This window comes from Kitasatospora sp. NPDC057223, from assembly GCF_042669755.1.
Taxonomy (GTDB): domain Bacteria; phylum Actinomycetota; class Actinomycetes; order Streptomycetales; family Streptomycetaceae; genus Kitasatospora.
In genome coordinates this window covers 1-55,388 of record NZ_JBHUWW010000032.1, presented here as the reverse complement: position 1 = coordinate 55,388, position 55,388 = coordinate 1, and the positions used below count along the sequence as shown (strand labels likewise).

The following is a 55,388-nucleotide window of genomic DNA, read 5'->3' as shown; positions in this document are numbered from 1 at the left end:
CTGGCCCCGTACACCTGCGCCGCAGCCGCTCCGCCGGCCGCCTCGAACGGCGGAACGGCTGGGCATCACTCTGCGGACCGGGCATACTGGGAGCCGTTGTATGTGGGCCAGGCGACGCAACTGCCAAGAAGAGACGCCCGGCTGTGATGGGTGGCCCCGGACCGAAACGTTCGGGGTCATTCTTCATAATACGGTCCGTCAGGCATGGCAATAATATTCCGACAATCAGTCAATTCCCTTGCCATTGACGATTGTTCGGCATTCCCGCCCTACAGAGGGTCGCCGGGAATGGCCATGTACCGACCGTGCAGCAGGTCGATCACCGGGTGACTTCCGGGCAGTTCCACGCCGTCGACGCCGGACACCGCCCGCACGCCGAACGCGACATTGGTGGCGAACGCCGCGTCGAAGCCCGCCACCTCCGCCAGTGCCACCGGCACCGTGCTGCACGCGTGCACCTGCTTCACCAGCTCCATGGTGGTCCCCACCAGGCAGTCCGCCTCCGGCCAGACCACCTCGCCGCCCCGGACGAAGCCGATGTTCCAGGTGCCGCCCTCCGACACCCGCCCTTCGGCGTCCACGAACAGCGCGTCGTCGAACCCGGCCTGCTGCGCCGCCCGGCGCTGCCGCAGTGAGCCGAACAGCCCGACGCTCTTGATCTCCGGTGCGTCGCGTACGTACTCCACCGACCGCGCGCGCAGCGGCCCCATCGGCAGGCCGCCCGCCGGACGCACCGTCACCAGCACCCGGGGTTCGGCGGTGGCGCCGATGTGCACCACGTCCAGGGCGGGGTCGAACACCGTCACCCGGACGACGGCCACCCCGGCGTCCGGCGCGCCCCGCCGGGCCAACTCCCTTACCCGGTCGGTGTCCAGCTCCGTGCCGAAGACCGCCCGGCAGTCCCGGGCGAGCCGCGCCAGGTGGAGGGCCAGGCCACGGACCCGGCCGTCCTCCACCCGCATCGAGGTGAAGTGCCCGTAGTTGGTCAGCGCCAGGGCCTGGAGCTGGTCCGGCCCGACCGGAACGCCGTTGAGTTCAGCCATCCGGCCAGCATGCCGGACCGGTCGCGCCGTCGCGCCGTCGGGCCGTCGCGCCGTCAGGAGGTCAGGCGGTGCCGCCGAGCCGGTCGCGCTGGATCTGCTGGGCGAGGGTGCGGCGCACGGAGGCCGACCCGCTGCCGACCGTCTTCGCGGGGGAGTCGAGCCCGCGGCTGATCTCGTCGTACGCGGCCCGGTAGCCGGCGGGCAGCTCTGCCCGGTGCAGCCTCAGGTCCGCCTCGACGAGGCGCCGCAGCTCGTCCACGCTCCGGGGCGTGAAGCGCTTCCTGCCCCGGGCGACGGCGTTGACGTGGCGGGCGCAGCGGGCCGGGTCGAGGGTCTCGGCGATCTCCTCGGCGAGGCCCCACAGGCGGCCTTCGAGCCACGGTGTGTCGGGCTGGTCGAGCGAGAGGTCCATCGGGGGCGCCGGGTCGGCGGACCGGTACTTCGCCACCTGCTTGGACACGGCGGGCTGGCTCACCTCGGTGAGCCGGGCGATCCGGTCCTGGGTCCAGCCGAAGCCGGCGAACAGCGTGATCATCTCGGCGCGGAGCCTGCGCATCTCCTCGCCCGCGCGGATGACCTCGTTCATGCCGGCGAGCATCCGCTCGGCCTGTTCCTCGGTGAGCGCCTCGGGGGCCCGGTGCCTGTTCTGGTCGCCTGTCACCACCCGGTTATACACCCCGGGCACCCCTCGTCATAACCAGGTTGTACAACCCGGTTATGGCTGGCAGGATCCCCGTCATGCCCACCTTCTCCGCACCGGACGGAACCCGGCTCGCCTACCGCGTCCACGGAGCCGGCGACCCGCTGCTCTGCATCCCGGGAGGCCCCGCCGACCCGGCCTACCTCGGCGACCTCGGCGGTCTGCCGGCCCACCGCCGGCTGATCGTCCCGGACCTCCGCGGCACCGGCCGCTCCGCGATCCCCGAGGACGTCTCCAGCTACCGCTGCGACCGCCAGGTCGACGACATCGAGGCACTGCGCCGACACCTCGGCCTGCCCCGGACGGACCTGCTCGCCCACTGCGCCGGAGCCGGCATCGCGACCCAGTACGCGGCCCGCTTCCCGGAGCACGTCGGCAGGCTCGCCCTGATCACCCCCAGCACCCGGGCCGTCGGCATCGAGATCACCGCGGAGACCAGACGCGAACTCGCCCGGCTGCGCTCGGCCGAACCGTGGTTCCCGGAGGCGTTCGCCGCACTGGAGGCGATCGCCGGGGGCACCGGCAGCGACTGGGCGGCCGTCCGGCCCTTCCTCTGCGGCCGGTGGGACGCGGCGGCCCGGCGGCACCTCGCCGCCGCCGAGCCCACCAACAGGGACGCCGTCGCCCACTTCGCGGCCGACGGCGCCTTCGACCCCGGGGCCACCCGCGCCGCGCTCGCCGCCCACCGCGGTCCCGTCCTGCTGCTCGCCGGGCAGTTCGACCTGAACAGCCCTCCTCGCTCGGTGGCCGGGTTCGCCGCCCTCGTCCCCGCCGCCACCCTCGTCGTCCAGCCGGGAGCGGGCCACTACCCGTGGGTCGACGACCCCGCCCGGTTCCTGGCGGCCACGGCCGCGTTCCTGGCGTAGCGGCGCCCGGCCGGTCAGGGCGCCGTGTAGTCCGGGACCAGCTTCGCGGACTCGGCCGCGGCGTTGGCGAGGCCGGTACGGGTGTCCTCCTGGCCGGCGAGGATCTTGGCGAGTTCGGTGCCGAAGGGCTCGTACAGGAGGGTGTACTCGGCCAGGGCGGGGCGGGCCCGGCCCGTCGGCAGCAGCGCCCGGAAACCGGCCAGGCCGGGGACGGTGGTGACCTCGGCGGTGTAGGCGTCGTCCCGGGTCGGCATGGTCGCGTTCCTGGCCGCGGCGAAGGCCTGCGAGCCCGCCGAGGTCATGAAGGCGACGAACTTCTGCGCGGCGGCGCGGTGCGCGGCGTCGGAAGTGGCGTTGACGACGAGGTTGTGACCGCCGAGCGGCGATCCGGGCCGGCCCGCGCCGCCGGCCGGGACGGCCGCGATGCCGAGGTTGGCACCGTCGGGGAAGGCGGGGCTCCCGAGGAGGGCGGCGGTCTCCCAGGGGCCCTGGAGGACGGCGGCGGCCTTGCCGTTGCTGAAGGCGTCCATCACGGTGGCGTAGGCGTTCTCGGTGGTGTCCAGCCCGGCGACGCCGGGGGCGGCCAGCAGGCCCCGGAGGGTGTCGATGCCGGCGACGGCGGCCGGCGAGCCGACCGTGATCCGCTTGCCCGCGACGTCGACCAGGTCGGCGCCCTCCCCGTACAGGAACGGCATCGCGTAGTAGTCCTGGGGGTTGAAGGCGAACCCGTCGACGCCCGTCCTCTCCTTCACCAGGCCGGCGTCCGCCCGCAGTTCGTCCCAGGTGGCGGGGGCGGCGGCGATGCCGGCCTTGGCGAAGAGGTCCTTGTTGTACATCAGCGCCAGCGTGTCGGTGACCTGCGGAATGCCGTAGAGCTTCCCGCCGTAGGTGGCCTGCTCGATCAGCGCCGGCTGGAACTTCGCGCTGTCGGCCGCGGCGACCGTGCCGTCCAGTGATGCGAGGTCGCCGGACTTGGCGAGGTCCGCCGTCCAGCCGACGTACGCCCGCAGGACGTCCGGGGCGTCCGAGGTGCCCGCGGCGGCCTTGAACTCCTCCCGGGCCCCGTCGAAGGGCACGTTGGTGTAGGCGACCCTGATGCCCGGGTTCGCCTTCTCGAAGTCCGCGACCAGGGAGCGGTAGGCCGGCGCCTCCTTCTCCGCGTCCGAGGTGTCCCACCAGGTGATGGTGACGGGGCCGGGGCCGGTGGGGGCGGCCGGGCCGGCGGCGCCGGAGCTGCACGCGCTCAGCACGGCGGCGGCCGCCGCGGTCAGGGCGAGGGCCGTGAGGGCACGACGCATGGGATGGGGGTCCTTGCTCGGGTGGGGGAGGTCGCCGGGCGCGGCGCGGCCGTTCAGTGGTGCAGCACGGCGGAGGCCCGGAGCGGGTCGATGCGGGCTCCGCGGCGGTGCAGGAGGGCGTGGTCGGTGCCGGAGCAGGCGACGGCGGCGATGATCGCGTCCTGGAGGATGCGGGCCCGTACGGCGAAGCTCTGGGTGCCGGCCCGGCCGTCGCGGAGGGTGGTCGGCATGGTGACCACCCACAGTGGGGGCGCGACGGCCGGGCTGCTCCACGGTGCGGCGGTGGCGGTGCGGGCGGAGTGCTGCTGCTGGGCGGGGAGGCCGCCGGTTGCGGGGGCGGCTGCGACTGCGGGGGCGTGGCCGAGGGCCATGGCGACTCCTGGACGGGGCGGTCGGTGGTGCGGAGGGCCCCGGTGGGCGGGTCGGGCGCTCGGCGGCCGGGTGGTGCCTGCCTGAGTGCACGCGGATGCGGGGGAAGCGGGGAGGCCGCCCGATGCGGGTGGTCGGCGGCTCCGGCCAGGGGCTCGTAGGTAGACCCTCGCTCGCGGGCCCGGGGGCGTCAAGGCTTCTTGCAGATTTGCAGAAAGTTTCTGCAAGGTAATCCGGGGGTGTCCGACCGCGGGCCCTGCCCGGTGCGGTCGGCCCCGGCGCGTGCTATTTTTTGTGAGCGATCGTTCAACTATGGAGGTTCCGGTGGGACGCAGACAGCTCTGGGACCGTACCGAGGTCCTGGCCTCCGCCATGCGGCTGTTCCGCCACCGCGGCTACCAGGGTGCCTCGCTGCGGGACATCGAGGAGGCGACCGGCCTGCACCCGGGCAGCCTGTACCGGAGCTTCCGGAGCAAGGACGGCCTGTTCCACGCCGCCCTGGACGCCTACAACGAGCAGGTGGTGCAGGGGCGGGTCCGGACCCACCTCCTGGAGCCGGCCGACCCGCTGGCCGGCATCCGGTCGTTCTTCACCACCGCGTTCGAGACCGGCGTCGATCCCGACCCGGGCTGCCTGCTCACCAACACGGCCGTGGAGTGCTTCACCGTCCCGCAGGCCGCCGAAGGCGTCCGGCGCGGCCTGGAGACCATCGAGTCCGGCTTCGCGGACGCCCTGACCCGGGCCCGCGCACTCGGCCGGCTGCCGGCCGGATCGGACATCGGGACGACTGCCGCCCACCTGCTGGCGCTCTATCAGGGCCTGTTGGTACTGGTCCGGGCAGGCACCCCCCACACCAAGCTGCACACCGTCACCGATGGCGCGATGGCGTCCATCGGCCCCGAGCAGAACGAGGAACAGCGATGACCGACTCACAGCAGCTCTGGAACGACTACGCCGCCTGCTGGTCCGCCGGCCCCGGCGAGCGGATCGCCGCGCTCGGCGCGGTCGCCGTCGACGAGGTCGCCTACCGCGACCCGGGAACGGAGGTCAGCGGCCTGCCCGGGCTCGCCGCCTACATGGCCGGATTCGCCGAGGCCTTCCCCGGCCACCGGTTCCGCATCGACGAGGTGCTCGACCACCACGACCGGTCGCTCGCCCGCTGGACCCAGGTCGGCGAGCAGGGCGAGACCGCCATGGCGGGCGTGAGCACCGCACTCCACCGCGACGGCCGGCTCGCCGACATCACCGGGTTCTTCCTCCCCGCGTGAGCGGACCTGTGTGAGCGGAGCGGCATGGGCCGGCCCGGCCGGGCGGAGTGGTCAGGCCCCGGCCTGCTTGCCGCCGCCCGGCTGGGTGGTCGGGATCCGCCGGGTGAAGAACAGGGCGAGGACGGCGCTGAGGGCGAGGACGGCGAGTGCGGCGCGCAGGCCGTCGATCCTCGCCGCGGCGTTCGCGTCCAGGGCGGCATCGGCCACGGCCGTGCTGACGCCCGCCTGGTCGAGGGCGCTGGTGAGCTGGCTGTCCGACAGGAAGGGCGCGCCGCCGGCGAGCTGGACGGCCGCCTGGCTCGTGACCTCGTCCGGGATCGCCGGGTTCTGCTCGACACTCGTCAGGAACGAGGTCGTCAGCGTGGCGATCATGATCGACCCGGCGAGCGCCGTGCCGATCGAGGCACCGAGGTTGGTGACGGCGTTCTGGATGCCGCCGACCTCCGCGCTCTGCTCGTCGGGCACGGCGGACACGGTGACCGCTCCTAGCTGGGACGCCAGCGCACCCATGCCCAGCCCGATCAGCAGCAACGGGACGGTGACGACCTCCGCCCCCGCGTCCGCGTCGAGCGCGGCCAGCAGCACGACGGCGCCCGCGAGCAGCGCGAGGATCCCGAGCCGCACCACCCGCCGTGGCGAGACGTCCGGCAGCAGCCGGGGGATCAGGATCGCGGCGGCGAGCAGGGTCAGCGAGAGCGGCAGGATCCGGGCGCCGGTCGCGAGCGCGGACAGGCCGAGGGCGACCGACAGGTAGAGCGGTACGACGAAGAAGACGCCCATCTGCACGAGGTACTGGAAGAAGAACATCGTCAGGCCGCCGGTGAGCTGCCGGTTGCGCAGCAGCGCCGGGTCCACCAGCGGCTCCCGGTGCTGCTCCACCAGGCGGGCCTCCCAGCGGAGGAAGAGCCGGACCAGCAGCAGCCCCGCCAGCATCAGCCAGGTGGCCAGCGAGAGCCCGAGCCAGGCCGGTGCGCCGGGCTTCGGCAGGAACCAGCCCCATTCGCTGGAGCGCAGGACCCCGTAGACGAAGACCCCGAGCCCGAGGGCGGAGAGCACGGCGCCGACGAGGTCGACCCGGGGGCGCCGGTCGGCCGGCGCGTCGGCGATGCGACGGGTCAGCACCAGGATGCCGAGCACGATCACGACCTCGCCGGCGAAGACCCAGCGCCAGGAGAAGTACGTCGTCGCCACGCCGCCGATGAGCGGCCCGACCGCGATCGCCGCGGCGCCCGCGGCGGCCACCAGCCCGTAGGCGGCGGGGCGGCGCTCCGGGGCGAAGTTCCCGGCGACCAGCGCCACGATCGCGGGCAGGATGAGCGCCGCCCCGATCCCTTCCAGGAACGACCAGCCGAACAGCAGCACCGGCAGGTTCGGGGCGACCGCCGTCGTCAGGGAGCCGCAGCCGTAGACGACGCAGCCGATCATGAACGCGCGCCTGCGGCCGATGAGGGCGCCGACCTTGCCGCCGGGGATCATGAACATCGCCATCACGAGCGTGTAGGCCGTGATCGCCCCCTGGATCCCGGTCACGGTCGTGCCCACGTCGTCGGCCACCGTGGCGATCGAGACGTTCATGACCGAGCTGTCGAGCGCCATCAGGAACTGCCCGGCCGCGAGCGCCAGCAGCACGATCCCCGCCGGCGTCGAACCCTCCGATGTGCGTGATCCGGGTGCCATGGACGCATCGTCCCAGCAGTTCCGGCGGCCCGCCCCCCGGCCGTTTCCCTGTTGCCGCACGAGGTGTCGGGGCCGACCCTGAATCGGGGGTTCGGAATCCCGCGCGCAAGGAATGCGCACGGCAGGACACCAGGGAGCGACCATGCCTCTCGTCCGCAGGAACCAGGCCATGCTGAGCCGCAAGGAGAAGGAGCAGTACGTCCAGACGGTTTTGAAACTCAAGGAAAGGGGCGTGTACGACAACTACATCACCGAACACGCCGAGATCGCCTACTACGGCCACGGCGGCCCGAGCTTCCTCCCCTGGCACCGGGAGTTCCTGCGGCGGTTCGAACTGGACCTGCAGAGCGTCAACCCGGCCATCACCCTGCCGTACTGGGACTGGACGGTCGACAACAGCCCGAATTCGTCCATCTGGGGCGACGACTTCATGGGCGGGAACGGGCGGCCGGGCGACAACGTGGTGACGACGGGGGAGTTCGCCGGGGCGAAGGACCACTGGAAGTGCCTCCGGCTCGGCATCGAGGCCGATGAACTCACCCGGCAGTTCGGTGTCCACATCGACAGCCTGCCGAGCGCGCAGGACGTCTCCGACTGCCTCGGGGTGACCCCCTACGACTCACCGCCGTGGGACGGGTCGAGCGATCCGAGCTTCCGCAACTACCTCGAAGGCGGGATCGGGCCGAACATCCACAACCGGGTGCACCAGTGGGTCGGCGGGCACATGCTCCCGCTGAGCTCGCCCAACGACCCGGTGTTCTTCCTGCACCACGCCAACACCGACCGCCTGTGGGCCGAGTGGCAGTACAACCAGGATCTGCCCTACGAGCCGCAGGGAAACGGGCCGGAAGGGCAGAACCCGGACGACTCCATGATCCCCTGGGGCGGCGCGACCACCGTCGGCAGCGTCCTCGACCATCGCGGCCTGGACTACCTGTACGACACGGAGGGGCCGGTCGCCGAGGGCGACCGGATGCTCCCGGGCGACGTCCTCAACCCCGGTGACTCCCTGGAGTACCGGGACGGCAAGCTCCTCCTGTACACCTTCGGCTACACGCTGCAGGGCGCCCTGGTGCTGGCCGACGTCCGCAACCGGCGGCTGCTGTGGAGCAGCGGCCCGCTGCCCGGAGCCCCCGGCCGGCTGATCATGCAGCCGGACGGCGACCTCGTCGTGTACGACGACGAGGGCAACCGGAGGTGGAGCTCGCAGACCGCGGGCAACCCCGGCAGCCGCTGCTACGTCACCTTCCACGGCAAGGCGGTCATCTACTCCGCGGGCATCCCCGAGCGGGACATCTGGGAGGAGCCCAAGGGCTGACCGGACCGGCGGGCGGCGGGGCCGGGCACCTCGGAGCGCGGCCCCGCCGCCCCCGCCCGCCCAGGAGCGGTTGACGGATCCTCAGGAGCGGGTGGGGCGTCGGCTCAGGGCCACACCAGGCAGTACAGCTGGTGGCCCGCGTCGTGCAGGCGGTTCGCGAAGTCCTGCCACTCGTGGAGCATGCTGTAGATCACGAAGGCGTCCCGCGGGCCCCGGCGGTCGGGGACGGTGGACCAGATGAAGGCGGCGGCGCCGAGTTCGGTCTCGTCCGCCTTGCGGAGGGGCTCGACGACGATGTGCGGGAGCTGGACGACGGCGTAGTCGGGGTGCAGGACGACCAGCTCCAGCGGCGGGACCTGGTGGAGCGGGACGCCCTGGATGCCGGTGAGGACCATGGCGCTCATGGTCTCCGGCTTGATCTTGGTGGAGAGGTGGCCGTTGGGGGAGCCGCTGGTCTCCATCAGGTCGCCGAGGCGGCCGAGCGCGCCGAGCTCGCCCGCGTCGAGGCCGAGGCCGCCGGGGCCGAGCGCGGTGGGGACTCTGGCGGCGGTGGCGCGATCGGGTGCGCCGAAGTACTTGTAGGTCACCCCCACGCGTCCCTCACCCCGTCTTCCACTGCCACCTGCACCCGTACCAGCTCCCGTCCCCCCGCGCGCAGCCCTGGCGGACCGGCGGGAGCCACGCGCGATCTCGTCGTGGCCGTCCTGCGCCTCGGACACTCGGACCATCCTCACCGGAATTCGCCGGAATCGACAGACCCCCACACGTCCGGCGTCCCTCCCGGACGTGCCCCTTACCCCTCAATGCGCTGCGTACCCGTACACGGCCGCCGCTCAACCCGTTCCGACTGCTCGATAAAAACTGCTGCCCGCAGCCGCGGGCGCGCAGTCCCTGTGCACAGCATGTGCGCACAGTCTGACCTCTCCGGTCAAGGCAGCACTCAGCGCCCCTGCTGTACGGACAACCGTACAGACAACGGCACACGGATCATCGTTCCAGATGATCGGGTCCGACATGCAGAGGTGAAGGACACGATTTGAGACCATGTCCGGGTGAGCTACCCCTACGAAGCACCTCAGTCCCAGTCGTTGTTCGACCGCGCCTCGGTCGTCACCCCCGGCGGTGTCAACTCTCCGGTCCGCGCCTTCCGCGCCGTCGGCGGCACGCCGCGGTTCATGGTGTCCGGGAGCGGGCCCTATCTCACCGACGCGGACGGCCGTGAGTACGTCGACCTGGTGTGCTCGTGGGGGCCGATGATCCTGGGCCACGCCCACCCGGCCGTGATCGACGCCGTCCGGGCGGCGGTGTCGCACGGCACGTCCTTCGGCACGCCCGGGCAGGGCGAGGTCGAGCTGGCGGAGGAGATCGTCGCGCGGATCGCGCCGGTCGAGCAGGTCCGGCTGGTGTCCTCCGGCACCGAGGCGACGATGTCGGCGATCCGCCTCGCCCGCGGCTTCACCGGCCGCGCCAAGGTGGTGAAGTTCGCCGGCTGCTACCACGGCCACGTGGACGCGCTGCTCGCGGCGGCCGGCTCCGGCGTCGCCACGTTCGGCCTGCCGGACAGCCCCGGGGTCACCGGCGCGCAGGCGGGCGACACGATCGTGCTGCCGTACAACGACCTGGCCGCGGTCGAGGCCGCGTTCAAGGCGCACCCGGGCGAGATCGCCTGTGTGATCACCGAGGCCTCGCCGGGCAACATGGGCGTCGTCCCGCCGCTGCCGGGCTTCAACGGCGGTCTGGCGCGGCTCTGCCGGGAGAACGGCGCCCTGTTCGTCTCCGACGAGGTGATGACGGGCTTCCGCGTCTCCAGGGCGGGCTGGTACGGCCTGGAGGCCGCGCACGAGGGCTGGGCGCCGGACCTCCTCACCTTCGGCAAGGTCATGGGCGGCGGGTTCCCGGCGGCGGCCTTCGGCGGCCGCGCGGACGTGATGGGCCACCTGGCCCCGGCCGGCCCGGTCTACCAGGCGGGCACGCTGTCGGGGAACCCGGTCGCGACCGCCGCCGGCCTGGCGCAGCTGCGCGGCTGCACCGACGAGGTGTACGCGACCGTGGACCGGGTCGCCGAGGAGGTGTCCGGCCTGGTGTCGCAGGCGCTGGCCAAGGAGGGCGTCGCCCACCGGCTGCAGAAGGCCGGGAACATGTTCTCGGTGTTCTTCACCGAGGAGCAGGTGACCAACTACGACGAGGCGCGGACGCAGCAGGCGTACCGTTTCACCGGCTTCTTCCACTCGATGCTGGCCCAGGGCGTCTACCTGCCGCCGTCCGCCTTCGAGTCCTGGTTCGTCTCGGCGGCCCACGACGAGCGGGCCGTCGAGCGGATCGCCGCCGCCCTGCCGGCCGCCGCCCGTGCGGCCGCCGAGGCCCGGCCGGCCGCGTAGCCGAGTGCCCGGCCCCACCGATTCCCAGCCCGTCCAGCCCACCCAGCCCGTTCCAGCAGCCTGCCAGGAGAACTTGAAGTGAGCGCCCAAGAGATCACCGTCGTGCACCTCATGCGGCACGGCGAGGTGCACAACCCGGAGGGCGTCCTGTACGGGCGCCTGCCGGACTACCACCTGTCCGAGCTCGGCCGGCAGATGGCCGACCGGGTCGCCGAGGACCTCGCCGGGCGTGACATCACCCACGTGGTGGCGTCCCCGCTGGAGCGGGCCCAGGAGACGGCCCAGCCGATCGGCAAGGTGCACGGCCTGGAGATCGCGGTCGACGACCGGCTGATCGAGGCGGACAACATCTTCCAGGGCAAGACCTTCGGGGTGGGCGACGGTTCGCTGCGCAACCCGGGGTACTGGAGGTACCTGACCAACCCGCTCAAGCCGTCCTGGGGCGAGCCGTACATCGAGCAGGCGGTGCGGATGTCGGCGGCGCTGGCCGCCGCCCGGGACGCGGCGCGCGGGCACGAGGCGGTCTGCGTCAGCCACCAGCTGCCGATCTGGACGGTCCGCTCGTTCGTGGAGAAGCGCCGGCTGTGGCACGACCCGCGCAAGCGGCAGTGCTCGCTGGCCTCGCTGACCAGTTTCACCTACGAGGGCGACCGGATCGTCTCGGTCGGCTATCGCGAGCCGGCCCGCGACCTGCTGCCCGCGCACCTCATCGGCAAGGGCGGCAAGGACAAGCCGGTCGGTAAGAGCTTCGGGGCCTGACCGTCCAGGTGGGGCACGGCTCGGGTGCAGGTCAGAGGGGGTCCGACACGCAAGGTCGGACCCCCCGAAACCTGTCCGGGGAGTCATGCGAAACTTTTCACATGTCTGGCACGACGCGCCCCCGCCTCCGTCTCGCCGCAGCCGTCACCGCCGCTGCCGCGCTCGTCCTCACCGGTTGCTCGTCGTCCGGATCATCAGGCAGCACGGACGCGCAGACCGGCTTCATCATCGGCAAGGGCGGCGCGCCGGACGTCGCCGCGGCCGGCCACCGCCAGGACGCGCCGGACATCTCCGGCACCACCCTGGAGGGCGCCAAGGTCTCGCTCTCGGACTACCGGGGCAAGGTCGTGGTGCTCAACGTGTGGGGCTCCTGGTGCAACCCGTGCCGGGCCGAGGCCCCCGAGCTGCAGCAGATCTGGGACAGGTACAAGGACCAGGGCGTCCAGTTCCTCGGCATCAACACCCGGGACATCGACCCCAAGAACGCGATCCGGTTCGAGCAGGAGAAGGGTGTCACCTTCCCCAGCCTGTACGACCCGGACGGCACCCAGATCCTCAAGTTCCCCAAGGGCAGCCTCAACCCGAAGTCGATCCCGACCACCATCGTGATCGACCGTGAGGGGAAGCTCGCGGCCCGGTCGATGAAGGCGCTGGAGAGCGACAAGCTCGAAGCGATGCTCGCGCCGGTCATGGCGGAGCAGCCGAAGTGAGTGCCCTGATCGCCCTGGGCGACCCGACGACGACGGTGGAGAGCGGCGCGATCCTGCTGGCCATGCCGGTGGCACTGGCGGCCGGCCTGCTCTCCTTCTTCTCGCCCTGCGTGCTCCCGCTGGTGCCGGGCTACCTGTCGTACGTCACCGGGTTCTCGGCCGCCGACCTCGCCGACGCCCGGGGCGGCAAGCGGGGCCGGATGCTGCTCGGCGCCGTGCTGTTCATGCTCGGGTTCACCGCCGTGTTCGTCTCCACCGGTGCGCTCTTCGGCTACTTCGGCGACACGATCCAGGCGCACAAGCGCCCGCTCGACATCGTGCTCGGCGCGGCCACCGTCGTCCTCGGCCTGGCCTTCATGGGCCTGGTGCCGGGTCTGAGCATGCGGGAGGTGCGCACCCACCGCCGGCCGGCGATCGGCCTGGCCGGGGCGCCGCTGCTCGGCATCGTCTTCGGGGTCGGCTGGACCCCGTGCATGGGGCCCACCCTGGGCACCATCCTGACGCTCTCCGCCGACCAGGCCGGTGCGGGCCGCGGCGCGCTGCTCGTGACGGTCTACTGCCTCGGCCTCGGCGTACCGTTCATCGTGGCCGCGCTGGCCTTCCGCCGGGCACTCGGTGCGTTCGGCTGGGTCAAGCGGCACTACCCGCTGGTGATGCGGATCGGCGGCGGCATGCTCGTCGCCGTGGGCCTGCTGCTGGTGACCGGCGCCTGGGACTCGATGGTGCAGCAGATGCAGTCCTGGACCGCCGACTTCTCGATCGGAATCTGACCGTGAGCAACACCGAGACCCGCCCCCCCGAGCCGGACGAGACCACCGCCGAGCGCCTCAGCAGCGCCCCGGTCGAGTCGGACGGCCCGACCGGCATAGGCATCCTCGGCTGGTTCCGCTGGATGTGGCGCCAACTGACCTCGATGCGGGTCGCGCTGATCCTGCTGTTCCTGCTCTCGCTGGCGGCCGTCCCCGGCTCGCTGATCCCGCAGAACGGCCAGAACGCCTTCAAGGTCCAGGCCTGGAAGGCCGTGCACACCACGGCCGCGCCGATCTACGAGAAGTTCCAGCTGTTCGACGTGTACAGCTCGGTGTGGTTCTCGGCGATCTACATCCTGCTGTTCGTCTCGCTCGCGGGCTGCATCATCCCGCGCACCTGGCAGTTCGTCGGCGTGCTGCGCGCGCAGCCGCCGGCCGCCCCGCGCAACCTGACCCGGATGCCGGTGTACGCCGCCTGGCGCACCGACGCGGACGCGGACACCGTGAACGCCGCCGCCCACCGGCTGCTGCGCAGGCGGCGGTTCCGGGCGAACCTGGCCGACGGCTCGGTGGCGTCCGAGAAGGGCTACCTGCGCGAGGTCGGCAACCTGCTGTTCCACCTCTCGCTGTTCGCGCTGCTCGCCGGGTTCGCCTGGGCGAGCCTCGCCAGCGGCCAGGGCGGCAAGCTGGTGATCGAGAAGCAGGGCTTCTCCAACACGATGACCCAGCTGGACGACTTCACCGGCTCGGCGTTCTACGACTCGGAGGACCTCGACGCGTTCGGCTTCAAGCTGGACAGCTTCACCTCCCGGTTCCAGACCACCGGCGACCAGATCGGCAGCGCCCGCGAGTTCACGGCGCACATCCGGTACTGGAAGGGCAGCGACGACTCGAAGCTGACCGCCGGCGACATCCAGGTCAACCACCCGCTGGAGATCGGCGACAGCAAGGTCTTCCTGATCGGCCACGGCTACGCCCCGGTCGTGACGGTGAAGAACGCCAAGGGCGAGACGGTGTACTCCGGCCCCACCGCGTTCCTGCCGCAGGACGCCAACCTCACGTCCACCGGCGTGATCAAGGTGTCCGACTACGGCTTCAGCGACAAGGACCAGAAGAAGGTCAAGCTGGCCTTCTCCGGCTTCTTCCTGCCGACCGCGCCCTCCAACTTCGACGCGACCACCGGCCCGCGCTCGCTCTTCCCGGGCGACGCAGACCCGGTGCTGGTGCTGAACGCCTACGTGGGCGACGCGGGCGACTCCGGCCTGCCGGAGAACGTCTACCAGCTGAACCCCAAGGGCATGACCCAGCTCAGCCAGGACGGCAAGATCGCCGCCCAGAAGCTGAAGCCGGGCGAGGGCTGGAACCTCCCGGACGGCTACGGGACGATCACCTTCGACGGCTACCAGCAGTGGGCCAGCTTCAACGTCTCGCACCGCCCGGGCAACGCCGTCGCGCTGGCCGGCGCGGTGTGCGCGATCCTCGGCCTGGTCGGCTCGCTGTTCGTGCAGCGCCGGCGGATCTGGGTGCGGGCGGTCACCACGCCGGACGGCGTCACCCTGGTGGAGCTCGCCGGGCTGGCCCGCAGCGAGTCCGCCCGGATCGCGGAGGAGCTGGCCGAACTCGCGGTCGACCTCCAGGACGACGCCCCGGCCCTCGACGAACCCGACGGCCCCGCAGCGCCCGACGGCCCCGCGGCAACCGAAGACTCCGCAGTACCCGAAGACCCCGCAGAACCCGCTGTTCCTGCCGACCAGAACTCCAAGGAGTAGACGGTGCATCTCGCCTCGGCGGTCGACCCCAGCCTGGCCGACCTCTCCAACAAGCTCATCTACTCGGCCATGGCCGTGTACCTGATCGCCATGTTCGCCTACATGTTCGAGTGGACGTTCGGCAGCAAGGGCGCGGTCGCCGTCCGGTCGTCCGAGCAGTCCAGCCTCGCCGAGACGGTGGCCGCGGCCGCCGCCCCGAAGCCGGCCAAGGCCGCCAAGCAGGTCACCGTCACGGTCGCCGCGGCCGGCGGCGGCACCACCACGCTGACCCGCACCGCCCTCGCGGGCGAGGGCGCGACGGTCGTCACCAGCGGCCGCGGCGACACCGAGGAGCCGGACGGCCCGGGTGCGGCCGGCGGCAGCGAGAAGGCCGACCTGGCCGGGCGGATCGCCATCTCGCTGACGATCCTCGGCGCCCTGCTGCACATCGCCGCCGTGGTAGCCCGCGGCCTGTCGGTGATGCGCTGGCCGTGGGGCAACATGTACGAGTTCTCCTGCGCCTTCGCACTCACCATGGTGCTCGCCTTCCTCGGCCTGCTGGTGTCCCGGAAGCAGGCCCGCTGGCTCGGCCTGCCGGTCACCCTGGCCGCGCTGCTGACGCTGGGCCTGGCCACCACGGTGCTCTACACCGACTCGGAGCAGCTCGTCCCGGCGCTGCACTCGTACTGGCTGGCGATCCACGTCTCCACCGCGATCTTCTGCGGCGGCGCCTTCTACGCGGCCTTCATCACCACGGCGCTGTACCTCGGCAAGGACTCCTACGACAAGCGGGTCGCGGCCGGCCTGACCACCGGCCCGCTCCGCACCTCGGCCTCGGTCTGGCAGCGGCTGCCCGCCGCGTCCACCCTGGACAAGCTCTCGTACCGGATCAATGCCCTGGTCTTCCCGCTCTGGACGTTCACGATCATCGCGGGCGCGATCTGGGCCGAGGCCGCCTGGGGCAAGTACTGGGAGTGGGACCCGAAGGAGACCTGGTCGTTCATCACCTGGGTCGCCTACGCCTGCTACCTGCACGCGCGCGCGACGGCCGGCTGGAAGGGCCGCAAGGCCGCCTACCTGGCGCTCGCCGCGTTCGCCTGCTGGCTGTTCAACTACTACGGCGTCAACATCTTCGTCACCGGAAAGCACTCGTACGCGGGCGTCTGACGGTCGTACGGTCCGACGGCCCGGCGCTCCGCAGGACGGAAGCCCGGGCCGTCGCGGTGAGCAGTGCGGCGCGTTCTCAGGGGAGGGGAAGCGGTGGCCGAGGAGCGGACAGGATGCCCGCAGTGCGAGCAGGAGGACGCGTCGATGACCGTCCGGGCTGCCTACCAGGACCGCGAGGGGGCGCTCGGCGGACCGCCGTGGGCGACGGTGGCCCCGCCGCCGCTCTCCGGGCCGCCGCCGGAGCCGGAGACCGGCGCAGGGGTGGCGGTCCTGGGCGTGATCGGCGGCCTGCTGATCGTCGTCGCGCTGCTCGGGATCGCGTCGGACGGCCTCCCCGCGCTGGGCAGCGCCTACGAGACCGGCCAGGCCTTCGGGAAGCTGCTGTTCCCGCTGCTCGTCATCGGCGCCGCCCTGCTGCGCCACGGCGTCGTGAGGGCGCGGTACAACGACCGGCTGGCCGTCCACCGGGCGCAGACCGCGCTCTGGAAGGGCCGGCAGGCCGTCTGGGAGGCCGCCAGGCTCTGCCGGCGCTGCCGGGTCGCGTACTTCCCGGCGGGGGTGCTCCGGGCCGACTTCCCGGCCTCGCCGCCGATCCCGCTCGAACAGTTCGCGGTGATGGTCGTCACCATGGCCGAGCGCGCGTACGGCAGTGCGCCGCTACTGGCGGGCGGGCCGCCGGCGGCCCTGGTGTGACCGGCTGAGGATGCGTCAGCCACCCGCTCCGGCACGGGAGGGGTGGTGTCCGGATATGTGACAGTTTGTGGCAGGGTATGTGTGCAGGCACCAGGGCCTGCCACGGGAGCGTCGAGGAGGACCGCGCAATGGAGTGCGACGAGGTCATGGTGACCGTCCGAATCACCGCCGCCGAGCGGACGCTGCTCCGCCGGCTCGCCCAGGGGCATCACAGCGACCTGTCCGAGGTCGTGGCCGACGGCCTGCTGGACGTCATCCCGACCCTCTACAGCCGCGCCGACGCCTACCGGCTGCTCGCCGCCCTGGCCGCCCCCGCGCCCTGCGCCCTGACGGTCTGGCTGCCCGCCCCGCTCGCCGACCTGCTCGTCCCCGGGGCCGCCCGGGTCACCCAGGTCACCGGCGTCCGGATCGGCTCGGCGAGCGCCATGCTCGGGGCCGCCCTGCGGCTGTGGCTCACCCAGGACCCGAACCGGCTCGCGGCCAACCTCAGCGTCATGCACGCCGGCCGCCCGCGGGCCCTCGCGGCGGCCTGACCGGAACCCGCCGAGGGCCCGCCACGGGCCCCTCCCGCCCGGGATCCGCCGCGGGCCCGCTCCCTACGATGTGTACGGAGCGCGGCCGACGGACGCCGTAGCGAGTGGGAGGCGGACATCCGTGGGGAGTACCACGCGGACCATCCTGGTGACCGGCGGGACGGGCTTCATCGGCGGCTGGACGGTCCGCGAACTGCGCCGGGCCCTGCGCGAGCAGGACGCCCGCGACGGCCGGGACGCGACGCCCGCGCTGCGACTGCTGATCCACCGCCGGCCGGCCGCCCGGGACTGCGCCGCGGAGACCGTCGTCCGGCTGGAGTGCGCCGAGGGCGACCTCGCCGACCCCCGCTCGCTGGACGGCATCTGCGAGGGCGTGGACACCGTGGTCCACCTGGCCGCCAAGGTCGGCGACGACCCCGCCCTCGCGTACCAGGTGAACGTGGCGGGCACCCGCAACCTGCTCGCGGAGGCGCAGCGGGCGGGCGTCCGCCGGATCATCCAGCTCGGCACCGCCGCGGTCTACCGCGACGGGGCCCACCGGGGCGCGGCGGAGGGCGAGTTGGTGACCGGTCCGGCGTCCGTCACCAGTCGCAGCCGGCTCGCGGGGGAGGAGATGGTGCTCGCGGCCGGCGGCACGGTGCTGCGCCCGCACCTGGTGTACGGCACGGGGGACGTCTGGGTGGTCCCGGCGCTGGCGTACCTGATGCGCAGGCTGCCGCACTGGGTGGAGGGCGGCCGGGCCCGGATCTCGATGGTGGCCGTGGACGACCTGGCACGCGCGATCGCGGCCCTCGCACTGGGCCCGGCCGGAGTGCCCGGGCGGGGCGGGCGGGTGCTGCACGCGAGCCACCCGGTGCCGGTGACCACCCGGGAGGTGCTGACCGCCCTGGCCGGCGCGCTGCAACTCCCGCTGCCCGAGGGCGATCTCACCGTCCCTCAGGCGCTGGAGCTGCTGGGCGGCCCGGCCCCGGTGTGGGAGCGGCGGCTCTCGCTGCTCGCGGTGGACCACTGGTACGACAGTTCGGCGCTGTGGGAGCTGACCGGCTGCGAGCCGGGGCCGGGCTTCCCCGCGCGGTTCGCCGACCACGCGCCCTGGTACCGGTCGGCCCTCTCCAAGGGCACGGCCTGAGCCTTCAGGACGCGATCGGCAGCCCGCTGCCCGGCGGCGGGTTCCCGGCCGACGGCGCCGGCGCGGGTGCGAGCGATTCGGTCAGCAGCCGGCAGTCGGCCGCGATCCGCCCCTCCTGCTCCAGCGTCACCCGGACGGGCACCCGCCGGGCGTCCGCGCCGGGTTCGAGCCAGGCCCGGACGAGGCAGGGCCGGTCCAGTTCGATGTAGCGGCTGAAGCTGGTGATCACCTCGACCGGGACGACCTGGTCCGGGTGGCGCAGCTGCCGGGCCGCCTGCCGGGCGGCCTCCAGGACGAGCATCCCGGGCGCGTGGTCGGCCGGGCGGTCGAACAGCACGGGGTGGCGGGCGTCGGTGCGCAGCAGCCAGGTGCCCGGCTGGCGCGCCGGGGTGAGCACGACGTCCGAGCTGTGGTCGCGGCCGACCAGTTCGGGTGTGGTGGGGGCGCCGGGTGCGAGCGGTACGGGCATGGTGCCGTCCAGGCCGCGCAGCCGGTCGTAGCTGCCGGGATCGATCACCGACAGGTGTCCGGAGCCCCGGCCCACGGGCCGGCCGTCGCGTTCGGCCTCGACCAGGATGCGCAGCGAGCCGAGCCGGCCGTCGCGCATCCGGACGTCCTGGCAGGCGACCCGGAGCATCAGCGAGGCGGGTTCGGTGCCGATGGTCAGCCCGGCCAGGTCCAGGGTGTACGAGAGGTCGTTCAGCGCGAAGTGGTACCCCCGGGGGACGCCGAACCCGACGTGGCCGAGCAGCAGGCCGGCCTGGCGGATCGTCTCGGCGAGCAGCAGCGGGTCGTGCCGGTCGTCGCCGGGCAGCCGGTAGAAGCCGTGCGAGCGGGGCCACTGGGCGCCGAGCAGGAAGTCGTACGGGCCGGTGGCCTGCCAGCCGGTGATGAACACCTCGGCGACGGTGGCCCGGTGGACCAGGTGCCGGGAGACGGTCCGCTCGTGGAAGTCGTAGCCGGAGCCGGGGCCGGGGTACGGGTTGTCCCCGGCCAGCGCTGCGATCGGTGGCATTGCTGGTCCCACTCCCCGGAGGTCGGTTGACAGGGCCGCGAACGAGCGGCTATCGAGAAACATACAGACCACCCGGTTTCCGCCTCGTCCCGGGGGCCGTCACGGGCGTCACGGGCGGGCCGGCGGGTGTCCGAAAACCGCCCGGCCGCCCTGGCGGCCGCCCCTGCCCAGGGGTTGGGCGCCCCGCTCGGGAACACTGGGCGGCACGGGTTAGATTAGATACCAACCATGCGGTTTTGACTGAGCCGCCGCCGCGCCCGAGCACCACCGGTTCCGAGGGTGGCCCGTCGGGCGGACGGACGCGTGAGGGCGGCGCCGTGCCGGTCGGGAGGAAGGGGCCACGTGGTCAAGCAGGAACGCGCGGGGCGGACCAGGCAGGCCGTCCTGCTGGCGGCGGCGGGCACGTTCGCGGAGGCGGGGTTCGAGGCCGCGAGCCTGGTGGACATCAGCACCCGGGCCGGGGTCAGCAAGGGGGCCCTCTACTTCCACTTCGTGTCCAAGCAGGCCCTGGCGGACGGCGTCCTGACGGCCGCCGGACGCGTGATCGCCACGGCCGTGCTGCGCGCCCGCCGCAGCGACCGGCCGGCCGTCCAGGGCCTGATCGACCTCGCCCACGAGCTCGCCGCGCTGCTGCGGGAGAACGTCGTGGTCCGGGCCGGGGTGCAACTCGGCCAGGGCGCCCCGTACGCGGCCGCCGGCGGGGCGGACGGCGCCTGGCACGGCTGGACGGTGACCGTGCGCCGACAGCTGGAGCGGGCCCGGGCGTCCGGCGAGCTGCGGCCGGGGCTGGGCTGCCAGGAGGCGGCCGAACTGCTGACCGCCGTCACGGCCGGCCTGGTGCTGATGTCCTGGGGGGACGCCGGTGTGCTCGGCCGGGAGTCGGTGGCCCGGGTCCTGGCCTCCGCACTGCCCGCCCTGGTGCCCGCCGACCGCTGCGCGGACTACCGGACGGACGGCTCCGCACCGGCGGTGGCCGTGGTGCCCGCACCGGCGCCTGTCCCGGCACCCGTTGCGCTGCCTGCGGCGGTGCCCCGGTCGGCCTGAGGCGGCTGGAGGTTCAGCCGGGCCAGTGCGTGCGGCTGCACCATGCCGGGCAGCAGCAGCGTCCACAGGTCGTTCATCCGCTTGAACAGGTCGGTGCGGTCGGCGAGCACCTGGGAGGTCAGCTGGATCCCGGTCACCGCCGCGACGATCAGGTCCGCCGCCCCGTCGATGTCCAGGCCGGGGTGCAGCTCGCCGGCCTCGGTCGCGTGCTGGAGCAGCATCCTGGCGGCATCGGACCAGCCGCGGTAGGCCGTGATCTGGGGCTGGGTGAAGGAGCCGTGCTCGATGGTCAGCCGGATGCTGCCCCGCACCAGCGGGTCCTGCTGCAGCGCCCCGGCGAAGGCGTAGCCGAGGTCGATCAGTGTCTGCACGGGGCTCTCGGAGGTGGGCTGCCAGCCCGCCAGCCAGGTGCTCTGCTCCTCGATCACGGCGAGGGCCAGTTCCTCCTTCGAGCTGAAGTGGAAGTAGAGCGCGCCCTTGGTGACCGCCGCATGGGTCAGGATCTCGGCCATCGTGGCGCCGGCGTAGCCGCGCTGGTCGAACACCTCGGCGGCGGCGCGGAGCACGGCCTGCCGGGTGGCCAGGGCACGGGCCTGCCGGGCCATCGCAGCCTCCTGGGGTCGTGGGTGCTCGCCTGGTCCGCTAGCGGGGACGGCTTCCCGGTGGTTTGGGCGGGATGACCGAAAACCGCACGGTATATATAGTACAGAGCGCCCAACTCCCCACTTCTGACCGGCAGGTCGCACGACGCAAGCGGCCCCCGCAGGCCCCGGGAGTCCGGGGCCGCAGGGGCCGTGCGAAGCAATAACGCCGCAGGTGGCGCTACGCGGCCTGCTGCCAGCTGACCGGCGAGAAGTACGGCAGCCGACGCTCCAGGCGCTTCCAGCCGGCCACCGGCTCGACCGGGGAGGCGGCTGCGGCGGCCTGCTGCGCGACGGCGGCGCGGGCCAGCAGCACGGCGGTCAGGGCGGCGAGCTCCTCGTCGTTCAGCGAGCCGCGGACGATGCGGACCAGTGGTTGTTCGGAAGCGCTCATGGCCTTGGTTTCTCCCCCGGCAGAAGTCTGGATGGATGGGTCGCGTGCGGGTGCGTCGTGCTCTCGAACGCTGCGCTGATCCGGTGGTCGACTACATCGGCGGGTTGCCGTGCTTGCGGCTCGGCAGGTCGGCGTGCTTGGTGCGGAGCATGGCCAGCGAGGAGGCGAGCACCGCGCGGGTCTCGGCCGGGTCGATGACGTCGTCGACGAGGCCGCGCTCGGCCGCGTAGTACGGGTGCATCAGCTCGCTCTTGTACTCCTTGATCTTCTGCGCCCGCATCGCCTCCGGGTCCTCGGCCCCGGCGATGTCGCGGCGGAAGATCACGTTGGCCGCGCCCTCGGCGCCCATCACCGCGATCTCGTTGGTGGGCCAGGCGAAGGACAGGTCGGCGCCGATCGAGCGGGAGTCCATCACGATGTACGCGCCGCCGTAGGCCTTGCGCAGGATCAGCTGGATGCGCGGCACGGTGGCGTTGCAGTACGCGTACAGCAGCTTGGCGCCGTGCCGGATGATGCCGTCGTGCTCCTGGTCGACACCGGGCAGGAAGCCGGGGACGTCCAGCATGGTGACGAGCGGGATGTTGAACGCGTCGCACATCTGGACGAAGCGCGCGGCCTTCTCGCTCGCGTTGATGTCGAGGACGCCGGCCAGCGACTGCGGCTGGTTGGCGATGATGCCGGTCACGTGGCCGTCGATCCGGGCCAGCACGCACAGCACGTTGGTCGCCCAGCGCTCGTGGATCTCCAGGAACTCGCCGTGGTCGACGATCTCCTCGATCACCTTGCGCATGTCGTACGGGCGGTTGCCGTCGGCCGGCACCAGGTCGAGCAGGGAGTCGTTGCGGCGGTCCACCGGGTCGTCGTTGACGGTGGCCGGCGGCATCTCGCGGTTGTTCTGCGGCAGCAGCGACAGGAGGTAGCGGACCTCCTCGATGCAGCTCTGCTCGTCGTCGTACGCGAAGTGCGAGACGCCGGAGACCGCGGAGTGGACGTCGGCGCCGCCGAGGCCGTTCTGGCTGATCTTCTCGCCGGTGACGGCCTGCACGACGTCCGGACCGGTGATGAACATCTGCGAGGTCTCGCGGACCATGAAGATGAAGTCGGTGAGCGCGGGGGAGTACGCGGCGCCGCCGGCGCACGGGCCGAGCATCACGCTGATCTGCGGGATGACGCCCGAGGCGCGGGTGTTGCGCTGGAAGATGCCGCCGTAGCCGGCCAGCGCGGTGACGCCCTCCTGGATGCGGGCCCCGGCGCCGTCGTTCAGCGAGATCAGCGGGGCGCCGGCCGCGATGGCCATGTCCATGATCTTGTGGATCTTCTGCGCGTGGGCCTCGCCCAGCGCACCGCCGAAGATCCGGAAGTCGTGCGCGTAGGTGAAGACGGTCCGCCCGTGGACGGTGCCCCAGCCGACGATGACACCGTCGGTGTGCGGCTTCTTCTCCTCCAGGCCGAAGCCGGTGGCGCGGTGCCGGCGCAGCGGCTCGACCTCGCGGAAGGAGCCCTCGTCCAGGAGCAGGTCGATCCGCTCGCGGGCGGTCAGCTTGCCCTTGGCGTGCTGCGCCTCGGTGGCCTTCTCGCTCGGGCCGCTGCGGACCTTCTCGCGCAGCTCGTGCAGCTCGGCGACCCGCCCGTGGGCATCAGCAGGGATCTCGGGGATCTCGTCACCGACCGGTGCCTCATGCACAACCGTCATCTCGAACCACTCCAAGGGTGAGGGAACTGTCCGACAGCCAACGTCTGCTGTGCCCCCGGCTGCGAATCACTTCTTCAGTAACTGACTCTACGAGGCGCGGCAGCCTGGTTTCGGCGTCGATTCCGTACAAGGTCGCGAGCGATTAGATGTCGGTCCTGAACAGAAAACACGCTAAGTGGCCCTGCGCGGCCGGTATCGGCACGGCTGCCCGCCGTCACCTGCCCGGTCACCGCCGGTGGGCGTGAACACGCAGGTCAGCCCCAGCCCAGGGGGTTCGGGCGGCGCGAGGTCCCGTCACCGGAGGGCCGGACCGGGCCGGGCCGCGATCGGCCGTTCGGGGAACTGCCGGGGCCGTGGAGTCGTAGGGATGCGCCAAAAACGCGGCGGCCCACCCGGGATACCGCCGGGTGGGCCGTCCGAGCGATCCGGGGGGCGCGGGATCAGCTCCTGCCCCCGTTGTCCGGGTCCTCCTTGCCGCGCAGCTCGTCCTCGCGGCGGCGCAGATCGGCCTCCCACTGCTTGAGCATGTCCTCGTGCCTGTTGTCGTCCTTCTTCAACGAGGCCAGGAACTCGGGGTCGTCGTCGGGCGCGAGCGTGCGGCCGCGCGGCCGCCCGTGGCCCGCGGCGGCGGCCGGGTGCAGGCCCTCGGCGTCCTGGGCGGCCCGGCGCTGCTTGCCCGCGACCAGCCAGGCGATCGACCCGACCAGGGGGAAGAGCAGCACGATGATCACCCACACCACCTTGGGGAGGTGCCTCACCTCCTCCTCGGGCGTGGTCAGGCAGTCGATGAACGCCCACACCCAGAGGGCGAGCGGGAGCAGGATGGTAAGGATCCTCAGCACGGTGGTGATCTCCCCCGGAGACAGACGGGCCCCTTGACCTGGCCAGGCTACCCGGTGGCGGATACTGGCTGGCATGGCATACGACGATCTCCGCTCGTTTCTCCGGGCGCTGGAACGCGAAGGCGACCTCAGGCGCATCAAGGCCGAGGTGGACCCCTATCTGGAGATCGGCGAGATCGTCGACCGGGTGCAGAAGGCCAAGGGCCCGGCCCTGCTGTTCGAGAACGTCAAGGGCGCCTCGATGCCGCTCGCGATGAACGTCTTCGGCACCGAGCGCCGGCTCGCGAAGTCACTCGGCCTCAAGGGCCCGGAGGAGATCTCCGAGAAGATCGCCGGCCTGCTGAAGCCGGAGCTTCCGCAGGGCTTCACCGGCTTCCGGGACGCCTTCGGCAAGCTCGCCTCGATGGCCCACGTGCCGCCCAAGCTCGTCAAGGACGGCCCCGTCCACGAGGTCGTCCTCACCGGGGACGACGTCAACCTGGACGACCTGCCGGCGCTGTTCACCTGGCCGATGGACGGCGGCTCCTTCTTCAACCTGGGCCTGACCCACACCAAGGACCCGGACAGCGGCATCCGCAATCTCGGCCTCTACCGCCTCCAGCGGCACGACCGGCGCACCATCGGCATGCACTGGCAGATCCACAAGGACAGCCGCAACCACTACGCGGTCGCCGCCAAGCGCGGCGAGCGCCTCCCGGTCGCGATCGCCTTCGGCTGCCCGCCGGCCGTCACCTACGCGGCGACCGCGCCGCTGCCCGGCGACATCGACGAGTACCTGTTCGCGGGCTTCGTGGCCGGCGAGCGGGTGCGGATGGTCGACTGCAAGACCGTCCCGCTCCAGGTGCCCGCCGACGCGGAGGTCGTGCTGGAGGGCTGGCTGGAGCCCGGCGAGCTGCTGCCCGAGGGCCCGTTCGGCGACCACACCGGTTTCTACACGCCGCAGGAGCCGTTCCCGGCGCTCACCATCGACTGCGTCACGATGCGCAGGCGGCCGATCCTGCAGTCCATCGTGGTCGGCCGGCCGCCGACCGAGGACGGGCCGCTCGGCAAGTTCACCGAGCGCTTCTTCCTGCCGCTGCTGAAGATCATCATCCCGGACATCGTCGACTACGACCTCCCCGAGGCCGGCGGCTTCCACAACTGCGTGATCGTCTCGATCGACAAGAAGTACCCCAAGCACGCCCAGAAGGTCATGCACGCCATCTGGGGCGCCCACATGATGTCGCTGACCAAGCTGATCATCGTGGTGGACGCCGACTGCGACGTGCACGACTACCAGGAAGTCGCCTGGCGGGCCCTCGGCAACACCGACTACAGCCGCGACCTGTCGGTCGTGGAGGGCCCGGTCGACCACCTCGACCACGCCTCCTACCAGCAGTTCTGGGGCGGCAAGGCGGGCATCGACGCCACCCGCAAGCTCCCCGAGGAGGGCTACACCCGCGACGGCGGCTGGCCCGAGATGGTCACCTCCGACCCGGAGACGGCCGCCCTGGTCACCAAGCGCTGGAAGGAGTACGGCCTGTGAGCGCCACGGCCGACCTCTTCGAGGTCCCGCCGCCCGGCAAGGCCAAGGCGTTCCTGCGCCTGGTCATGATCGAGCACTCGGTCTTCGCCCTCCCCTTCGCCTACATCGCCGCCCTCACCGCGATGTTCCTCGCCGACGGCCGCGTGCACTGGTCGACGCTGCTGATCGTCACCGTCTGCATGGTCGGCCTGCGGACCTTCGCGATGGCCGCCAACCGGATCATCGACCGGGAGATCGACGCCCGGAACCCGCGCACCGCCGGCCGCGAACTCGTCACCGGCGCCGTCTCCGTGCGGACCGCCTACACCGGCTCGGCGATCGCCCTGGTGGTCTTCCTCGGCGCGGCCGCCCTGCTCAACCCGCTCTGCCTGGCGCTCGCCCCGGTCGCCGTGATCCCGATGGTGGTCTACCCGTACGGCAAGCGGTTCACCGACTTCCCGCACGCCATCCTCGGCCTCGCCCAGGCGATGGGCCCGATCGGCGCCTGGCTCGCCGTCACCGGCAGCTGGTCCTGGGACGCCGTGGTGCTCGGCCTCGCCGTCGGCGTCTGGATCGGCGGCTTCGACCTGATCTTCGGCTGCCAGGACGTCGCGGCCGACCGGGCCGAGGGCGTCCGCTCCGTCCCCGCCCGCTACGGCATCGCCGCCGCCCTCCACGGCGCCCGCGCCTGCCACGTCCTCACCGTCCTGCTGCTCGGCTGGTACGCCGTCCTCACCGACGCCGGCCCGGCGTTCTGGGTCGGCCTGCTCGTCGTCGTCTGCGCGTTCGTCTACGAGCACTCGATCGTCAAGCCCGGCGACCTCTCCCGCCTCAACCGGGCCTTCTTCACCACCAACGGCTTCGTCGGCATCTCGCTCTTCGCCTTCGCACTGCTCGACCTGGTGATCCGGGGCCTGGGCGTCTGACCGGCCCTGCCCGGCCGCCCGGCGGGCGGGCGCCGGCCGGGCGGCCGGGCCAGGCTGGTAACCAGGGGCTTCGACAGCCGTCGGGTCCGTCCGCCGTCTCCGGAGGAGTGGTCCGCATGACCGGCAAGGTGCAGTGCATCGTCCTGGACTGCCACTATCCCGCCGCGCTGGCGCGGTTCTACGCGGCGCTGCTGGGCGGGGAGGTGGACCGGCCCGATCCGCGGTGGTCGCTGGACGAGGACTGGTCGACCGTGCACGCCGGGGGCGGGCTGGTGCTGGGGTTCCAGCGGGTGCCGGACTTCCACCCGCCGCAATGGCCGGATCCGGCGCATCCGCAGCAGGTGCACCTGGACATCGAGGTCGAGGACCTGGCGGCGGCCGAGCGCGAGGTGCTCGCGCACGGGGCGGCGCTGCTGCGGGTGGAGGACGGCTGGCGGGTGTACGCGGACCCGGCCGGGCACCCGTTCTGCCTGCTGGCGGCGGTGGTCAGAACAGCGTGATGCTGTCGCCGAGGCGGAGCCGGCCGGGGCGGCGGACTGCGGCGAGCGCGTCGAGGCGGTTGTCGTGCTCCTGGGCGAGGGCCTTGAGGATCTCGGGGGCGTGCGGAAGGCCGGGCTGGGCGGCGGTGGTCATGGCGCAGCGCTCGCTGGAGTGGCTGAAGGTGAGCCGGGCGCCGTCCTCCGACTCGGTGCGGCCCTCGTGGCCGAACCAGGTGTCCTCGATGAAGGGCGGAGTGCCCGGCGGGGTGCGCAGCACGATGTTGGGGCGGAAGCGTCGTTCGTCGACGATGGCGGACGGGGCGGCTTCGCGGACCCAGTCGAGGGTGGCGGTGGTGAGCACGCTGACCGCCAGGCTGTCGAAGTGCGAGACGCCGTCCTCGCGGGCGAGTTCGACGTCCTCGCGCTGGAGGAAGGCCCGCAGGAAGGTGTCGGGGTCGGGCAGGGGGCGGCCGAGCGGGTCGAGGAGTTCGGGGCGGTCGAGGCGGTGGCCGAGCCGGGAGGAGAGGCGGAGCAGGCCGTCCATCCGGCGGAAGCGGCGGGTGTTCTTGCCGGAGCCGAGTCTGCCCGAGCCGTCGCGCACGGCGTAGAGCCGGTCGCCGGTCAGGCCGCGCTCGTCCACCAGGACGGAGTCGAGCCGTTCGCCACCGGTGGATTTCACGGGATAGCGCCAGAGCCGCTCGATGACTCCGATGATCTCTGCCATGCCGGGAGCCTAGCGGCGCGCCGCAGGATGGTCTAGACCAAGGTCCTTGCTCGCTCGGTGTGTTCAGCCGATTCGGGCCACCGCGCGGACGGGTGCGCCGTCGGCGGCGACCAGCCGCAACGGGAAGAACGAGACCTCCACGGGGACCCCGGCGGCCTGCGCGTCCAGCAGTGCGGTCAAGTCGGTCAGGTTCTCCGCGAGCACGGCGCCGCCCTCCGCGCCGAGCAGCACCCGGTGCGCGGCGAGGCCGCCGTCCCCGCCCTCGACGGGGCCGCCGGTACCGCCCGGCCCGCCGTGGTCGTCGTGCTCGTCGGCGAGGTCGGCGAGCAGCGCCGCCACCGCCGGGTCGGCCGGGCCCGGATCGGGGGTGCGGTCGATGCTGAGGGCGTCCACGCCGAGCGTCCGGACGCCCGCCGCGACCAGGGCCTCGGCGGCGGCGGGCGTCAGGTAGGGGTGGGCGAGGTAGCGGTCGGTGCCCCAGTGCCGCGGCCAGCCGGTGGCCAGCAGCAGCACCGCCCCGGGGGTGAGCCGGCCGAGCGCGTCGGCCAGCAGGCCGGGGGTGACGGCGGTGCGGGGCTCCAGGCCGCGCAGGTCGGCGACGACCGCCGGGCCGGTGAACAGGGCGAGCGGCAGCCCGTCCAGCGTCGGCCAGGTGACGTCCACGTGGTACGGCGCGTCCACATGGGTGCCGGACTGCGAACCGAGGTGCAGGGCGAGCACGTTGACCCCGGCGGTGGCCGTGGTCAGGGCCGGCCGCAGCTCCACCTCGGGGTCGCCCGGGTAGACGGGCATGCCGGTGGTCACCGGATGGGTGAGGTCGATCAGCGTCGGCGCCATGGGCCCATCCTCGCCTGCGCGGCGGGCTCCGCGGACGTAAACGTGTGCGGCGTATAGAAATGTGCGTATGAGTGCAGCGAGCGCAGAAGGCAGTCCGTCCGTCCGCCGGCCCTGGGTGGTCGGGGTCTCGGGAGCGTCCGGGACGCCCTACGCGGCGTCGGTGGTCCGGGGTCTGCTGGCCGCCGGTGAGGCGGTGGACCTGGTGGTCAGCCGGGCCGCCCGGCTGACCGTCCTGGACGAGACCGGCATCTCCTTCCGGGACGCCCACTGGCGGGCGGACCTCGCCCGGTGGCTGGGCAGCGACGCCGGGCTGGACGGCGTCCGCTACTGGGCCGCCGGTGACTTCGCGGCCGGCCCGTCCAGCGGGTCGTACCCGGCGAAGGGGATGCTGGTCGTCCCCGCCAGCACCGGATCCGTCGCCGGGATCGCGCTCGGGCTGAGCAAGGACCTGCTCCAGCGGGTCGCCGCCGTCACCCTCAAGGAGCGCCGCCCGCTGGTGGTGTGCGTCCGCGAGACACCACTCAACGGGGTGACGCTGAAGCACCTGGTGGAGCTCGACGCGCAGGGCGCCGTCGTGCTCCCCGCCTCGCCCGGCTTCTACGCGGGCGGCTCCACGGTGCGCGAACTGGTGGACTTCGTGGCCGGGCGGGTACTGGACGCGGCCGGCGTGCGGCACGAGCTGTACCGGCGCTGGGAGGGCGAGTTGGGAGCGGCGGCCGGGGCGGCGCGGACGGTGGAGTGAGCAGGCTTCGGCCGGGAGAGTATGTTCTTTGCGATATCCGGGTTGGTCTGCCCATGGCACCTTTGATTCCGGATAATGATCTGTGGGTCTGGTGAGGTTCGGAAGGACGCGGACGGTATATGGACACGGTGGACAGACAGCTCATCCAGGCACTCCGGGAGAACGGCCGCGCCTCGTACGCCGAACTGGGCCGGCTGGTCGGCCTCTCCGGCCCCAGCGTCACGGACCGGATCAACCGGCTGGAGCAGGCCGGCGTCATCACCGGCTACCGCGCGACGGTCAACCCGGCCTCGCTCGGCTTCGGCGTCACGGCCCTGATCGGCCTTCAGCTCACCGACGCCGCCGACCACGAGGACGTCGCGCACCGGCTCAAGGAACTCGGCGAGGTCGAGGACTGCTGGTTCATCGCGGGTGACGACTCGTACATGCTCAAGGTCCGGGTCTCCAACGTGGAGGGCCTGGAGTCGGTGGTGAAGCGCCTGTCCGGCACCAAGGGCGTCGCCCGCACCCGGACGACGGTCGTGCTCTCCACCAAGTGGGAGAACCGGGTCAGCGACCTCCCCCTGGCCGAGACGGAGTAACGCCGTGGCACTGGTCGGCCTGGAGGAGCTGCGCGCGGCGCAGCGGCGGATCGCGGGCGTCGCGGTCCGCACCCCGCTGCTGCCCTGCCCGTGGGCGGATCAGGGCACCCGGCGGCTCTGGCTCAAGCCGGAGAACCTCCAGCCGACCGGCGCCTTCAAGACCCGCGGCGCGTACAACCGGCTGGCCGCGCTGACCGACGGCGAGCGGGCCCGCGGCGTGGTCGCGCAGTCCAGCGGCAACCACGCGCAGGCGGTCGCGTACGCGGCGCGGCTGCTCGGCATCAAGGCCGTCATCGTCATGCCGGACACCTCGCCCGCCGTGAAGGTCGCGAGCACCCGCTCGTACGGGGCCGAGGTGATCCTGGTCGCACCGGGCGAGCGCGACACGCTGCCCGCCGAGCTGGCCGAGCGGCACGGCCACGTGTGGGTGCCGCCCTACGACGACCCGTACATCATCGCGGGCCAGGGCACCGTCGGACTGGAGATCGCCGAGGACGCCCCCGACGGCCTGGACACCGTCCTGGTGCCGGTCAGCGGCGGCGGACTGGTCTCCGGCACGGCCGCCGCCCTCAAGCTGACCCGCCCGGGGGTGCGGGTGATCGGCGTGGAGCCGGAGCTCGCGGCGGACGCGCAGGCCAGTCTGCGGGCGGGGGAGCGGCAGATCTGGCCGGTCGCCGACACCTACCGCACCATCGCGGACGGGCTGCGCACCCCGTCGGTCGGGGTGCTGCCCTTCGAGCACATCCGGGCCTACGTGGACGACATCGTCACCGTCTCCGAGGACGAGATCCGCGACACCGTCGCGGTGCTGGCCCGGCGCGGGCGCCTGGTCGCGGAGCCGTCCGGGGCGGTGGCCACCGCCGCGTACCTCCACCGCGCCGCCGAGCTGGACGGCCGGGTGTTCGCCGCCGTGGTCAGCGGCGGCAACATCGAACCCCGGCTCCTTGCGGAGCTGCTGGCAACCGGGGCGTAGGCTCGTTCCGGTCATCGAATCGAATGTGCAGGGAGGCGGGTCACCGCATGGACGCAGGGCTGAAGCGCGAGCTGGAGGCGAAGGTCTACGCGGGAGAGCGGCTGACCCGCGAGGACGGGGTCGCGCTCTACGAGAGCGACGACCTGGCCTGGCTGGGCGGGCTCGCCCACCACGTCCGGACGCAGAAGAACGGCGACGTCGTCCACTTCAACGTCAACCGCCACCTGAACATGACCAACGTCTGTTCCGCGTCCTGCGCGTACTGCTCGTTCCAGCGCAAGCCGGGCGAGAAGGACGCGTACACGATGCGCATCGAGGAGGCCGTGCGCCTGGCCAAGGCGATGGAGGTGGACTCCCTCACCGAGCTGCACATCGTCAACGGCCTGCACCCGACGCTGCCGTGGCGCTACTACCCGCGCAGCCTGCGCGAGCTGAAGGCGGCCCTGCCGAACGTCTCGCTGAAGGCGTTCACGGCCACCGAGATCCACTGGTTCGAGCGGATCAGCGGCCTGCCCGCCGACGAGATCCTGGACGAGCTGATCGACGCCGGCCTGGAGTCGCTGACCGGCGGCGGCGCCGAGATCTTCGACTGGGAGGTCCGCCAGCACATCGTCGACCACGACACCCACTGGGAGGACTGGTCGCGGATCCACCGCCTCGCCCACGCCAAGGGCCTCAAGACCCCGGCGACGATGCTCTACGGCCACATCGAGGAGCCCCGCCACCGGGTCGACCACGTGCTGCGCCTGCGCGAGCTCCAGGACGAGACCGGCGGCTTCCAGGTCTTCATCCCGCTGCGCTACCAGCACGACTTCCACGACTCCAAGGACGGCGTCGTGCGCAACAAGCTGATGGCCCGTACGGAGATGGCGACCGGCGCCGAGGCACTGAAGACCTTCGCGGTCTCCCGGCTGCTGTTCGACAACGTCCCGCACGTGAAGGTCTTCTGGGTGATGCACGGCGTCACCACCGCGCAGCTGGCGCTCAGCCACGGCGCCGACGACATGGACGGCTCGGTCGTCGAGTACAAGATCACCCACGACGCGGACAACTTCGGCACCCCGAACAAGCTCGGCCGCGACGACCTGCTCACGCTGATCCGCGACGCCGGCTTCCGCCCGGTGGAGCGCAACACGCGCTACGAGATCATCCGCGAGTACGAGGGCCCGGACCTCCAGCGCCGCGAGACCCCGCAGGCGATGCGTCTCTGACCAGCACGGACACCGGCCCCCGGCGCCTTCGACGGCCCGGGGGCCGAGGTCTGTCCGGGCATCATCTCGCGCGACGGGTTTCCCAACCGGCCCCTCATTTGGCAGGATCGCCCCCATGTCCGGATCCCACCGTGCCCCCGCGCAGCCCCTGGAAGGCGTTCAGGCGGCCGGGCCGGGGCCGTGGGCGCAGGAGCAGCACGCTTCGTACGAGCAGGCGTACCAGCCGCTGTACGAGGCCCAGCCGCCGTACGAGTCCTCCGGGCAGCCGTACCAGGACCAGCAGTATCAGCAGTATCAGCAGTACCAGCCGTACGAGCAGCCCTACGACCCGTACCAGCAGCAGTACGGGCAGGCGTACCAGCAGCCGTACGAGGTGTACGAGCCCGAGCCCGAGCCGGCGTCCGAGGCCCGGTACGTCCCCGAGTACGAGCCCGAGCCCGGGTACGAGCCGGTGTACGTTCCCGAGCCCGAGCCCGCCCCGGTGCGCGCGGCCGAGAGCGCGCCCGCCGCGCAGCGCGAGCGCGGCAGCCGGCGCAAGCCGAAGAAGAAGACCCACGGGCGGGCCCTGACGGCCGGTACGGCGCTGCTGCTCGCGGCCACCGCCGGCTGGTACACCCTCGGCGCCGGCGGGGCGCCCAGCAGCGTCAGCGCCGCGGACGGCGGCCCGGAGCCGGCGGCCGTACCGGACCAGCCCTCCGCGTCCCCGGCCGAGGCCTCACCCGAACCGTCCGCCGCCGCCCACACCGGCACCCCGGCGGCCGACCGCAGCGAGAGCCGCGCCGACGGCTCGCTCGCCGCGATACCGGGTCTCGGCGCCGCCTTCCTCGCCCGGATACCCGCGACCACCAACCAGGTGGTGCTGGCCTCCGGCAAGGGCCGGGACGCCAACGAGACCACCGTCACCGTCTGGAGCCGCACCCCCGACGGCCGCTGGCTGGCCGGCGAGGCCTGGGCCGGACACAACGCCTACAAGGGCTGGACGACCGACCACAACGAGGGCGACCTGCGCAGCCCGATCGGCGTCTTCACGCTGACCGACGCGGGCGGCCGGGACGCCGACCCCGGCAGCAGGCTCCCGTACGACAAGGACCCGAACTTCGTCGTCAGCGGCAAGGGCTTCGCCGGCGAGCCGCTGGCCGGCTCCTTCGACTACGTCGTCGCGATCAACTACAACCGGGTGCCGGGCAACTCCCCGCTGGACGGCCGGCGCCCCGACGGCGGATCCAAGGGCGGCGGGATCTGGATCCACGTCGACCACGGCGGCCCCACCCACGGCTGCGTGTCCGTGCCGGAGGACAAGATGGCCGCGCTGATCCGGCTGCTCGACCCGGCGGCCAATCCGGTGATCGTGATGGGCGACGCGGCCACCCTGGCGGCCTGAACCACCGGATACCGGTGCTCGCCGACCCTCCTACCGGACCGGTCGTACCAAGGGTCGTTGTCCGGCCCCTACAGCTTCCGGGGTCGGATCCTGTAGCCGGTCGCGACCGGATGACCGGTCGGTAACGCGGTTGAGTGGCTGTATGAGCGGATCCCGCATTGTTGCCCTGGGCCACTACCAGCCTCCCAAGGTCCTCACCAACGCCGAACTGGCGACGCTGGTGGACACCGACGACGAGTGGATCCGCAGCCGCGTGGGAATCCGCACCCGGCACATCGCCGAGGGCGAGTCCCTGGTCGACATGGCCGCCGAGGCGGCGCAGAAGGCGCTCGCCAACAGCGGCCGCTCGGTCGAGGACGTCGACCTGGTCGTCGTCGCCACCTGCACCGCGATCGAGCGCAGCCCCAACACGGCCGCCGCCGTCGCCGCCCGGCTGGGCGTGCGCGCCCCGGCCGCGTACGACATCAACACCGTCTGCTCGGGGTTCTCGTACGCGCTGGCCACCGCCGACCACGCGATCCGGGCCGGCGCCGCGCGGCTGGCACTGGTGGTCGGGGCCGAGCGGATGTCCGACACCATCGACTGGACCGACCGCACCACCTGCGTGATCTTCGGCGACGGCGCGGGCGCGGCCGTGGTGGAGGCCCAGGAGGACGGCGCCGAGCCCGGCATCGGCCCGGTGGTCTGGGGCTCGGAGCCGGAGAAGAACGACGCGGTGGTCATCACGGGCTGGGACCCGGTGATCAGCCAGCAGGGCCAGTCGGTGTTCCGCTGGGCCACCACGAAGATCGCCCCGCTGGCCCGGCAGGCCTGTGAGAAGGCGGGCATCGACCCGTCCGAGCTGAAGGGCTTCGTGCCGCACCAGGCGAACCTGCGGATCATCGACGCGATCGCCAACAAGCTCGGCGCGCCCGACGCGGTGGTCGCCCGCGACGTGGTCGACTCCGGCAACACCTCGGCCGCCTCGATCCCGCTGGCGTTCTCCAAGATGGTGGAGCGCGGCGAGCTGTCCTCCGGCGACCCGGTGCTGCTGTTCGGCTTCGGCGGCGGCCTGGCGTACGCGGGCCAGGTCGTGCGCTGCCCGTAGCACCCCGCGGCGCGCTGCGGACATGCCGGTGGGCGGGACCCTTGCGGGTACCCGCCCACCGGCATGTCTGGCGTACTGCGGTACGTCGGCGAACCTCCCCCGAGGACACGGCCGCCGTCCGTCTGTCCCCGGACAGGAGGCCGGGGCCGTACGCGGAGCGGATGGCTGGATAGAGGGGCTGGTGGCTACTTGGGCGGCTTCTTGCCGGTGACGCCCAGGTACACCAGGGGGGCGAGGTTGGGCTTCAGGTCCTTGACCTTGACGCCCCAGGCCGTGAAGGCCTTCCCGTGCTCCGCGGCCGAGGCGAGCAGCGAGATCAGGGCGCCGGAGACGGCCGCCGGATCGAGCGACTTGTCGGCCTGGCCCTTGCCCTGGAGGTCTCTGACGGCATCCGTGAGCGGCTTGGCGACCGAGTTGAGGACGGTCATGCGGATCTTGAAGAACCGCTTGTCCCCTTCTGCGGCACCGAGGGTGACCACTCGGAGAATGGCGTCGTTCTTGCGCCAGAAGGCGAGGAATCCGTCCACCAGTTCTTCCGAAGCGGTGACACCGGATTTCCCTGCCCAGGACTTTCCGGCGACGAGCTCTTTGAGCCCTTCGCTGTCCTTGGCCATTTCCTCGGCGATCTCGAGGACAGCGCCCTCGACATCCGGGAAGTACTGGTAGAAGGTCGCGGGGGAGGTACCCGCCATACGGGCGACGTCGATGACCTTGACGTCCCGATACGGCGACGTGCTGAGCATCTCGCGGAGGCATTCGAGCAGCTTCTGCCGCGTCTCCTGTCCGCGTCGCCCGGCGACGCGACCGTCGACGGTGCGAACTTGTCCTGTCATGCCGTCAGCTTACCGTGGCACGATCTTGGCGCGATTCGGTGATGCGACTATTACTCCGCACGGGGGGTGGTATACGAGCGCGAAACCTGTTCGGACGGATATTCATCAGGCTCGGGCGGCCTTCTTTGAAGCCCCCCCGTGAGCTGATGACCTCGCAGCGTGACGACGAGTTCGCTGAGGGACGGTCGGGTGGCGCTCCGTAACCTCGGCGGGGGTGACGAACGCCTCCGGAAAGCCGGAAGAGGCGTCAGAATCCGGCCAGATCTTTTCCTCTGGGGCGGTGACGGCCCGAAGGACACGGGGAGGGCACGGCGGGCGGGGGAGGTTGGATCTGACCCGGGCGGCATTGGAGAATCAGGGCCGGTACCCCTCTGCGGGTGCCGGGAGACGGGGAGGTGGCAGCGGAGTGGACCAGCTGACGGCGCACGATCCGAGGCGGATCGGGCCCTTCGAGGTGCTGGGGCGGCTCGGCGCGGGCGGGATGGGCCTGGTCTACCTGGCGCGCTCCGCGTCCGGCCGGCGGGTGGCCATCAAGACCGTACGGGGGGAACTGGCCGAGGACGAGCTGTTCCGGGTCCGCTTCGCGCGCGAGATCGCGGCCGCCAAGACGGTCGGCGGTTTCTACACGGCCGCCGTGGTGGACGCCGACGCCGACGCCCGGGTGCCCTGGCTGGCCACGGCGTACGTGCCCGCGCCGTCCCTGGAGGACCTGGTCGGCGAGTGCGGGCCGCTGCCGGTCGGCGCGGTGCGCTGGCTGGTCGCGGGCATCGCGGAGGCCCTGCAGTCCATCCACGCGGCCGGGCTGGTGCACCGCGACCTCAAGCCGTCCAACGTCCTGGTGGTGGAGGACGGCCCCAGGGTGATCGACTTCGGGATCGCCGCCGGGGTCTCGCACACCCGGCTCACCATGACCAACGTCGCGGTCGGCACCCCGGCCTACATGTCGCCCGAGCAGGCCCGCGACAGCCGCAGCGTCACCGGGGCCAGCGACATCTTCTCGCTCGGCTCGCTGCTGGTCTTCTGCGCCACGGGGCACCCGCCCTACCGGGGCGCCAACCCGGTCGAGACGGTCTTCCAGCTGCTGCGTGAGCAGCCGGACCTCTCCGGCCTGCCGGTGGAGCTGGTCGACCTCGTCCGGGCCTGCATGCGGCCCGCTCCCGAGCACCGGCCGACGCCCGCCCAGATCCAGGCCGAACTGGCTCCGCACCTGTTCTCCCGTGACGACGCCTCCGGCGAGGCGGGGGACTGGCTGCCCGCCAACGCGCTGGACCTGATCGAGCGCAAGCGCAGCCCCCGGCGGGCCCCCGCCGCCCAGCCCGCCGCGATCCCCGCCCAGCAGGCCCCGCAGGCCCCGCAGCCCGTACCGGTGCCCCCGCCGCCCGGCCCCGCCGACCCGCGCGGCGCCCAGCACGGTGCCCAGCACGGCCGGATCGGGCCCGTGCACGCCGCGCCGCCCGTCCCCGGGCCGGACGCGGAGGCGGCCACCGAGAAGATCGCCTCCCACCGGCGCCGGCCCCCGGCCCCCGGCGTGAGCGAGAGTGCCGCCGAGGTCCGGCTCCCCGGCGCGTCCGTGCGGATAGGCCCTGGCCCGCGCGCCGAGCAGGGCGGGCCCGGCGCCGCCCCGGCCGAGACGGACTGGGTGCGCCGGGCGGCCGTCCCGCCGCCCGCCAGGGCCGCCCGCTGGCGCCCGTGGCGGTTCCGGATGTCCAACGACGTCTGGGGCACCCCGGTGGTCGCCGACGGCATCCTGTTCGTGTCCAGCTTCGAGGTGCACGCCCTCGACATCGGCTCCGGGGAGCGCCGCTACAAGACCCGGGACGTCGCCTGGGCGATGGCCGTGGAGTCCGGGCGGGTGCACGCCGCCGACGGTCCGCACCTCTACACCGTCGACGTGGCCGACGGCACCGAGCGCTGGCGCAACTCGCTGGACGGCTGGGTCTTCTCGCTGGACGCCGCCGACGGCGTGCTCTGCTGCGGCATCAGGGGCGGCGGCGTCCAGCTGCGCTCGGCCGCGAACGGCGCCGAGCTGTGGCGGGCCGACGACGCCCAGCAGGACTACGAGAACCCGCAGTCCGGCCCCGCCCTGGTGGGCGGCGCCGCGTACTACTACGGCGGCGGGCGGCTGCGCTGCGTCGACCCGCGGGGCGCGGGCCTGCGCTGGTCGTTCCAGACCGGCGACGACGTCCCGTCCCGGCCGGTCGAGCAGGCCGGTGTGCTGTACGTGACGGCCGGCACCCGGGTGTACGCCCTGGACACCGCGACGGGCGCCGAGCGCTGGCGCTTCGAGGCCCCGGTGGTGCTCTTCACGCCGCCCGCGCTGGACGGCTCGGCGGTGTACGTCGCCGACTACCTCGGCACCGTGTACGCGCTGGACATGACCACCGGGCGGGACCGCTGGCGCGGGCGCACCGGCAGCCGGCAGGGCGCCGAGCCGGTGGTCGTCGCTGACGGCACCGCGCTGATCGGCAGCGGGGACTGCCTGCACGCCTTCGACACGGCGACCGGGCAGGAGCGCTGGCGCTACACCGCCCGGGGCGAGATCGTCGGCTCCCCGGCGGTCGCGGACGGCCTGGTCCACCTCGGCAGCCGGGACCACTCGCTGCACACGCTCGACCTGTCGACCGGTCAGCTGCGCTGGGAGCTCGGCACCAAGGGCGAGCTGACGGGATCGCCGGTCGCGGTCGGCGGCCGGGTCTTCGTCGGCAGCAAGGACCGCTGCGTCTACGCGCTGGACGCCTTCTACGGCACCGCGGTGCCGTAGCGGGGCCGGGCCGGGGGGAGGGGCAGCCGCTCCCCCCGGCCCGGCGCCGGGCCTGCTACCTGCGCGCCTCCGGGTGGCGGCTGCACCAGCCGTCCCAGGCGGAGGCCACCATCTCCTCGACGCCGAAGCGGGCGCTCCAGCCGAGCTCCTTGTGGATCAGCTCGGCGGAGGCGACCACCCGGGCCGGGTCCCCGGCGCGGCGCGGGGTGACCTCGCCGGTGGCGTCGTAGCCCGTCACCCGGCCGATCACGTCGAGCATCTCCTTGACCGAGACGCCCTCGCCGCGGCCGATGTTCAGGATCAGCGAGGTGTCGCCGGGCGCGCCGCCGGCCATCCGGTGCGCCGCGGCGACGTGCGCCGAGGCGATGTCCGAGACGTGGATGAAGTCGCGCACGCAGGTGCCGTCGGCGGTGGGGTAGTCGGCGCCGAAGATCCGCGGAGCCTGGCCGGCGGTGAGCCGCTCGAAGACCATCGGGACCAGGTTGTAGACGCCCGCGTCGGACAGCTCGGGCGTGGCGGCGCCCGCCACGTTGAAGTAGCGCAGCGACACGGTCGACATGCCGTAGGCCTTGCCGACGGCGGAGACCAGCCACTCGCCGGCCAGCTTGGTCTCGCCGTACGGGCTCATCGGCGCGCACGGGGTGTCCTCGGTGACGAGGTCGACGTCCGGCATGCCGTAGACGGCGGCGGAGGAGGAGAACAGGAAGTTCCTGACTCCGCCCTCGGCGGCGGCCTCCAGCACGGTCTGCAGACCGGTGACGTTCTCCCGGTAGTAGAAGAACGGCTTCTCCACCGACTCGCCGACCTGCTTCTTCGCGGCGAAGTGCAGGATGCCCGTGACGTCGTGCTCGCGGATGGCGGCGTCCAGCACGGCGCGGTCCAGGGTCGAGCCCTCGACCAGCGCGACGCCCTCGGGCAGCCGGGTGCGGTCCCCGGTGCTGAAGTCGTCCAGGACGGCGACCCGCTCGCCGGCCTCGATGAGCTGCTGTACGACGTGCCCGCCGATGTATCCGGCGCCGCCGGTGATCAACCAAGTCATGGCGGCATCCTAGGCGCTCGACATTGCGGGCCGGGGCGGGGCGAGTCGCCTCGCAGATTCGGACAAAAAGGTGAAATGCTGACAAAAATCGGCGCGTACGGAACCGGAGGCAGCCCAGGTGCACCCCAAGAAGGAACCCACCCGCCCCATCCCGGCAGGCCCCCGCCCGACCGGTCCGAGGGCCTTCGACCGCCGCCTGCTGAGCGCCGGCGCCGTCGTGGCACTGGCCGCTACGGTCGTGACGGGGTGCAGCAGCGGCTCCTCGTCCAGCAGTTCCTCGCCCGCCGCCTCCTCCAGCGCCTCCTCCGCCGCCGCCTCCGCGCCGGGCGGGAGCAACCAGCTCCAGGACGACTACCAGCGGGTGATCTCCGACGTGCTGCCCTCGGTGGTGCAGATCACCACCGCCAACGGCCTCGGCTCCGGCATCGTCTACGACACCAAGGGCAACATCGTCACCAACGCCCACGTGGTCGGCAGCGCCACGACCATGACGGTCGCGCTGCCCAACAGCACCAAGACGCTGGACGCCACGCTGGTCGCCAGCTACCCCGAGTCCGACCTCGCGGTGATCAAGCTGAACAGCCCTCCGAGCGGCCTCAAGCCGGCCGCCTTCGGGGACAGCAAGAAGGTCGAGGTCGGGCAGATCACGCTCGCGATGGGCAGCCCGCTGGGCTTCTCCAGCAGCGTCACCCAGGGCATCGTCTCGGCCACCGGCCGTACCGTCTCGGAGCCCAGCACGGCCGGCTCGCCGGGCGCCACCATCGGCAACATGGTGCAGACCTCGGCGGCGATCAACCCGGGCAACAGCGGCGGCGCCCTGGTCAACCTGGCCAGCCAGGTGATCGGCATCAACACCCTCGCCGCCACCGACCCCGACACCAACGGCAGCGTCGCCCCCGGCATCGGCTTCGCCATCCCGGCGGCGACCATCACCAGCATCGCGGACCAGCTGATCAAGGACGGCAAGGTCACCAACTCGGGCCGCGCCGCCCTCGGCATCACCGCCCGGACGGCCTTCGACGCCGGCTACCAGCCGGTCGGCGCGGTGATCATCACGACCGCCCCCGGCGGGCCCGCCGCCTCGGCCGGGCTGCAGGCCGGCGACGTCATCACCAAGCTCGGCGACGTCGAGATCACCACGCTCAACTCGCTGACCACGGCGCTCGCCTCGCTCGCTCCGGACACCAAGGTCACCGTCGCGTACACCAGGGAGGGGCAGAGCAAGACGGCCGACGTCACGCTCGGCACCCTGGCCACGGCCTAGCCACGGCCTAGCCACGGACTGCCACGGCCGAGGCAGTCACCAGCCCGGCCCCGGCCGGCCGCCCGCACACCGCGCAAGGGTCTGCGGGCGCCGGCCGGGGCCGCTCCCCGGGCCCGTACGCCGGTACGGGCCCAAGGGCGCGGCCGGTACCCCGCCACTGCCTGGACGGGGTACCGGCCGTTCGCCTGCCCGGCCGTCCGCCTTCGTGGCCGGGCGGCGGCCTCAGGGCCGCCGGGCCGCCCGGGTCCGCCAGGGCAGCTCGATGGTCACCGTGGTCGGACCGTCCTGCGGGCTCTCCACCAGGAACACCCCGTCCACCGCGCGGACCCGGTCGGACAGCCCCGCGAGCCCGCTGCCCGGGTAGGGCGTCGCGCCGCCCTTGCCGTCGTCCTGGACGAGCAGCATCAGCCGGTCCCCGGCCCGCCAGAGGTCCACCGTGGCGGTGCGCGCGCCGGAGTGCTTCGAGACGTTGGTGAGCAGTTCGCTGACGGTGAAGTAGGCGATCCCCTCGACCGCGGAGTCGGGGCGCTCGGCGGGTCCGCCGCCGCCGTCCCGCAGGTCCACGTGCACCTTGACCCCGCCGGGGACGGTGCAGCGGGCGGCGACCGAGGAGAGCGCGGCGTCCAGGCCGCGGTCGGTCAGCACGGCCGGGTGGATGCCCCGGGCCAGGTCGCGCAGCTCCTGGAGGGCCAGCTTCACCTCGCCGTGCGCCGCGCCGACCATCTTCGCGGCGGCCTCCACCCGCTCGGGCGTCGGCTCGTCGGTGAGCTTGTCCTTGGCCATGCCGAGGTCCATCGCCAGGGCCACCAGCCGGGCCTGGGCGCCGTCGTGCAGGTCGCGCTCGATCCGGCGCAGGTCGGCGGCCGCGGTGTCGACCACCACACCCCGGTCGTCCTCCAGCTCGCGGACCCGCTCGGAGAGCGCGGTCGGGGCGAGCAGGCTCTCCGTCAGGATCCGGTCGACGGCGACCTGGAACCCGACCACCCACGGCAGCACCGGCCAGCCGACGACCACGAAGACCACCGTCAGGGTGAAGCTCAGGATGCCCCAGGGCAGCAGCAGCACGTGGTACAGCGCCGAGCGCCAGCTCAGGCCGTCGGTGAGCGAGGCGGTCGCCCAGCCGGTGACGCCCGGGCGGCGCACCTGCACCGGCTCCGGCTCGCCCACCTCGGCGCCGCCCGACCGGGCCCGGGAGCGGGCCAGCGCCCCCAGCCGGCGGCAGCCCGCCAGCCCGAGGGCGAGCAGCGGCAGCCCGACCACGGTGACCGACAGGGCCAGCCCCAGCACCAGCACCGTCACGGTGAAGACGAAGCCGGCGATGCCCAGCGGCAGGTTGAGCAGCAGGTGCAGCACCTGCCGCCACATCAGCCCGCCGTACGCGGGAACGCGGTCGCCCTGGGCGTTCCGCAGCCGGATCGCGTCCGCCGTGCGGTGGAGCAGAGGCTTCATCTGGATCTACCGTCCCTCTCGGTCAAGCTCGTGCCCCAAGCTTCCCGGGTGGGCCGGGGACAGGGCCATGGGGGTGATCCGTGTTCCCGTCCGGGGGTTATCCCCACCCCGGGCGTCTTGCGGAGCGGGCGGGGTACGGGGGCCGGGGGCGGTGCACTTAGACTCACGCCTTGACGATGGTTATGAACGTGTAAAGAAACGCGGAAACACGGTCTCCCGGGGGCGTCCCGGAGGGCCGGGAGCACGGCCGATGTGGAGGCGAACGCATGAAGGGGCAGCCGGCAGCTGCCGTCGCGGCCGACCCTGCGGTGGGCAGCGGCTACTTCGACGCGTACGCGGCGGTGGGCCTGCTCGCCGTCGTCGGCGTGCTGTTCGTCGCCGTGGCGTTCAGCGCCAACCGGCTCATGCGGCCGGTGGTGTACTCACCGGAGAAGCTCCTCGCCTACGAGTGCGGTGTCGACCCCGTCGGCGAGGACTGGGCGCACACCCAGATCCGGTACTACGTGTACGCGTTCCTGTACGTGATCTTCGCGGTGGACGCCATCTACCTGTTCCCCTGGGCGACGGTCTTCTCCGCCGCCGGGTACGGCGCGGGCACGCTGGTGGAGATGTTCGTCTTCATCGGCTTCCTCGCGGTCGGGCTGCTCTACGCCTGGAAGAAGGGCGTTCTCGAATGGACGTGACCCCTGGCCACTCGCACGAGCACGGCCACCCGGCCGGCGGCTCGGGCGCCGTCCCGCTCGGCATCCCGGACCCGGGCCGCCCCGGCGGCCAGGTGGAGCCGCCGCGCCTGGGCGCGCTGGCCCGGCTGGCCCCGGACCCGGTGAAGGTGGTGCTCAACTGGGGGCGCCGCTACAGCCTCTGGTGCTTCAACTTCGGCCTGGCCTGCTGCGCGATCGAGTTCATCGCCGCCTCCATGGCCAAGCACGACTTCATCCGGATGGGCGTCATCCCGTTCGCGCCGGGCCCGCGCCAGGCCGACCTGATGATCGTCTCGGGCACCGTGACGGACAAGATGGCCCCCGCCGTGAAGCGCCTCTACGAGCAGATGCCCGAGCCCAAGTACGTCATCTCCTTCGGCGCCTGCGCCAACTCCGGCGGCCCCTACTGGGACTCCTACTCCGTCACCAAGGGCGTCGACCAGATCATCCCGGTCGACGTCTACGTGCCGGGCTGCCCGCCGCGCCCCGAGGCGCTCCTCCAGGGCATCCTCAAGCTCCAGGAGAAGATCGCGGCCGAGTCGCTGCCCGAGCGCTACGCCGCCCCGGCGTCCGCGCTGCGCCGGCCGCTGGTCGCCGGGCCGGAGGGCGGGCCGCAGTGAGCTTCGACCGCACCCCCGAGGAGCTCGCGGCCGCGATCGGCGAGTGGGCCACCGCCGCCGAGGCGTACGAGCTGATCACCGTCGACGTGCCCGCCGAGCACTGGATCGAGGCGCTCACCGCCGCCCGGGACACCCTGGGCCTGAGCTACTTCGACTGGCTGAGCGCCGTCGACGAACTGGCCGAGGGCTTCTCCGTCGCCGTGCACCTGGCGGCCGTGGACGCCTCCGGCGTGCGCCACCTGCTGGTCCGCACCCGGATCCCGCGCGACCGGGCCGCCCTGCCGACCGCGCTCGCCGTGTACGCGGGCGCCGGCTGGCACGAGCGCGAGACGAACGAGATGTTCGGCATCGACTTCACCGCGCACCCGCACCTCGTCCCGCTGCTGCTGCCGGAGGGCTTCGAGGGCCACCCGCTGCGCAAGGAGTTCGTGCTCGCGGCCCGGGTCGCCAAGGCCTGGCCCGGCGCCAAGGAGCCCGGCGAGTCCGAGGGCGACGGCCCGGCCCGGCGCAAGATGCAGCCCGCCGGGGTGCCCGACCCGAACGAGTGGGGGCCGCTCAAGGGCACCCTGCCGCCGGTCGCCGAACGCCCCGCGCGCGGCGCCCGGGCAGCCGGCGCGGCCGGCCGCCCGCCGCGTGCCGCAGCCGCGGCCGCGGCGACCGGTGAGGCCGCCGCCGAGGGCGCTCCGGCGATCCGGGCGGACCGGCCCCGGCGCACCCGCTCCATCACCGAGGGGTCCACCAGCCAGGCGGCCGAGGCCCCGGCGGCTCCGGCCACCCCGCCACCGGCCCGGACCCGCTCCTCGGACGCGCCCTGGCACGCACCCGTACCGGCGCACGGGCCCGCCGAGCCCGAGCCGGCCACCCCGCCGGCCACCGAGAAGCCCGAGAAGCCCGAGAAGCCCGAGCCCGAGAAGCCCGAGCCCGAGAAGCCCGAAGCCGAGAAGCCCGCCCGGGAACAGGGTCAGGAACAGGAAGGGGACAGCGCGTGAACCTGCTCGACACGCTGCTGCGCTGCGTTGCGGCGCTCGTCGTCTTCCTCACCTTCCCGCTGATCATCGGTCAGACCGAGCACAAGGTGATGGCCCACATGCAGGGCCGGCTCGGCCCGATGTACGCGGGCGGCTTCCATGGCTGGGCGCAGCTGGTGGCCGACGGTGTGAAGTTCGTGCAGAAGGAGGACATCGTCCCGGCCGGCGCCGACCGGCGGGTCTTCCAGCTGGCCCCGGCCGTCTCGCTGCTGCCGTACCTGATCGTGCTGCTCGCCGTGCCGGTCGGCCCGGACGGCTTCGTCGGCCAGGCCGTCGACGCCGGGCTGTTCTTCGTGCTGGCCGTGATGGGCATCGGCGTGATCGGCAAGCTGATGGCCGGCTGGGCCTCGGCGAACAAGTTCTCGCTGCTGGGCGGTCTGCGCACGGCCGCCCAGCTGATGTCCTACGAGCTGCCGATGGTGCTCGCCGCCGCCTCCGTGGCGATGGCGGCCGGCACCCTGTCGCTGCCGGGCATCGTGGACGCCTTCGAGTGGTACTGGATCCCGTGGCAGGCGATCGGCGCGTTCGTCTTCTTCACGGCCGGCCTGGCCGAGCTGCAGCGCCCGCCGTTCGACATGCCGGTGGCCGACTCCGAGATCATCTTCGGCGCGTACACCGAGTACACCGGGCTGCGGTTCGCCTTCTTCCTGCTCTCCGAGTACGCGGGCATCCTGGTGGTCTCCGCGCTCACCGCGGTGCTGTTCCTGGGCGGCTGGCACGGCCCGCTGCCGGACGACCTCGGCTGGCTCTGGACCATCCTCAAGACCTTCGCGCTGGCATTCGTGGTGATCTGGCTGCGGGTCACCTACCCGCGGCTGCGCGAGGACCAGCTGATGCGCTTCGCGTGGACGGTCCTGATCCCGCTCGCCCTCGTCCAGCTCGCCCTCACCGGCGTCATCAAGGTGGCGATCTCCTGATGAGCTTCCCCGGATCCGGCCTGGCCAAGGGCCTGGCCGTCACCCTGCGGACGATGACGAGGAAGACCGTCACCGCGCAGTACCCCGACGTGCAGCCCGAACTCGCCCCGCGCACCCGCGGGGTGATCGCGCTGCTGGAGGAGAACTGCACGGTCTGCATGCTCTGCGCCCGCGAGTGCCCGGACTGGTGCATCTACATCGACTCCCACAAGGAGACGCTGCCCGCCGCCGACCCGAACGCCCGCGCCCGTACCCGCAACGTGCTGGACCGCTTCGCGATCGACTTCTCGCTCTGCATGTACTGCGGGATCTGCATCGAGGTGTGCCCGTTCGACGCGCTGTTCTGGTCGCCGGAGTTCGAGTACGCGGAGACCGACATCCTGGAGCTCACCCACGAGCGGGACAGGCTCCGCGAGTGGATGTGGACCGTCCCCGCGCCGCCCGCGCTCGACCCGGCGGCCGAGGAGCCCAAGGAAATCGCCACCGCGCGCAAGGCGGCCGAGAAGCAGGCCGCCGCTGTTGCCGCCGCGGACGCCGCTGCGGCTGCCGACCAGGAGGGTGGGTCCGAGTGAGCACCCTGCTGGCCGCCGCCGGTTCACTGGAGCCGGCCACCCGCTCGTTCCTCTCGCCGACCGGCGTGGAGATCGTCTTCCTGCTCGTCGGCATCGCCGTGCTCGGCTCCGCCGTGATCGCCGTGACCACCAGGCAGCTGGTGCACGCGGCGCTCTGGCTGGTCGTCGCGCTCGGCGGGCTGGCCGTGGAGTTCCTGCTCCTCACCGCCGAGTTCATCGCCTGGGTACAGGTGCTGATCTACCTCGGCTCGGTCGTGGTGCTGGTGCTGTTCGGGCTGATGCTCACCAAGGCCCCGATCGGGCGTTCGCCCGACGCCGACTCGGGCAACCGCTGGGTCGCCCTCGCGGTGGGGCTGGCCACCGCCGGCACCCTGGTGACGCTCGTCGCCGACGCCTTCCGCAGTGCCTGGATCGACCTCGGCGCCGGCGGCGGATCCGCCCAGGCGACGGGCACCAGCCTGTTCCGGCACTGGGTGCTCCCCTTCGAGGCGCTGTCCGTGCTGCTGCTGGCCGCGCTGGTCGGCGCCATCGTGCTCTCCCGGAACGGCAAGGGCCGCGTCCCGGCGCCCCGGGCCGGCAAGCTGCGCGCCGGCAAGCCGGTCGGCAGCCCGGGCCGCCCCGCCCCGGAGCGGCCCGCGTCCGACGCCTCGACGACCTCTCCGCAGGAGCGCTGACCGCCGATGCACCTCGCCTACCCAGCCGTCCTCGCCGCGCTGCTCTTCAGCGTCGGCGTGTACGGCGTGCTCGCCCGGCGCAACGTCGTCCTGGTGCTGATGTCGGTGGAGCTGATGCTCAACGCCGTCAACCTCAACCTGGTCGCCTTCGACGCCTGGCTGCGCGACTCGCTGCACGCCGGCCAGGCGCTCACGCTGTTCACCATCACGGTGGCGGCCGCCGAGATCGGCCTCGGACTCGCCATCGTCCTGCTGGTCTTCCGCACCCGCGGCACCGCCGACATCGACCGCATCACCGCGCTCGGCGACCCGGCGGAGGCCGCCGACCAGGCGCCCGCCGGCGCCGGGTCGCCGAAGGGCCAGGCCGTCGCATGAACCTCGCCCTCCCGGCGCTCGTCCCCGCGCTGCCCGCGCTCGGCGCCGCCGCGACCTTCGCCACCGGCCGCAGGGCCCCCGGCCTGGCCCGGCCGCTGGCGATCCTGCCGGTCGCCGTGTCCGCCGTGCTCGCGTTGGTCGTCGCCCTCCAGCTCGGCACCGGCCAGGCGCTGGACGCCGCCACCCGGCTCACCCCGACCGGCGGCCCCGAGATCTCGCTCGCCATCCACCTGGACGGCTACAGCTCGCTGATCTCCGTCCTGGTCGGCCTCGTCGCCACCTGCGTGCAGGTGTACTCGACCGCGTACCTGAAGGACGACCCGCGCTACCCCTCGTACGCCGCGCTGGTCTCGCTGTTCACCGCCGCGATGTTCCTGGTCGTCTACTCCGGCGACCTGATCGTGCTGCTGGTCGGCTGGGAGGTCATGGGCATCTGCTCGTACTTCCTGATCGGCCACCACTGGGAGACCGCCGACGCCCGCTCGGCCTCGCTGAAGGCCTTCCTGGTCACCAAGCTCGGCGACGTCCCCTTCGTGTTCGGCATCTTCCTGCTCGCCGCGGACGCCGGGAGCTTCCGGATCACCGACGTGCTGGCCGCCGCCGCCGACGGGAAGCTCGGCCACCCCACCCTGACCGCCCTGCTGCTGCTGGCCGGCGTGGCCGGCAAGAGCGCCCAGTTCCCGCTGCACACCTGGCTGCCGGACGCGATGGCCGGCCCGACCCCGGTCTCCGCACTGATCCACGCCGCCACCATGGTCGCGGCGGGCATCTACCTGGTCGCCAGGCTGCTGCCGGTGTTCCTGCTCTCCGGGGCGGCGCTGGTGGTGCTCGCGGTGATGGCCGCCGTCACCATGATCGGCTCCGCGCTCTGCGCACTGGCACAGGACGACCTCAAACGCGTCCTCGCCTACTCCACCGTCGGCCAGCTCGGCTACATGGCCGGTGCGCTGGCCAGCGGTGACCGGGAGGCCTCGGTCTTCCACCTGGTCAGCCACGGCGCCTTCAAGGCGCTGCTGTTCCTCGCCGCCGGTGTGGTCATCCACGCGGCGCACACCAACTCGATCTCCGCGATGTCCCGGATGCCGGGGCTGCGCAAGCGTGTCCCGGACGCCTACTGGACGACGGGCATCGCGCTGGTCGCCCTGATCGGGCTGCCGCCGTTCTCCGGCTTCTTCAGCAAGGAGGCGGTGCTCACCGCCGCCGAGCACGCCGCCACCGGCGAGGCGATCACCAACGGCCTCGGCCCGGCCTCGGCCGTCCCGGCCGCCGCCGGCTGGATCGTGCTGGTCTCCGCCTGCCTCACCGCGCTGCTCACCGCCGCGTACGCGACCCGGCTCTGGCTGGTCGCCTTCCACAGCCCGGCCGCCGCCCCCGCTCCCGCGCGCGCCGCCGTGCCGGCGACCGGTGCGGAGGCCGGCGCCCCGTACTCGCCCGAGGTCGACGAGGCCGACCCGGCCACCGCCGAGCCGTCCGCGATGCGCTGGCCGCTCTGGGTGCTCGCGCTGCCCACCATGGCCTTCGGCGTGACCAGTCTGCGCACCGACTGGCTGCCCGCCCTGCTCGACGGCGGCTCGCTGCGGCCGAGCCCGGCGACCGCCGTCATCGGCACCGGCCTGGCGCTGGCCGGCGTCCTGATCGCGTACGCCGCCTGGCGCTCCGCCAACGCCCGGCTCGCGGCGGCCCGCCCGCAGCCGGCCGCCGCCGCCCGGGTGCCCGAGCAGGGCGGCGCGCCGCTCGCCGAGCACTTCCCGGCCGACCCGGGCCGCACCCTGCTCGGCCCGCTGTTCACCCCGGCCCGGCACGGATTCGGCGTGGACCGCCTCTACAGCACGCTGTTCGTCCGCCCGGTGGGCGGCGCCGCGAAGCTCGTCCGCTTCCTCGACCGCGAGGTCGTCGAGACGTACGTGCGCGGCACAGGCCTCGGCGCCAACCTGCTCGGCCGGGCCGTCCGGCTCGCGCAGAACGGCAACGCGCAGACCTACCTCAGCGCCCTGCTGGCCGGCGTCGTCCTGCTCGCCGTCCTGGTGGCGGTGTAGCCGGATGACCCAGCACCGGACCACCCCGCCCTCCCCGCCCGCCGCAGCACCCGTTTGGAGCCCCCGATGAACGCGGTCCTCATCGCCCTCCTGCTGCTGCCGCTGCTCGGCGCCGCCGTCACGCTGGCGCCGGTGTTCGGGGCCGACCCCGAGGCCGCCGACCGGCGTGCGCTGCGCTTCAACACCGCCGTCACCGGCGTCGTGTTCCTGCTCACCGTCGCGCTCGCGGCCGGCTTCGACCACGACGAGCCCGGCCGGATGCAGGCCACCACCGACGTGTCCTGGATCCCGGCGATCGGCGTGCGCCTGCACCTCGGCGTGGACGGCATCTCGCTGCCGCTGATCGTGCTGACCTCGCTGCTGACCCTGCTCTGCGCGGTGTACTCGGCCAAGCGGCTGCCCAGCGGGCCGGGCGTGCCGTCGGTGCGGGCCTTCGTCGGCCTGTTCCTGCTGCTGGAGGTCGGCATGCTGGCCACCTTCGCGGTGCTCGACCTGATCCTCTTCTTCCTGGCCTTCGAGATCGTGCTGATCCCGATGTACTTCCTGATCGCCCGCTGGGGCAGCGGACGGAAGGTGCCGGCCGCGAACCGGTTCATCCTGTACACCCTGCTCGGCTCGGCCGTGATGCTGCTCGGCTTCCTGCTGGTCGGCACCGAGGCCGGCACCTTCGACATGCAGGCCCTGGCCGCCGCGCACGGCAGCGGCCTCAGCCACACCACCCAGGTCACCGCCGGCCTCGCGATCATGGTCGGGCTGGCCGTCAAGGCGCCCGCCTGGCCGCTGCACAGCTGGCTCCCGGACGCGCACACGGCGGCCCCCACCGTCGGCTCGGTGCTGCTCGCCGGCGTGCTGTTGAAGATGGGCACCTACGGCCTGGTCCGCGTCCTCCTCCCGGTCGTGCCCGAGGGCGCCGCGACACTCGCCCCCTACCTCGGGGCGTTCGCCGCCGTCGGCATCGTCTACGGCTCGCTGGCCTGCCTGGCACTGGCCCGGCCCGGTGCCAAGGGCGACCTCAAGCGCCTGATCGCGTACTCCTCGGTCGGCCACATGGGCTTCGTCCTGCTGGGCATCGCCTCCCTCACCCCGGTGGGCGTCAACGGCGCGCTGTTCGCCAACATCGGCCACGGCCTGATCACCGGCCTGCTGTTCTTCGTCGTCGGCGCCCTCAAGGACCGGTACGGCACCGCAGACCTCGACACCCTCTCCGGCGCCACCGGGGCGGCCCTCTACGGGCGGGCACCGCGCCTCGGCGCGCTGCTCGCCTTCGCCGCCGTCGCCAGCCTCGGCCTGCCCGGCCTGGCCGGCTTCTGGGGCGAGCTGCTCGCCATGTTCGGCGCCTTCGACCCGGCCGCCGGGCTCTCCCGGCCCGCCTTCGTCACGTACATGGTGCTGGCCGGCCTCGGTACCCTCCTCACCGCCGCGTACCTGCTGATCGTGGTCAGGCGGGTCTGCATGGGAGACCCGAAGCAGCCTGCGGCCGTCGCGGGCGTGCCGGACCTCCGCCCGTACGAGGCCGTCAGCTGGACGCCGCTCGCCGCGCTCACCCTGCTCGCCGGCCTCTGGCCGGCCCTGCTGCTCGGTCTCTCCGACCCCGCCGTCAAGCACCTCCTCGGGGGTGGCTGACCCATGCCCGGCACCCAGCTCAGCCTGCCGCTCAGCGCCCAGCTCAGCTCTCACCTCACGGGGCAGCCCACTGTGACCTCCCTCGCCGTAGCCAACCCGGGCGGCCTCATCCAGTCCGTCGACTGGGTGGCCATCGCGCCGCCGCTGATCGCCGGCCTGGCCGGCCTCGCCGTGCTGCTCGCCGACCTCTTCCTGCCCGAGCGCCGCAAGAAGCTGCTCGGCTGGTTCTCCGTCGCCGGACTCGCCCTCGCGCTCATCGCCCTCCTCCCGCTCACCGGCGGGTCACCCCGGGTCACCTTCTGCGTGCAGAACGTAACAGGAGCCACCGACAACGCGGGCTGCAGCTACGTCGCCGACCACTTCGCCCTGGTCTTCCAGCTGCTCGCGCTCGGCGGCGCGCTGATCGCCGCCCTGCTCTCGGTGCAGACCGTGGACGACGAGAGGCTGCCCCGCGGCGAGTACTGGTTCCTGCTGCTCAGCAGTGCCAGCGGTGCCGCCCTGCTGCCCGCCGCCCGCGACCTGGCGACGCTGGTGATCGCGCTGGAGGTCGCCTCGCTGCCCGCCTTCGCGCTGGTCGCGCTGCGCCGCGACGGCCGGGGCGCCGAGGCCGCCCTGAAGTTCTTCCTCTCCTCGGTCACCGCGACCGCCGTGATGCTGCTCGGCGTGAGCTTCGTCTACGCCGCCACCGGCAGCCTGCACCTGGGCGTCATCGCCGACGGCCTGACCCACGCGCCCGGCCAGCTGAAGCCGCTCGCCGAGGCCGGCGCCGCGCTCGTCCTGGTCGGCTTCGCGTTCAAGGTCGCCGCCGTCCCGTTCCACTTCTGGGTGCCCGACACCTACCTGGGCGCCCCGCTGCCGGTGGCCGGCTACCTCTCGGTGGTCGGAAAGGCCGCGGGCCTGTCCGGCCTGGCCCTGGTGACCAGCATCGGCTTCCGTCCCTACGGTCACACCTGGGGCCTGGTGCTGGCCGTACTGGCCGCCGCCACCATGACCGCCGGCAACGTGGCCGCGCTGCGCCAGCGCTCCGACACCGCGCACAGCGCCGTCCGCCTGCTGGCCTGGTCCTCGATCGGCCAGGCGGGCTACCTGCTCGTCCCGATCGCGGCGGCCGGCTACGCCGGCAGCGGCGACCCGATCGGGGCCACCGCCGCGTACGGCCTGATCTACGGGGCGGTGAACCTCGGCGCGTTCGCCGTGGTCTCCGTCGTCGGCCGGACGGCCGGCACCCGTCTGGACGACTACCGCGGCCTGTTCGCCCGCCACCGCTGGACGGCGCTCGCGCTCGCCTTCTTCCTGCTCTGCCTGGCCGGGCTGCCGCCGGGCGTGATCGGCCTGTTCGGCAAGGTCGTGGTGTTCCGGGCGGCCGTCGACGCCGGTCTCGGCTGGCTGGCCGTCGTGATGGCCGCCAACGTGGTCGTCGCGCTCTACTACTACCTGGTCTGGACGGCGAAGCTGTTCGGCCCGGCCGAGGACACCACCGGGCAGCAGGCGCCCGCCCGCCGTCTGCCCGCCCCGCTCGCCGCCACCCTGGCCCTGACCGCCTCGGTCGCGGTGGTGCTCTCCGTCGCCCCCCAGCTGGTGCTCCAGGTCGTCGGCGGCAGCCTCTTCTGAGCCGGTCACGGGGCCCTGTGCACCGGCCCCGCGGGGCGGCCGCACGGGGGCGGGGGAACAAGGTCCCCGCATCCGTCCGTTGAGCGGGCACAGGGCCGAGACAGACAAGGCTTCCCACCGCACCACCTGGAGGGCCTGCCGTGCACAGCCGGCACAACGGACTGAGGACCGCCGTCCTGCTCGGCGGCCTCTCGGCACTGATCCTGCTGATCGGCAGCTTCTTCGGCCGTACGGGCTTCGTCCTGGCCCTGGTGGTCGCCCTCGGCACCAACGCGTACGCCTACTGGAACAGCGACAAGCTCGCGCTGCGCGCCATGCGGGCCCGCCCGGTGAGCGAGATCGAGGCGCCCGCGCTGTACCGCGTCGTCCGCGAGCTCTCCACCTCCGCCCGCCAGCCGATGCCCCGCCTGTACATCTCGCCCACCCCGGCACCGAACGCCTTCGCCACCGGCCGCAACCCCCGCAACGCCGCCGTCTGCTGTACCGACGGCATCCTGCAACTGCTGGACGAACGCGAGCTGCGCGGGGTGCTCGGGCACGAGCTGAGCCACGTCTACAACCGGGACATCCTGATCTCGTCGGTGGCCGGGGCGCTCGCCTCGGTGGTGATGTTCCTGGTCAACTTCGCCTGGCTGGTGCCGTTCGGCCGCAGCGACGACGACGACGGCCCCGGCCTGTTCGGGATGCTGGCCATCATGATCCTCGGCCCGCTCGCGGCCGGGCTGATCCAGCTGGCCGTCAGCCGCTCCCGGGAGTACCAGGCCGACGCCGACGGCGCCCGCATGACGGGGGACCCGCTGGCCCTGGCCAGCGCCCTGCGCAAGCTCGACATCGGCACCAGGCAGCTCCCGCTGCCGCCCGAGCCGCAGCTCCAGACGGCCAGTCACATGATGATCGCCAGCCCGTTCCGGCCCGGCGAGGCCGGCGCCCGGCTGTTCTCCACCCACCCGCCGATGGCCGAGCGGATCGCCCGCCTGGAGCGGATGGCCGGCCACCGCGGGTAGCGCCCGGGCCGCCGCTCAGGCCGCCGGCACGCCGTCGCCGCTGTCCCGGTAGGCCCGTCGCAGCCGCTCCACGCCCTCGGCGACCTGGGCGGTGCTCTCGGCCGCCGCGTAGCTCAGCCGCAGGTGCGGGGCCGGCGCCTCGGCCGCGAAGTACGACCGGCCGGGGGTGACGCCGACCCCGGCGCGCAGTGCGGCGGCGGTGACGGCGCCCTCGTCCCGGCCGTCCGGCAACCGCAGCCACAGGTGGTAGCCCCCGGCCGGCGCCGTCGGACCGAGCAGGCCCGGCAGGCCCGCGCGCAGCGCCCGGACGGCCGCCTCCCGGCGTCGGTGCAGCTCGGCCGCCAGGGTGCGCAGGTGCCTGGCCCAGCCGGGGTCGCCGACGAGTTCGAGGGCGGCCTCCTGGAGCGGCCGGGGCACGAAGAAGCTGTCGACGACCTGGACGGCCCGCAGCCGCTCCAGCGCCGGGCCGCGGGCGGCCAGCGCCGCCACCCGCAGGCTCGGTGAGGCGGCCTTGGTGAGCGAGCGGACGTGCACCACCACCCCGTCCGGATCGTCCGCCGCCAGCGGGCGGGGCACCGCGCCGGCGTCCGCGTGGACGAGCCGGCGCGCGAAGTCGTCCTCGACCACGAAGGCCCCGGCCGCCCGCGCGATGCGCAGCACCTCGCCCCGGCGCCGGGCGGACAGCACGGCGCCGGTGGGGTTCTGGAACAGCGGCTGGCAGACGAACGCCCTGGCCCCGGACGCCGCGAAGGCCTCCGCCAGCAGGTCGGTGCGCACGCCGTCCCCGTCCACCGGCACCGGGACGGGCCGCAGTCCGGCGGCCCGGGCGACGGCGAGGATGCCGGGGTAGGTGGGCGACTCGACCAGGACGGGTGCGCCCGGCGCGACCAGGGAGCGCAGGGCGGTGGTGAGCGCGCTCTGCCCGCCCGCCGTCACCAGCACGTCGGAGGCGCCGAGGGCTCCGCCGGGCCCGCCGATGTCCCGCGCGAACCAGGCCCGCAGCTCGGTCAGCCCGTCCACCGGCGGGCGCCCCCAGGCGCCGGGCCGCCGGCCGGCCCGGGCCAGCGCGGCGGCCAGCGTGCGTTCGGGCAGCAGCGAGGCGTGCGGGTAACCGCCGTTCAGGTCGATCACCTCGGGCGGCGGCACGGTGAGCGTGGCGAGCAGGCCCCCGGCCCCGGCGCCGACGTGCCGTGCTCCGGCGTCCGAGCTGAGCGCCACCTCCTGCCAGGAGACGTCACCGTGCGGTCGCGCCGGTCCGCCCCCCGGGCCCGCGCCGGCCGCCGCCCGGAAGACCCCGGCGCCGGGCCGGGACACCACCAGGCCTTCGGCGACCAGGGCGGCGATCGCCCGGGAGACCGTCACCGGGCTCACCCGGTGCCGCTCCACCAGGGCCCGGCTCGACGGCAGCTTCTCACCTTCGGAGTAGCGGTCGAGATCGCGCCGGAGGCTTTCTACCAGTTCTGCCACGCTGCTAGGCTCGTGCATGACGGCACACGATAGCGCTACCAGGGCACCAGCGATAGCGGTTGGCGGCGGAACCCTCCTCGCGGCCCTCGGCGTCCTCTGCTTCTCCTTCAGCTTCCCCGCCACCGTCGCGGCCCTCAGCGGCTTCGGCCCCTGGACGGCCACCGGGCTGCGCGGGCTGCTGGCCGGCGTGCCGGCGGTGGTCTGGCTGGCGGTGGCGCGCGTCCCCCTCCCCGAGCGCCGGCACTGGCCCGCCCTGCTGGCCGTCGCGGGCGGCTGCGTCCTCGGGTTCCCGCTGCTGACCACGCTCGCCCTGCAGTCGTCCTCGACCGCCCACCTGGCCGTCGTCACCGGTGCGCTGCCGCTCGCCACCGCGGTGTTCTCGGCACTTCGGACAGGGGCCCGGCCGTCCCGTACGTTCTGGTGGGCCGCGACGGCCGGTGCGGGCGCCGTCCTCGGCTTCACCGTCCAGCAGAGCCACGGCCGGCCGGCCGTGGCGGACCTGTACCTGTTCGGCGCGCTGCTGGTGTGCGCCGCCGGCTACGCGGAGGGCGGCCGGCTCTCGCGGGAGCTGCCGGGCTGGCAGGTGATCGCCTGGGCGGTGGTCGTCGCCCTGCCGGTCACCGCGCTGACCACGGCCCTGGCGCTGCCCGCCGAACCCGTGCACCTGTCGGCCCGCGCGGCCGGCGGCCTGGCCTACACCGCGGCGGTCTCCCAGTTCGGCGGCTTCGTGGTCTGGTACCGGGCGATGGCCGTGATCGGGGTGCCGAAGGCCAGTCAGCTCCAGCTCGCCCAGCCGGGGCTGACCCTGCTCTGGGCCGTCCTGCTGCTGGGGGAGGGGCTGCCGCCGGCCGCGCCGGTCACCGCGGGCGCCGTCCTGCTCTGCATCGCGGCGACCCAGCGGGCCCGGACCTGAGCGTCCGGGGCCGCGCCCGGAT

54 protein-coding genes are annotated in these 55,388 nt (G+C 73.0%); 37 read left to right on the top strand and 17 right to left on the bottom strand.

Going from position 1 to position 55,388, the window contains the following annotated elements; genetic code table 11:
• Positions 1-269 precede the first annotated feature (269 nt).
• Complete coding sequence (locus ACFUK0_RS14730; RefSeq protein ID WP_380249916.1) at positions 270-1,043, bottom strand: aminotransferase class IV family protein; 774 nt, start codon at positions 1,041-1,043, stop codon at positions 270-272.
• Between the two features lie 61 nt (positions 1,044-1,104).
• Positions 1,105-1,704 carry a sigma-70 family RNA polymerase sigma factor gene (locus ACFUK0_RS14725; protein WP_380249914.1) on the bottom strand — a complete coding sequence of 200 codons (600 nt, stop codon included), beginning with the start codon at positions 1,702-1,704 and terminating at the stop codon, positions 1,105-1,107.
• Between the two features lie 77 nt (positions 1,705-1,781).
• Between ACFUK0_RS14725 and ACFUK0_RS14720 the strand changes: the two genes are divergently transcribed.
• Positions 1,782-2,609, top strand: a complete 828-nt coding sequence (locus tag ACFUK0_RS14720; RefSeq protein WP_380249912.1) for an alpha/beta fold hydrolase — start codon at positions 1,782-1,784, stop codon at positions 2,607-2,609.
• Positions 2,610-2,623: 14 nt separating this feature from the next.
• Here ACFUK0_RS14720 and ACFUK0_RS14715 read toward each other — a convergent pair whose 3' ends face one another.
• Positions 2,624-3,907 (bottom strand): extracellular solute-binding protein, encoded by a 1,284-nt coding sequence (locus ACFUK0_RS14715; RefSeq protein WP_380249910.1) that lies wholly within the window; start codon positions 3,905-3,907, stop codon positions 2,624-2,626.
• 53 nt (positions 3,908-3,960) lie between these two features.
• A complete protein-coding gene (locus tag ACFUK0_RS14710; protein WP_380249908.1) occupies positions 3,961-4,278 on the bottom strand; it encodes a hypothetical protein in 318 nt (105 codons plus the stop codon).
• A 322-nt stretch (positions 4,279-4,600) separates the two neighbouring features.
• On the opposite strand from ACFUK0_RS14710, the gene ACFUK0_RS14705 reads away from it, so the two are divergent.
• Positions 4,601-5,200, top strand: a complete 600-nt coding sequence (locus ACFUK0_RS14705) for a TetR/AcrR family transcriptional regulator (protein WP_380249906.1) — start codon at positions 4,601-4,603, stop codon at positions 5,198-5,200.
• Positions 5,197-5,544: a nuclear transport factor 2 family protein gene (locus ACFUK0_RS14700; protein ID WP_380249904.1), complete on the top strand. Its 348-nt coding sequence runs from the start codon at positions 5,197-5,199 to the stop codon at positions 5,542-5,544. Before ACFUK0_RS14705 ends, ACFUK0_RS14700 begins: the two co-directional genes overlap by 4 nt.
• 51 nt (positions 5,545-5,595) lie before the next feature.
• Here ACFUK0_RS14700 and ACFUK0_RS14695 read toward each other — a convergent pair whose 3' ends face one another.
• On the bottom strand, positions 5,596-7,221 hold the full coding sequence (locus ACFUK0_RS14695) for an MFS transporter (protein ID WP_380249902.1): 1,626 nt from the start codon (positions 7,219-7,221) through the stop codon (positions 5,596-5,598).
• Between the two features lie 142 nt (positions 7,222-7,363).
• Here ACFUK0_RS14695 and ACFUK0_RS14690 point away from each other — a divergent pair, with 142 nt between their 5' ends.
• Entirely contained in the window at positions 7,364-8,539 is a 1,176-nt protein-coding gene (locus ACFUK0_RS14690; protein ID WP_380249900.1) for a tyrosinase family protein, read from the top strand.
• A gap of 104 nt (positions 8,540-8,643) precedes the next feature.
• Here the strand turns inward: ACFUK0_RS14690 and ACFUK0_RS14685 are convergent, their stop codons facing one another.
• Positions 8,644-9,267: a hypothetical protein gene (locus tag ACFUK0_RS14685; RefSeq protein ID WP_380249898.1), complete on the bottom strand. Its 624-nt coding sequence runs from the start codon at positions 9,265-9,267 to the stop codon at positions 8,644-8,646.
• A gap of 324 nt (positions 9,268-9,591) precedes the next feature.
• On the opposite strand from ACFUK0_RS14685, the gene hemL reads away from it, so the two are divergent.
• The 9 genes from hemL to ACFUK0_RS14640 all read left to right on the top strand — a co-directional run bounded on the left by hemL (position 9,592) and on the right by ACFUK0_RS14640 (position 18,405).
• Positions 9,592-10,917 (top strand): glutamate-1-semialdehyde 2,1-aminomutase, encoded by a 1,326-nt coding sequence (gene hemL / locus ACFUK0_RS14680; protein WP_380249896.1) that lies wholly within the window; start codon positions 9,592-9,594, stop codon positions 10,915-10,917.
• 111 nt (positions 10,918-11,028) lie between these two features.
• Positions 11,029-11,676 (top strand): histidine phosphatase family protein, encoded by a 648-nt coding sequence (locus ACFUK0_RS14675; RefSeq protein WP_380249948.1) that lies wholly within the window; start codon positions 11,029-11,031, stop codon positions 11,674-11,676.
• A gap of 101 nt (positions 11,677-11,777) precedes the next feature.
• On the top strand, positions 11,778-12,386 hold the full coding sequence (locus ACFUK0_RS14670) for a TlpA family protein disulfide reductase (protein ID WP_380249894.1): 609 nt from the start codon (positions 11,778-11,780) through the stop codon (positions 12,384-12,386).
• 62 nt (positions 12,387-12,448) lie between these two features.
• A complete protein-coding gene (locus ACFUK0_RS14665; protein WP_380249946.1) occupies positions 12,449-13,156 on the top strand; it encodes a cytochrome c biogenesis CcdA family protein in 708 nt (235 codons plus the stop codon).
• A gap of 2 nt (positions 13,157-13,158) precedes the next feature.
• Positions 13,159-14,904 carry a cytochrome c biogenesis protein ResB gene (locus ACFUK0_RS14660; protein WP_380249892.1) on the top strand — a complete coding sequence of 582 codons (1,746 nt, stop codon included), beginning with the start codon at positions 13,159-13,161 and terminating at the stop codon, positions 14,902-14,904.
• Between the two features lie 3 nt (positions 14,905-14,907).
• Positions 14,908-16,050, top strand: coding sequence for a c-type cytochrome biogenesis protein CcsB (ccsB, locus tag ACFUK0_RS14655; protein WP_380249890.1), 1,143 nt, complete (start codon positions 14,908-14,910; stop codon positions 16,048-16,050).
• A 144-nt stretch (positions 16,051-16,194) separates the two neighbouring features.
• Positions 16,195-16,743 carry a hypothetical protein gene (locus tag ACFUK0_RS14650; RefSeq protein ID WP_380249888.1) on the top strand — a complete coding sequence of 183 codons (549 nt, stop codon included), beginning with the start codon at positions 16,195-16,197 and terminating at the stop codon, positions 16,741-16,743.
• Between the two features lie 128 nt (positions 16,744-16,871).
• Complete coding sequence (locus ACFUK0_RS14645) at positions 16,872-17,276, top strand: hypothetical protein (protein WP_380249886.1); 405 nt, start codon at positions 16,872-16,874, stop codon at positions 17,274-17,276.
• Positions 17,277-17,397: 121 nt separating this feature from the next.
• A complete protein-coding gene (locus ACFUK0_RS14640; RefSeq protein WP_380249884.1) occupies positions 17,398-18,405 on the top strand; it encodes an NAD-dependent epimerase/dehydratase family protein in 1,008 nt (335 codons plus the stop codon).
• 4 nt (positions 18,406-18,409) lie between these two features.
• On the opposite strand, the gene ACFUK0_RS14635 is transcribed toward ACFUK0_RS14640, so the two are convergent.
• Positions 18,410-19,420 (bottom strand): ScbA/BarX family gamma-butyrolactone biosynthesis protein, encoded by a 1,011-nt coding sequence (locus ACFUK0_RS14635; RefSeq protein WP_380249882.1) that lies wholly within the window; start codon positions 19,418-19,420, stop codon positions 18,410-18,412.
• 342 nt (positions 19,421-19,762) lie between these two features.
• On the opposite strand from ACFUK0_RS14635, the gene ACFUK0_RS14630 reads away from it, so the two are divergent.
• The gene (locus ACFUK0_RS14630) at positions 19,763-20,464 is read left to right on the top strand and encodes a ScbR family autoregulator-binding transcription factor (protein WP_380249880.1); all 702 of its coding nucleotides are present in this window, start codon (positions 19,763-19,765) and stop codon (positions 20,462-20,464) included.
• On the opposite strand, the gene ACFUK0_RS14625 is transcribed toward ACFUK0_RS14630, so the two are convergent.
• From ACFUK0_RS14625 to ACFUK0_RS14610, 4 genes are all read right to left on the bottom strand, one after another.
• Entirely contained in the window at positions 20,362-21,069 is a 708-nt protein-coding gene (locus ACFUK0_RS14625) for a ScbR family autoregulator-binding transcription factor (protein ID WP_380249878.1), read from the bottom strand. The two genes, ACFUK0_RS14630 and ACFUK0_RS14625, sit on opposite strands and share 103 nt — an antisense overlap.
• A gap of 217 nt (positions 21,070-21,286) precedes the next feature.
• The gene (locus ACFUK0_RS14620; protein WP_380249876.1) at positions 21,287-21,499 is read right to left on the bottom strand and encodes an acyl-CoA carboxylase epsilon subunit; all 213 of its coding nucleotides are present in this window, start codon (positions 21,497-21,499) and stop codon (positions 21,287-21,289) included.
• A 91-nt stretch (positions 21,500-21,590) separates the two neighbouring features.
• Positions 21,591-23,192: an acyl-CoA carboxylase subunit beta gene (locus ACFUK0_RS14615; protein WP_380249874.1), complete on the bottom strand. Its 1,602-nt coding sequence runs from the start codon at positions 23,190-23,192 to the stop codon at positions 21,591-21,593.
• 440 nt (positions 23,193-23,632) lie between these two features.
• A complete protein-coding gene (locus tag ACFUK0_RS14610; RefSeq protein WP_380249872.1) occupies positions 23,633-24,034 on the bottom strand; it encodes a PLD nuclease N-terminal domain-containing protein in 402 nt (133 codons plus the stop codon).
• A gap of 73 nt (positions 24,035-24,107) precedes the next feature.
• Between ACFUK0_RS14610 and ACFUK0_RS14605 the strand changes: the two genes are divergently transcribed.
• The 3 genes from ACFUK0_RS14605 (at position 24,108) to ACFUK0_RS14595 (ending at position 26,964) form a co-directional block, all read left to right on the top strand.
• The gene (locus ACFUK0_RS14605) at positions 24,108-25,559 is read left to right on the top strand and encodes a menaquinone biosynthesis decarboxylase (RefSeq protein ID WP_380249870.1); all 1,452 of its coding nucleotides are present in this window, start codon (positions 24,108-24,110) and stop codon (positions 25,557-25,559) included.
• Positions 25,556-26,464: a menaquinone biosynthesis prenyltransferase MqnP gene (mqnP, locus tag ACFUK0_RS14600; RefSeq protein ID WP_380249868.1), complete on the top strand. Its 909-nt coding sequence runs from the start codon at positions 25,556-25,558 to the stop codon at positions 26,462-26,464. The genes ACFUK0_RS14605 and mqnP overlap by 4 nt, the downstream gene beginning before the upstream one ends.
• A 116-nt stretch (positions 26,465-26,580) precedes the next feature.
• Positions 26,581-26,964 carry a VOC family protein gene (locus ACFUK0_RS14595; protein WP_380249866.1) on the top strand — a complete coding sequence of 128 codons (384 nt, stop codon included), beginning with the start codon at positions 26,581-26,583 and terminating at the stop codon, positions 26,962-26,964.
• On the opposite strand, the gene ACFUK0_RS14590 is transcribed toward ACFUK0_RS14595, so the two are convergent.
• Together ACFUK0_RS14590 and ACFUK0_RS14585 are read right to left on the bottom strand one after the other, a co-directional pair.
• Positions 26,951-27,667 carry an MOSC domain-containing protein gene (locus ACFUK0_RS14590; protein ID WP_380249864.1) on the bottom strand — a complete coding sequence of 239 codons (717 nt, stop codon included), beginning with the start codon at positions 27,665-27,667 and terminating at the stop codon, positions 26,951-26,953. The two genes, ACFUK0_RS14595 and ACFUK0_RS14590, sit on opposite strands and share 14 nt — an antisense overlap.
• A gap of 63 nt (positions 27,668-27,730) precedes the next feature.
• The gene (locus ACFUK0_RS14585; protein WP_380249862.1) at positions 27,731-28,504 is read right to left on the bottom strand and encodes a cyclase family protein; all 774 of its coding nucleotides are present in this window, start codon (positions 28,502-28,504) and stop codon (positions 27,731-27,733) included.
• A 67-nt stretch (positions 28,505-28,571) separates the two neighbouring features.
• On the opposite strand from ACFUK0_RS14585, the gene ACFUK0_RS14580 reads away from it, so the two are divergent.
• The 6 genes from ACFUK0_RS14580 to ACFUK0_RS14555 all read left to right on the top strand — a co-directional run bounded on the left by ACFUK0_RS14580 (position 28,572) and on the right by ACFUK0_RS14555 (position 34,479).
• The gene (locus ACFUK0_RS14580; RefSeq protein ID WP_380249861.1) at positions 28,572-29,246 is read left to right on the top strand and encodes a UbiX family flavin prenyltransferase; all 675 of its coding nucleotides are present in this window, start codon (positions 28,572-28,574) and stop codon (positions 29,244-29,246) included.
• A 119-nt stretch (positions 29,247-29,365) separates the two neighbouring features.
• Positions 29,366-29,827 carry an Lrp/AsnC family transcriptional regulator gene (locus ACFUK0_RS14575; protein WP_380249860.1) on the top strand — a complete coding sequence of 154 codons (462 nt, stop codon included), beginning with the start codon at positions 29,366-29,368 and terminating at the stop codon, positions 29,825-29,827.
• A gap of 4 nt (positions 29,828-29,831) precedes the next feature.
• Positions 29,832-30,800 (top strand): threonine/serine dehydratase, encoded by a 969-nt coding sequence (locus ACFUK0_RS14570; protein WP_380249859.1) that lies wholly within the window; start codon positions 29,832-29,834, stop codon positions 30,798-30,800.
• Positions 30,801-30,847: 47 nt separating this feature from the next.
• On the top strand, positions 30,848-32,011 hold the full coding sequence (gene mqnE / locus ACFUK0_RS14565) for an aminofutalosine synthase MqnE (protein ID WP_380249857.1): 1,164 nt from the start codon (positions 30,848-30,850) through the stop codon (positions 32,009-32,011).
• A 115-nt stretch (positions 32,012-32,126) separates the two neighbouring features.
• Complete coding sequence (locus ACFUK0_RS14560) at positions 32,127-33,392, top strand: L,D-transpeptidase family protein (protein WP_380249855.1); 1,266 nt, start codon at positions 32,127-32,129, stop codon at positions 33,390-33,392.
• A gap of 142 nt (positions 33,393-33,534) precedes the next feature.
• Positions 33,535-34,479, top strand: coding sequence for a beta-ketoacyl-ACP synthase III (locus tag ACFUK0_RS14555; protein WP_380249853.1), 945 nt, complete (start codon positions 33,535-33,537; stop codon positions 34,477-34,479).
• A 185-nt stretch (positions 34,480-34,664) separates the two neighbouring features.
• Here ACFUK0_RS14555 and ACFUK0_RS14550 read toward each other — a convergent pair whose 3' ends face one another.
• Complete coding sequence (locus ACFUK0_RS14550; protein ID WP_380249851.1) at positions 34,665-35,312, bottom strand: TetR family transcriptional regulator; 648 nt, start codon at positions 35,310-35,312, stop codon at positions 34,665-34,667.
• Between the two features lie 406 nt (positions 35,313-35,718).
• On the opposite strand from ACFUK0_RS14550, the gene ACFUK0_RS14545 reads away from it, so the two are divergent.
• Positions 35,719-38,073 carry a PQQ-binding-like beta-propeller repeat protein gene (locus ACFUK0_RS14545; protein WP_380249849.1) on the top strand — a complete coding sequence of 785 codons (2,355 nt, stop codon included), beginning with the start codon at positions 35,719-35,721 and terminating at the stop codon, positions 38,071-38,073.
• A gap of 55 nt (positions 38,074-38,128) precedes the next feature.
• On the opposite strand, the gene galE is transcribed toward ACFUK0_RS14545, so the two are convergent.
• Positions 38,129-39,112 (bottom strand): UDP-glucose 4-epimerase GalE, encoded by a 984-nt coding sequence (gene galE, locus ACFUK0_RS14540; RefSeq protein WP_380249846.1) that lies wholly within the window; start codon positions 39,110-39,112, stop codon positions 38,129-38,131.
• A 148-nt stretch (positions 39,113-39,260) separates the two neighbouring features.
• Between galE and ACFUK0_RS14535 the strand changes: the two genes are divergently transcribed.
• A complete protein-coding gene (locus tag ACFUK0_RS14535; RefSeq protein ID WP_380249944.1) occupies positions 39,261-40,376 on the top strand; it encodes a S1C family serine protease in 1,116 nt (371 codons plus the stop codon).
• A 222-nt stretch (positions 40,377-40,598) separates the two neighbouring features.
• On the opposite strand, the gene ACFUK0_RS14530 is transcribed toward ACFUK0_RS14535, so the two are convergent.
• A complete protein-coding gene (locus tag ACFUK0_RS14530; RefSeq protein ID WP_380249844.1) occupies positions 40,599-41,825 on the bottom strand; it encodes a sensor histidine kinase in 1,227 nt (408 codons plus the stop codon).
• 266 nt (positions 41,826-42,091) lie between these two features.
• Here ACFUK0_RS14530 and ACFUK0_RS14525 point away from each other — a divergent pair, with 266 nt between their 5' ends.
• From ACFUK0_RS14525 to htpX, 11 genes are all read left to right on the top strand, one after another.
• Entirely contained in the window at positions 42,092-42,508 is a 417-nt protein-coding gene (locus ACFUK0_RS14525) for an NADH-quinone oxidoreductase subunit A (protein WP_380249842.1), read from the top strand.
• The gene (locus ACFUK0_RS14520; protein WP_380249839.1) at positions 42,499-43,146 is read left to right on the top strand and encodes an NADH-quinone oxidoreductase subunit B; all 648 of its coding nucleotides are present in this window, start codon (positions 42,499-42,501) and stop codon (positions 43,144-43,146) included. Before ACFUK0_RS14525 ends, ACFUK0_RS14520 begins: the two co-directional genes overlap by 10 nt.
• On the top strand, positions 43,143-44,135 hold the full coding sequence (locus ACFUK0_RS14515; protein ID WP_380249837.1) for an NADH-quinone oxidoreductase subunit C: 993 nt from the start codon (positions 43,143-43,145) through the stop codon (positions 44,133-44,135). Before ACFUK0_RS14520 ends, ACFUK0_RS14515 begins: the two co-directional genes overlap by 4 nt.
• A 2-nt stretch (positions 44,136-44,137) precedes the next feature.
• Positions 44,138-45,091, top strand: a complete 954-nt coding sequence (nuoH, locus tag ACFUK0_RS14510; protein ID WP_380249942.1) for an NADH-quinone oxidoreductase subunit NuoH — start codon at positions 44,138-44,140, stop codon at positions 45,089-45,091.
• Positions 45,091-45,663, top strand: coding sequence for a NuoI/complex I 23 kDa subunit family protein (locus ACFUK0_RS14505; protein WP_380249835.1), 573 nt, complete (start codon positions 45,091-45,093; stop codon positions 45,661-45,663). The genes nuoH and ACFUK0_RS14505 overlap by 1 nt, the downstream gene beginning before the upstream one ends.
• A complete protein-coding gene (locus tag ACFUK0_RS14500) occupies positions 45,660-46,337 on the top strand; it encodes an NADH-quinone oxidoreductase subunit J (protein WP_380249833.1) in 678 nt (225 codons plus the stop codon). The genes ACFUK0_RS14505 and ACFUK0_RS14500 overlap by 4 nt, the downstream gene beginning before the upstream one ends.
• 6 nt (positions 46,338-46,343) lie before the next feature.
• Positions 46,344-46,712 carry an NADH-quinone oxidoreductase subunit NuoK gene (nuoK, locus tag ACFUK0_RS14495; RefSeq protein WP_380249831.1) on the top strand — a complete coding sequence of 123 codons (369 nt, stop codon included), beginning with the start codon at positions 46,344-46,346 and terminating at the stop codon, positions 46,710-46,712.
• On the top strand, positions 46,709-48,748 hold the full coding sequence (locus ACFUK0_RS14490) for an NADH-quinone oxidoreductase subunit L (protein WP_380249829.1): 2,040 nt from the start codon (positions 46,709-46,711) through the stop codon (positions 48,746-48,748). The genes nuoK and ACFUK0_RS14490 overlap by 4 nt, the downstream gene beginning before the upstream one ends.
• 66 nt (positions 48,749-48,814) lie before the next feature.
• The gene (locus ACFUK0_RS14485; protein WP_380249827.1) at positions 48,815-50,371 is read left to right on the top strand and encodes a NuoM family protein; all 1,557 of its coding nucleotides are present in this window, start codon (positions 48,815-48,817) and stop codon (positions 50,369-50,371) included.
• 3 nt (positions 50,372-50,374) lie between these two features.
• Complete coding sequence (locus tag ACFUK0_RS14480; RefSeq protein WP_380249825.1) at positions 50,375-51,982, top strand: NADH-quinone oxidoreductase subunit N; 1,608 nt, start codon at positions 50,375-50,377, stop codon at positions 51,980-51,982.
• 140 nt (positions 51,983-52,122) lie between these two features.
• Positions 52,123-52,986 (top strand): zinc metalloprotease HtpX, encoded by an 864-nt coding sequence (htpX, locus tag ACFUK0_RS14475; protein ID WP_380249823.1) that lies wholly within the window; start codon positions 52,123-52,125, stop codon positions 52,984-52,986.
• Between the two features lie 15 nt (positions 52,987-53,001).
• Here htpX and ACFUK0_RS14470 read toward each other — a convergent pair whose 3' ends face one another.
• A complete protein-coding gene (locus ACFUK0_RS14470) occupies positions 53,002-54,471 on the bottom strand; it encodes a PLP-dependent aminotransferase family protein (RefSeq protein ID WP_380249821.1) in 1,470 nt (489 codons plus the stop codon).
• On the opposite strand from ACFUK0_RS14470, the gene ACFUK0_RS14465 reads away from it, so the two are divergent.
• Positions 54,470-55,366, top strand: a complete 897-nt coding sequence (locus ACFUK0_RS14465) for a DMT family transporter (protein WP_380249819.1) — start codon at positions 54,470-54,472, stop codon at positions 55,364-55,366. The two genes, ACFUK0_RS14470 and ACFUK0_RS14465, sit on opposite strands and share 2 nt — an antisense overlap.
• Positions 55,367-55,388: the final 22 nt, after the last annotated feature.

Excerpts from the sequence above, each read along its gene's own strand:
- ACFUK0_RS14730 (WP_380249916.1), bottom strand. The coding sequence starts at position 1,043 with ATGGCTGAACTCAACGGCGTTCCGGTCGGGCCGGACCAGCTCCAGGCC.
- ACFUK0_RS14720 (WP_380249912.1), top strand. The coding sequence starts at position 1,782 with ATGCCCACCTTCTCCGCACCGGACGGAACCCGGCTCGCCTACCGCGTC.
- ACFUK0_RS14715 (WP_380249910.1), bottom strand. The coding sequence starts at position 3,907 with ATGCGTCGTGCCCTCACGGCCCTCGCCCTGACCGCGGCGGCCGCCGCC.
- ACFUK0_RS14710 (WP_380249908.1), bottom strand. The coding sequence starts at position 4,278 with ATGGCCCTCGGCCACGCCCCCGCAGTCGCAGCCGCCCCCGCAACCGGC.
- ACFUK0_RS14700 (WP_380249904.1), top strand. The coding sequence starts at position 5,197 with ATGACCGACTCACAGCAGCTCTGGAACGACTACGCCGCCTGCTGGTCC.
- ACFUK0_RS14695 (WP_380249902.1), bottom strand. The coding sequence starts at position 7,221 with ATGGCACCCGGATCACGCACATCGGAGGGTTCGACGCCGGCGGGGATC.
- ACFUK0_RS14690 (WP_380249900.1), top strand. The coding sequence starts at position 7,364 with ATGCCTCTCGTCCGCAGGAACCAGGCCATGCTGAGCCGCAAGGAGAAG.
- ACFUK0_RS14685 (WP_380249898.1), bottom strand. The coding sequence starts at position 9,267 with ATGGTCCGAGTGTCCGAGGCGCAGGACGGCCACGACGAGATCGCGCGT.
- ACFUK0_RS14675 (WP_380249948.1), top strand. The coding sequence starts at position 11,029 with ATGCGGCACGGCGAGGTGCACAACCCGGAGGGCGTCCTGTACGGGCGC.
- ACFUK0_RS14670 (WP_380249894.1), top strand. The coding sequence starts at position 11,778 with ATGTCTGGCACGACGCGCCCCCGCCTCCGTCTCGCCGCAGCCGTCACC.
- ACFUK0_RS14665 (WP_380249946.1), top strand. The coding sequence starts at position 12,449 with ATGCCGGTGGCACTGGCGGCCGGCCTGCTCTCCTTCTTCTCGCCCTGC.
- ACFUK0_RS14650 (WP_380249888.1), top strand. The coding sequence starts at position 16,195 with ATGACCGTCCGGGCTGCCTACCAGGACCGCGAGGGGGCGCTCGGCGGA.
- ACFUK0_RS14645 (WP_380249886.1), top strand. The coding sequence starts at position 16,872 with ATGGAGTGCGACGAGGTCATGGTGACCGTCCGAATCACCGCCGCCGAG.
- ACFUK0_RS14635 (WP_380249882.1), bottom strand. The coding sequence starts at position 19,420 with ATGCCACCGATCGCAGCGCTGGCCGGGGACAACCCGTACCCCGGCCCC.
- ACFUK0_RS14625 (WP_380249878.1), bottom strand. The coding sequence starts at position 21,069 with ATGGCCCGGCAGGCCCGTGCCCTGGCCACCCGGCAGGCCGTGCTCCGC.
- ACFUK0_RS14620 (WP_380249876.1), bottom strand. The coding sequence starts at position 21,499 with ATGAGCGCTTCCGAACAACCACTGGTCCGCATCGTCCGCGGCTCGCTG.
- ACFUK0_RS14615 (WP_380249874.1), bottom strand. The coding sequence starts at position 23,192 with ATGACGGTTGTGCATGAGGCACCGGTCGGTGACGAGATCCCCGAGATC.
- ACFUK0_RS14605 (WP_380249870.1), top strand. The coding sequence starts at position 24,108 with ATGGCATACGACGATCTCCGCTCGTTTCTCCGGGCGCTGGAACGCGAA.
- ACFUK0_RS14595 (WP_380249866.1), top strand. The coding sequence starts at position 26,581 with ATGACCGGCAAGGTGCAGTGCATCGTCCTGGACTGCCACTATCCCGCC.
- ACFUK0_RS14590 (WP_380249864.1), bottom strand. The coding sequence starts at position 27,667 with ATGGCAGAGATCATCGGAGTCATCGAGCGGCTCTGGCGCTATCCCGTG.
- ACFUK0_RS14585 (WP_380249862.1), bottom strand. The coding sequence starts at position 28,504 with ATGGCGCCGACGCTGATCGACCTCACCCATCCGGTGACCACCGGCATG.
- ACFUK0_RS14580 (WP_380249861.1), top strand. The coding sequence starts at position 28,572 with ATGAGTGCAGCGAGCGCAGAAGGCAGTCCGTCCGTCCGCCGGCCCTGG.
- ACFUK0_RS14575 (WP_380249860.1), top strand. The coding sequence starts at position 29,366 with ATGGACACGGTGGACAGACAGCTCATCCAGGCACTCCGGGAGAACGGC.
- mqnE (WP_380249857.1), top strand. The coding sequence starts at position 30,848 with ATGGACGCAGGGCTGAAGCGCGAGCTGGAGGCGAAGGTCTACGCGGGA.
- ACFUK0_RS14560 (WP_380249855.1), top strand. The coding sequence starts at position 32,127 with ATGTCCGGATCCCACCGTGCCCCCGCGCAGCCCCTGGAAGGCGTTCAG.
- ACFUK0_RS14555 (WP_380249853.1), top strand. The coding sequence starts at position 33,535 with ATGAGCGGATCCCGCATTGTTGCCCTGGGCCACTACCAGCCTCCCAAG.
- ACFUK0_RS14550 (WP_380249851.1), bottom strand. The coding sequence starts at position 35,312 with ATGACAGGACAAGTTCGCACCGTCGACGGTCGCGTCGCCGGGCGACGC.
- galE (WP_380249846.1), bottom strand. The coding sequence starts at position 39,112 with ATGACTTGGTTGATCACCGGCGGCGCCGGATACATCGGCGGGCACGTC.
- ACFUK0_RS14530 (WP_380249844.1), bottom strand. The coding sequence starts at position 41,825 with ATGAAGCCTCTGCTCCACCGCACGGCGGACGCGATCCGGCTGCGGAAC.
- ACFUK0_RS14525 (WP_380249842.1), top strand. The coding sequence starts at position 42,092 with ATGAAGGGGCAGCCGGCAGCTGCCGTCGCGGCCGACCCTGCGGTGGGC.
- ACFUK0_RS14520 (WP_380249839.1), top strand. The coding sequence starts at position 42,499 with ATGGACGTGACCCCTGGCCACTCGCACGAGCACGGCCACCCGGCCGGC.
- ACFUK0_RS14505 (WP_380249835.1), top strand. The coding sequence starts at position 45,091 with ATGAGCTTCCCCGGATCCGGCCTGGCCAAGGGCCTGGCCGTCACCCTG.
- nuoK (WP_380249831.1), top strand. The coding sequence starts at position 46,344 with ATGCACCTCGCCTACCCAGCCGTCCTCGCCGCGCTGCTCTTCAGCGTC.
- ACFUK0_RS14490 (WP_380249829.1), top strand. The coding sequence starts at position 46,709 with ATGAACCTCGCCCTCCCGGCGCTCGTCCCCGCGCTGCCCGCGCTCGGC.
- ACFUK0_RS14485 (WP_380249827.1), top strand. The coding sequence starts at position 48,815 with ATGAACGCGGTCCTCATCGCCCTCCTGCTGCTGCCGCTGCTCGGCGCC.
- ACFUK0_RS14480 (WP_380249825.1), top strand. The coding sequence starts at position 50,375 with ATGCCCGGCACCCAGCTCAGCCTGCCGCTCAGCGCCCAGCTCAGCTCT.
- ACFUK0_RS14465 (WP_380249819.1), top strand. The coding sequence starts at position 54,470 with ATGACGGCACACGATAGCGCTACCAGGGCACCAGCGATAGCGGTTGGC.
- ACFUK0_RS14470 (WP_380249821.1), bottom strand. The coding sequence starts at position 54,471 with ATGCACGAGCCTAGCAGCGTGGCAGAACTGGTAGAAAGCCTCCGGCGC.